This window comes from Heyndrickxia sporothermodurans (assembly GCF_003055045.1).
GTDB classification, from domain to species: domain Bacteria; phylum Bacillota; class Bacilli; order Bacillales; family Bacillaceae_C; genus Heyndrickxia; species Heyndrickxia sporothermodurans.
This window is the reverse complement of record NZ_NAZB01000018.1, coordinates 84,628-141,469: the sequence shown is the minus strand read 5'-3', so window position 1 is coordinate 141,469 and position 56,842 is coordinate 84,628. Positions and strand designations below refer to the sequence as shown.

Below are 56,842 nucleotides of genomic sequence, written 5' to 3'. Positions count from 1 at the left end.
TCACCCGTCCGCCGCTAACTCTCAGGGAGCAAGCTCCCATCAAGTTCGCTCGACTTGCATGTATTAGGCACGCCGCCAGCGTTCGTCCTGAGCCAGGATCAAACTCTCCAAAAAGATGTTTGATATAGCTCTTAAAAATAAAATAATTGACGTTTCGTTTTGTGCAGTTTTCAAAGATCAATTATCAACCATCTTGCGACAGCGACTTTATTATCATATCAAGGTTATTGTTTTATGTCAATAACTTTTTTTATTTTTTATCACTGCTGAATTCGTTTGTTCAGCAGCGACGTTTATTAATATACCAAGTATCTTTTGATTCGTCAATACTTAAATTAATATTTCACTATAATTCTTTTTTCACTCGATAATGACGGTGATATAAATCTTGGCCTTTCGTTTCTACATTCACTTCTTCGATAAACGATTTCTCTATTAGGAATTCAATTAAGATCCCTAAATCAACACTATAATGAGTCAAATTTTGATTGGATAACAATTCATTTATCGTCCACACATCTTTCTCTTCCATAATCTCTAATAAATGTGACGCCGAAAAGCGAGTTCGTGAATGGATTAAAAACTCACTCGCTAAGAAAAGGAGTTCCAATCTTTTTTCAATTGTTTCGTCACTTGTGATTAATTCTTCGTAGAGCTTGAAAATTTCTGGTTCAATTTGTTTCACTTGATTCCAGACTGTAATTTCAGGGTGAAATCCGTTTTCGATTACGGCAAGTCGTGCTAGATGATGCAAGGCATGTACAACATGATTATATGCATCAAGATATTGTTTATTATCGAAAAAGACTTTTCCGTCCAAATATCGGCGAATAAGTTTAGCAAATTCGAGTCCAATTTTTAATTTCCGCTCATAGAAAGGGAAATCTCTTAACTCATTTTTTAAATTTGTCATATACTCATTACGATCAAATAGAACTTTCCCATGAATGATCCATTCTACAATTTTTCGATTCGAACCAAGTAATAACCATTCTTTCAATTGATCTTCTCTAACTATATGTAATGCTGCTTTTTTATTGTCATAGGTATAGTGTTTTATATAAACCGGAGTTTCTAATTCTTTTACAATGATTAATAGCACTGTATCGAACGTATCCGTTACAGTTCCTTCATTATGTTTTTTTTCTATAGATAACACAGTTAATGTATTTGCTTGGCTCGCCCTTTCTTGGTAAATGGGACGAAGGATGTCCTCCATATTAAATTCCTCCAAAATATCTAGTAAGGATATTACTTCGACAATGATAATAAATTTCCTGCTATTTGAAAAGTTGTTTTTGTTTATTCTTAAAAATCTTTGTTTCGTCACATCCGGTAATCTCCCATTGTTATTCATTTATGGTATATTACTTTTAGGAGGGACGAACATGGCTAAATATTCGAATAAAATTAATAAAATACGCACATTTGCGTTAAGTTTGATATTCGTAGGATTTATCATTATGTACTTCGGAATCTTTTTCCGGACTCATCCAATTGTAATGACCATCTTTATGGTTTTAGGTTTATTAAGTATCATTGCCAGTACAGTTGTTTATTTCTGGATTGGGATGCTTTCAACAAAAGCGGTTCAAGTTGTTTGTCCGAATTGCAAAAAGCCGACGAAGCTTCTCGGCCGGGTTGATATGTGTATGCATTGCCGTGAACCATTAACATTAGATCCGAATTTAGAAGGCAAGGATTTTGATGAAAACTATAACCGTAAAAAACAGCAATAAAAAAAGAATGGCTCTGGCCATTCTTTTTTAATGTACTTCTTTATTACAATCCGGGCATGTACCGTAGATTTCCATGCGATGATGGCTCACTTTAAATCCTGTAACATGTGATGCTAGTTGTTCAACCTCATCTAACCCTGGATAATGGAAGTCGACAATTTTACCGCAGTTTTCACAAATAACATGGTAATGACTTGTTGTAACAAAGTCAAAACGACTTGAAGCATCTCCGTAAGTTAGTTCTTTCACGAGACCAACTTCACGAAATACACGTAAATTATTATATACGGTAGCCACACTCATATTAGGGAATTTCCCTTCAAGTGCTTTATAAATTTCATCGGCTGTTGGGTGTGACATTGATTGAATTAAATACTCCAGTATCGCATGACGTTGTGGTGTGATACGAACTCCGGTTTCTTTCAAAGTTTCAATTGCTTCTTTGATTTGATGTTCAGACACCGTCATGCACCTCTTTTCTAAATAGAATTTATTATTATTTTAAAATCGTTATAATTAGTTTACTAATGAACAGGCATATTTGTCAATAAAATCAACTGTTAAGAACCTTGATGCAATGTCTTTTCTTGCTCGCCCAATCCACTATTAATATATCTTGCAGCGACAAATAAGAAATCGGAAAGTCGATTCAAATAAGCAAGAACTAATGGATTCACATGTTCAATGGCTACAGCACAACGTTCAGCTCTTCTGATGACTGTACGAGCACAATGTAACGTCGCACCAGCCGGATGTCCCCCTGGGAGGATAAAGTTTTTGAGAGGCTCTAATGAGGCATCCCATTTATCAATAGTATGTTCTAAATCCTTAATATCTTCATCAGTTAATTTCCACTTTACTTCTTTTCCTTCAGGAGTTGCAAGCTCTGCTCCTACATGAAAAAGGGTTGTTTGAATTTTATGGAATGCCTCGTTTACCTCTTCGTTGTTCGCAAAAGAAGACGTTTGCAAATGGCTCATCGCAAGCCCGATCATTGAATTGGCTTCATCACAGGTTCCATAGGACTCAACACGTAAATCATTTTTTGGAATTCGTTGACCATAAACAAGGGATGTCGTTCCTTTATCGCCAGATTTCGTGTAGATTCTCATCTTAATATCCCCTTTCGGAATCAATTACATTAATAAATTGACCCTTATTATTTATATATGTATGTAAATTCTTTTGGAATATATCTAATGCTCTAGGTAAATAATTTTTTGTTGTACTAGAAATATGTGGGGTAATCGTTACATTCTCCATTCCCCATAGTGGATGATTTTTTGGTAATGGTTCAGTTTGAAAAACATCTAAATAGGCATGTGCGATTTCTTTGTTATTCAACGCCTCTATGAGGATTTCCTCTTTTACGACATCACCTCTGCCAAGATTAATAAATACCGCAGTGTTTTTCATTTTTTCGAAGTGATTCATTTGGTAAAATTGAACCGTTTGCTCCGTACTAGGTAAAATCGATACAACATAATCGGCTTTTTCGAGTGGAGTAGAAATATTATCTAATGAATACATTTCATCAAAATTTTCTTTTATTGTTCCGCTGCTGTTAATTCCGAAAACATTCATTCGAAATGCTTTAGCAAGACGAGCGATTTCTTGGCCAATTGCGCCTGCACCTACTATTACAATGGATTGATTGTTCAACTCTGCTTGAGGAATGGTTTTATCCCAAATTCGCTGTTGTTGGTTTTTCCATTGCAATTGAAAATTTCTCGCATGATCAAGAAGTAAACCGATTGTAAATTCAGCCATCGGTGTTTTGTGAATGCCTCTTGCATTCGTTACTAATATGTTTTTTTCTTTTATCGCTTTTAATGGCATTCTTTCTATCCCTGCAGAAGTCACCATGATCCACTTTAATTCAGCTGCTCTTTCAATATGCACATCAGTCAAATCTTCTCCATATGTCACAATCACTTCCGAGCTTTCCATTTCCGTTTCAGCGAGATCCACATTTTGAAAAAAGTGAAATTCTACGTTTGGAAAAGAAGAGCGTATTTCTTTTCTCATTTCAGCAGGTGGTTCAAAGGTAAATACTACTTTCATAACGATAACCATCCTCCTTTTTACCTTCATCTTATCACAAATATACCCTCTTTTTCGCAATAAAAAATGGACCGATATCAATCGGTCCGAAGTTTTTTTCTGAGGAGGTATGCCCTACTATACAGTATGTATTTTCAACTGTTTGGAATGGACAAAAGCCACTATTAGCTAAAAATAGGCAATGAATAAACTAAAGATTCTCCTTAATATACGCAAGCGCCTCTTCTACATGTCCATCAACTTTCACTTTTCGCCATTCTTTCACAAGCTTCCCATCTTTATTGATAATAAAGGTGGAACGTTCAATTCCCATGTATTCTTTTCCAAAGTTCTTCTTAAGCTTCCATACGTCATATTCCTCAGCAACTTTGTGATCACTATCGACCAATAGTTGAAATGGAAGATTGTATTTATCGATGAACTTTTGATGTTTTTCAATTGGATCCGGACTCACACCAAAGATAACCGCATCAAGCTCCTCGAAGTTTTTATGTTGATCACGAAAATCACACGCCTCTGTTGTACAGCCAGGTGTCATGTCTTTCGGATAAAAATATAATACGACATGTTTTTTTCCTATATAATCCGCTAATTTTACAATTTCTCCATTGTTATTTTCTAATGCAAATGCTGGTGCAGTTTCGCCAATTTGTACTGCCATTTTATTTTCCTCCTTGAACTACGTTTACTATGAGACTACATGAAAGCGAGGTGACATCGCAAATTTTTTACTTTTTCATTTCGTTATTTTGCTCATAATTAATGACAGATTTAACGACAAAGGCAGCCGGTATTGTGTATCCGATTAGCGCCTCTATAACGACCAATACTCTCCCGATGCCAATTGGCACAATATCCCCATATCCTACTGAAAATAAAGTAATTGCACTTAAATACATCGAGGAATTTAATTTTTCAATATAGTTCCCTGAAAAATGCGAACCTTGTTCAGCAATTACATTAAATCCTTTTATTTCTAACAACATAAATAAAAGTCCAAAACCGATCATAATGACACTATATGTAGAACCTAAGAAGAGGAAATTATCAAAGGAAACGAGTTTGTGCTTGAGTTTAGAGGGAAAAAACAATGTCCTTAAACTCATGAATATACAAATGATTACAGCAATCATAAGAACATAGATCATCTTTCTTCTCCCCCATTTTGCCAAATAGCTTGTCATTCTATTGTACTCACGGTTAATCGAATGTATGAGAATAACATTTCGCTAATTGGACACATATACGTTTAGGTACTACAATATTAAGGAGCTTTAAACTAGGAGGAAATCAAATGAATTTTTCTAATTCCAACCATTTACATACTGAAGCATTAGAGCATATTGTTGGAGGCGTTAATAGTCCTTCCCGCTCGTATAAAGCCGTTGGCGGGGGTGCACCTGTTGCCATGAAGCGAGCAAAAGGTGCTTATTTCTGGGATGTCGATGACAATCGTTATATCGATTATCTCGCAGCATACGGTCCGATCATAACAGGACATGCTCATCCACATATTACAGAAGCAATCAGAACAGCTGCTGAAAATGGAGTATTATATGGCACACCAACACCATTTGAAGTAGACTTTGCAAAAATGCTCAAAGATGCCATGCCATCTCTTGATAAAGTTCGTTTTGTGAACTCAGGAACGGAAGCGGTTATGACAACAATCCGTGTCGCTCGTGCGTATACTGGCCGTGATAAAATCATTAAATTTGAAGGCTGTTATCATGGGCATTCAGATCTAGTATTAGTTGCAGCAGGTTCTGGACCTTCACAATTAGGAATGCCTGACTCTGCCGGCGTGCCAAAAAGTATCGCAAAAGAAGTCATCACCGTTCCATTTAATGATATTGAACCGTTTAAAGAAGCAATGAACAAATGGGGAAACGAGATTGCTGCTGTTTTAGTAGAACCAATCGTTGGTAATTTCGGTATCGTAGAGCCTAAACCTGGATTTTTAGAACAAGTGAACGAACTTACCCATCAAGCTGGTGCCCTTGTTATTTATGATGAAGTCATTACTGCCTTCCGTTTTATGTATGGCGGCGCGCAAAATTTATTAGGGGTCACTCCTGATTTAACAGCAATGGGAAAAATTATTGGCGGCGGCCTGCCAATCGGTGCCTATGGCGGTAAAAAAGAAATCATGGAAAAAGTCGCTCCATTAGGACCAGCCTATCAAGCAGGAACGATGGCTGGTAATCCCGCTTCAATTTTATCTGGAATTGCCTGTTTAGAAGTGTTAAAAGAAGACGGAGTGTACGATCGTCTAGATCAACTAGGCGCTCTATTAGAAAAAGGAATTCTCGATGCGGCCGAAAAATACAATACACCGATTACCATCAACCGTCTAAAAGGTGCACTCACCGTGTACTTCACGAAAGAAAAGGTAATAAATTACAAACAAGCTGAAGCAACAGACGGAGAAATGTTCGCGAAATTCTTCAAGCTTATGCTCGAACAAGGAATTAATCTTGCACCTTCTAAATATGAAGCATGGTTTATTACAACTGCACACACTGAAGAAGACATTAAAGAAACCATCCAAGCAGTGGAAAATGCTTTTTCAAAACTATAATTCATTAAGTCAAAGGCCAACCACACCAGTTGGCCTTTTGTTTATTATTGCATTTTTGTGATAAATAAATAAAAGCTCTTTTCTAATAAATTATTGATAGAAATACTAAATAACATTGCAAACGCTGAGTGGATTGGAGCGGAAGGCACGAGACTCCTGCGGGATTAGCTGGACAGATGAGACCCCGCAAGAGCGCAGCGATGAGGAGGCTCATCGCCAGCCCCGCGGAAAGCGAGTACCTGCAGCGGAAAGGAACGGCCCATTCCTAAAACACCCTAACTAAAAAATCTCTAAACTCAAAATTATGTCGAATAAAGCCATAATTTTTTTCTTGATATTCTAACGCTGACACTGTATATTACTAATTTGATGCTTATATGGTATATATAAAGAAAGAAAAATATAAGGCGTTTTTTACGAGAAAGGAATCAAAAGACTCATGAAGCTTGGTGCCCGCATTTTTAAAACGGGAATTGCAATTGTTTTAGCATTATATATCGCAAAGTTCATTGGAATGCCATCACCAGTATTTGCTGGAATTGCTGCCATTTTTGCGATAAAACCAACGATTTACCGTTCCTATTTATCCATCCTCGAACAAGTTCAAGGGAATATTATAGGAGCAATCGTCGCTGTTGCTTTCGGATTAGTTTTTGAAAATAATTATATTATTGTTGGATTAGCTGCACTTATCACGATAATCATTATGCTTAAATTGAAACTCGAAAACAGCATTAGTTTAGGATTAGTAACAATGATTGTTATTCTTGAATCGCCCGGAGAGCATTTCCTGCAATTCGCATGGATCCGGTTCTCAACGATTCTAATCGGTATTTTATCAGCATTCGTTGTTAATTTAATTTTCTTACCGCCAAAATATGAAACGAAACTTTATCATCGAATGTCACATTTAACGGAAGATATTTTTAAACTAATTCGTCTGATTTCAATGCACGCTTCAGAACATCATTTAATGAAAAAAGAAATTGAAAAAATACGTGAACGTTTAGTCAAGGTTAATTTATTTTATACTTTATTTAACGAGGAACGAAGCTATTTTAAAAAGAGCACGATTGAAAAGAAACGGAAAACTGTCATCTATCGACAAATGGTTTCCGCTCTGCAGGATAGTTTCGATATTTTAAAATTACTTCATCGTTATGAACACGAGTTAAAGCTCCTGCCTGAAACCATACAGTTGCAAATACAAGAGCGACTTGAATTCTTAATGAATGAACATCAAAAATTGCTTTTTCAATTTTTAGGGAAAGTGAGTCATAACGATTTAGAAGAAAAAAAATTCGAAAAGCAACAAGAGGAATTACTGGAACTCTTTTTAGACGAATTGAAGGATAAAGCATTTCGAAGCGATCAACAGTCCTATCATTTAATGAGATTTTTATCCGCGATGGTTGATTATCACAAGCAATTAACGCATTTAAGTATCCTAATTGAGAGCTTTCAAAATTACCATAAGGATGCGAATGAAGTATCGATAGAGGAAGAAAGTGAAGAATGAAAATAGAAGCCCAAGATCCTAGTTGAATTTGGATCTTGGGCTTTATTCTTTCATTTTAACGACCAAGTTTCTTTTAGGCATCAGATCTTTGGCTGCATTCACTTGTTTTGACGACCAAGTTCCCTTTGGTCATCGGATCTTGGGCTGCATTCTCTCGCTTTGACGACCAAGTCCCCTTTGAAATTCCAATCTTGGGCTGCATCCCCTCATTTTGACGACCAAGTTCTCTTTTGAATTCCAATCTTGGGCTGCATTCTCTCACTTTGACGACCAAGTTCTCTTTTGAATTCCAATCTTGGGCTGCATTCTCTCGCTTTGACGACCAAGTCCCCTTTGGAATTCCAATCTTGGGCTGCATTCTCTCGCTTTGACGACCAAGTCCCCTTTGGAATTCCGATCTTGGGATTCATTCTCTCACTTTGACGACAAAGTTCCCTTTGGAATCCCGATCTTGGGCTGCATTCTCTCGCTTTGACGACCAAGTCCCCTTTGGTCACCGAATCTTGGGCTTCATTCCACTACGAATCCAACTGCTGCACCTGGAACAAGTTATAATAATGTCCTTGCCTAGCCATTAATTCATTATGAGATCCCATTTCAACAATGTTTCCATGCTCAATTAATACAATCCGGTCGGCATGTGTAATCGTCGAAAGCCGATGGGCAACAATGAAGGTAGTACGATCTTTTGCTAACTTATCCAATGCCTCTTGAATGAAATGCTCGCTTTCCAAATCAAGGGCCGATGTCGCTTCGTCTAATATTAAAATAGGTGGGTTTTTCAAAAACACACGGGCAATCGCAATTCTTTGTTTTTGTCCTCCGGAAAGCTTTACGCCTCGTTCCCCAACCTTCGTGTCATATCCATCAACAAGATTTGTAATAAATTCATGGGCATTCGCGGCTTTGGCCGCTTCGATTACCTCTTCATCCGTTGCATCGGGTTTTCCCAGCAAAATATTTAATTTCACCGATTCACTGAATAAAATATTGTCTTGTAAAACCATCCCAATCTTATCCCGTAAACTTCTCACTTTAAAATTGCGAATATCGGTCCCATCAAGAAGAATTTCTCCTCCCGTCACATCATAAAATCGAGGGATTAAGCTGACTAAGGAAGACTTTCCTCCCCCACTCATGCCGACCAAGGCGATTGTTTCGCCAGCACGAACATCTAAATTAATATCATTTAACACCGATAACTCTTTGTCATTATATGAAAAATTGACATGGTTAAACGAAATGTCCCCTTTTACATTTTTACATTCAATTGCATTCGGTGCGTCATCAATATCATACTTTTCATCAATGAGTTCAAACACACGGTCCATTGAAGCAATTGATTGTGTTAACGTTGTACCAGAGTTCACTAAACGACGTAACGGACTATACAATCGATCGATATAAGCAATAAAAGCAGCCATCGTTCCAATGGATAGATGTCCATGGATGGCTTGATAACCAGCAAAGCCAATGACGATAAGCGGTGCGATATCTGTTAATGTATTTACAACGGAAAACGCTTTAGCCGTCCACCTAGTATGCTGTAATGCTTTATCAAGAAAATTCTTATTATGAACGCGAAAACGCTCTTGCTCATGATCTTCGATTGCAAAGCTTTTAATAACCGGCATTCCCTGCACTCGTTCATGCAAATAACCTTGTACTTCTGCAAGCGCCTGTGAACGCACACGGGTAAACTTACGTAAGTTACCAAAAAAGTATTTCACAGAAATCGCGTATAATGGAAAAACAATCAATGAAACAATTGTTAACGGAATATCCATCGTAAACATAATGGAAACCGCGATTAAGATTGTTGCCGCATCGAGCCATACATTCATAAGACCCGTTATGACAAAATCCTTCGTTTGTTCCACATCATTAATCACCCGCGAAATAACTTCCCCTGCACGCGTATTCGAATAATATTTAAAGCTCAGCTTTTGTAAATGTGTAAACAAACGATCGCGTATATCATATAAAATTTTACTCGATGTCCATTGCGCAAAATATTGACGGTAAAATTCAATTGGCGGTCTTAAAATAATAAAGACTCCAAGCATAATTAACATCGTAAATATCAACTTAGACGTTTTTTCATCTACTGATAAACCTTGCTTTGTCACGATTCCATCGATCACATATTTAATAATGACCGGTATTAGTAATGGAATAGCAAATTTAATTAATCCGATAATTAATGTACCAATAATTTGAAGTGTGTACGGTTTAACAAACTTCATATATCTTTTTGTACTACTCAAAATGTTACCTCCTATTTCCCTCTCTTGCTGCACGATTATTTTTTGCATAAGTTCATGAAAAAAACCTGTGGCTTTATCACCAACAGGTAATCATCTCATCTTCTATAGGTTAAATAACGTTCATACCATATATCGATAAAATCTGGGGAAAACGGGCCTTTTCGTTGACGAATCCACCTAACAAGGTTGTCCACATTTCTTTTTAAAATATGATCAATGACATCTGGATATCCCATTTGTTTCCGGTGATATTCATATTCGTCCTCATCAAGCAGCGTATAGGTCATATCTGGAAATACTTTTATATCTAGATCGTAATCAATATATTTAAGTGCTTCCTTATCATACACGAAAGGAGATCCTAAGTTACAGTAATAATATATTCCGTCTTCCCTAATCATCCCAATAATATTAAACCAATGGTCGGCATGAAAATAGCATATCGCCGGCTCACGTGTAACCCATGTACGTCCGTCCGATTCCGTTACAATGGTCCGATCATTCCCACCTATGACGAGCGATTTCGTACCTTTTAGTACTGTCGTTTCTTCCCATATTCGATGGATGTAACCATTATGTTTATAGCTATGTATTTGTATCGTATCACCTTCAATGGGAATACCCATGCCACTTTCCCTACTTTCGTTGTAAAATTTTCATCAACCGTGCTTTCATTGAATTTTTTATTATTATAACGTTTTTTATGAAAATTTAAAACAAAAAGAGCCCTACTTCTAAGTAAGAGCTCCTTCTGCAAGTATTTTCAACTTCTGATATTGGCGAATGACGTTGTCTGTTTGTTCTTCAAACGTTTTATGGATTGTCTCCAATTCCTTTTTCATTAATTTGATTTCGTTTTTTAAACTATCTAATTTCGCTTCTTCCTGTAGCTTGATAAGTTCCTGCTCTAAATCTTGACAGCGTTCAATTTCAGATTGCAAATCCAGTAATTGATCCATCGTTTTCATCTGATCCATTATCAATTCATTAAATGCTTTCACTTTTAGCACCTTCCATTCTCAGGTAGTTCCTATGTATATAATTTCTTGCTAATGTTAAAAATTCCTTTGGCTAGTTATGTAGCATTTCATATTGTTTTGTCGAATGAAAAAAGTTGTTTGGCTCTTGATCAATGAACTAACCATGCTAGCAGGTTCGGTTGTCCTACCGGGGTGAAAGGTTAGTCAGCTTGCGTGGTTATACGATTCGAAAGACAAAAGAGAAAAATAAATAATTATAAAATCCGAGCTAAAATGTCCGGTTTATCTTTTTGGATAGTTTTTGAAAATGCATAGACACTTGTGCTTCGCTTATACTTTTTTGGATGGATACTTGTAAAATGTATAGGCATCCGTGCTTTACTTATACATTTTTAAATAGGTGCTTGTAAAATGTAAAGGTATCCTTGCTTTGCTTTTACATTTTTGAATAGATGCTTGTAAAATGTAAAGGTATCCTTGCTTCGCTTTTACATTTTTGAATAAATGCTTGTAAAATGTATAAGTATCCGTGATTCGCTTTTACATTTTTAGATGGATACTTGTAAAATGTATAGGTTTCCGTGCAGAAAATAAGACTTAATAATTTGACCTTACGCACTAAAGATGGATGTAAACACTTTATGTACAAAACTATGCGGATAAATTATATTTTTCAAAATGAAAAAGAGCATCCATCGATTGAGGATGCTCTTTTCGTAAATTTATTGTTGGCCAAATTTACCAGCGTTTTGTGATTTACGTGATTCAGCTTGTTGATTTTGTTTTTTTACTTGTTGCGCATCTGTTTCACTACCGAACTCAGTACCGAATTGTCCTTGTCCAGCAGAACCTTGTGCAGATTGTGCGTTTTGTTGTCTTACTTCATTAACATTTGTACCAGCAGATGTTTTGTTAGTTTGCTTTGCCATTATTATCACCTCCACGCTCCTTAATGTAACCAAACGTGGGGGGAGTTATGCTAAATTTTTTTATAAAATTGACTTTGTTAAAGTTGTTTGTGATTTCCGCTCCATGTTCTCGCCTTCTGCGAGCAGACCGGGAGCCTGTCTAGCTCCGCCGGCTATCGACCAGCGAACTTCCGCTCCAATCACCCTAAAGAAAAACATAAAATTAAACTAACAATGAACGTCCGCCATCAACGATAATCGTTTGTCCTCTAATCATGGATGAATCATCCGAAACTAAAAACATTACTGCGTTCACCATATCTTCGATTTCAACCATTCGTCCGGCTGGTGTGTTCCGACGGGCATCCTCAAGAAGATCTTCCCGATTTGGAAAATGCTTAAGCGCCTCGGTATCAATAGCACCACCAGAAACAGCATTAACAACAATATTCTTCGGTGAAAGCTCAACGGACAAATATCTCGTTAATGCTTCAACAGCTGCTTTTGACACACCGACAGTCGTATAGTTTTCTAAGTAACGAATGGAGCCAAGTGAACTCAAGCTGACAATTTTCCCTCCGCCGTTCTTTTCCATAAGCTTTGCTGCTTCTTGGGCGCAGAATAATAATGCTTTACTATTAATGTTCATCGTCCAATCCCAATGTGTTTCTTCAAGTTCCATTGCAGGACGAAGAACACCTGATGCGGCATTACTGATAAACACATCTAATCTGCCAAAAGTCTCGTTTATTTCTTCAAACATTTTTCTAATTTTTGAAACATCGCCAACATTTGCTTTTACAAGTAAAACTTTTCTACCGAGTTTCTCAATTTCTTCAACTGTTTCGAGAGCTGCAGATTTACTGCGAGCGTAATTTATGACAATATCATATCCTTCTTTTGCTAAACGAATCGCCGTTGCCTTACCAACACCACGGCTGCTGCCTGTAACTAATGCAACTTTATTTGTCATTTTCTACACCTTCCTTTTCGACCTATATTTTACCGATAAAATGTATAACAAACAATCTTTGTTTGTAAGCTAAGGATAGTAAATAGTAAGGAGGTGGCACTTCATGCCCGTCATTCGTGATATGACCGAATTATCGATGATTTCCATGGCCGACTGGAATAACTCCGAAATCGAGCATTTCCATCATTCCTTTCAACAAATTCTCCCTTATTTAAATGCCGAGGGACAAACGATTTATAGAGAAATTATTGAAGAAATGGAGAGGCGCCAACAGTAAACTTTTTAACCAGTGATTCTTAAAATAGGCGGAAAATCTCCGGTTATACTGCAGAATAGAGCTTGGTTTGGGGGATATAAGCGGAAATTTTCCGATTAAGCAAAGCAAAATTACCCATTTTCACGTTTTTCGAGTAAATAGCCGGAAAACTTCCGTCTATTTTAGCTATTTTCAGTGCTATTATGCTAATTAAGGGAAATTTCTCCGCTTATTTTCAAACTCGTTTTAGCATCTAATAAGGCTAAAGAAAAATAAGCACCTCACAAGCACCCCGTTAGATTTCTACTTGTTTGTTTTTTAACAAAAAAACGAGGAGGCCCTTCGCCCGCCCTGCGAAAACGAAAAACCAAACCTCAATAATCAAACATCTGAAAACGATATAAACGATCATAAAAGGATTTTAAAAACTGATAGAGGAGCTTTTCCGACGGAGCAAGCTCCCTATTTTTTGGTGTAATCACTCCTACTGTTCGAATAAAGCTTGGATCATCCACTTCAACTGTCCGAATATCCTTTGGGATATTGTACGAAAAAGCAAGCTCAGGGAGTATCGCAATTCCAACTCCGGCAGCAACTAACCCTTTTATCGTATCCACATCCTCCCCCTCGAAGGCTATGATCGGTTCAAACCCAGCTTGCGTACACGCTTTTTCAATCGTTTCCCGAATAAATGATTCCTTCCGAAACGTAACAAACCTTTCCCCTTGGAGCTGATTGATCTTTATCGTCTTTTCAGCACTTAAAGGATGATTTTCAGGTAATAACACGAGCATTTTTTCGGTAAAAAAGATATCTCCTTTTACAATTGAATGATCCGTTAACACCGGGGCAACAAAAGCCATATCAATATCCCCTCTTTCAATTTGTTCCACCAAATAAGAGGGTGTCCCTTGGTTAAAGTGAAAATGCAAATGAGGGTGGCCCTCCCGAAATTGCGAAAACATCATTGCAAAAGTACTAACAGATAAACCTGATGAAAAACCAAGATGGATAATCCCCGTTTCCGGATTCAAATATTCTTCTACTTTTTCCTTCGCTTTATCAATTTCTATAACAATTCTCTCTGCATATTTCAAAAACACCTTTCCAATATGCGTTAATTTCACATTACGGCCTTCTCGAATAAAAAGGGGTGTTTTTAACTCCGCTTCCAATAAAGATATTTGTCTGCTTATAGCCGATTGCGCAACATGGAGGCTTTCTGCTGCTTTCGTTACATGCTCACGTTTTGCCACCTCGATAAAATAAAAAATTTGACGTAATTCCACTCAAATTTCCCACCAATCTATTTTTGAGATTAATTCATTCTTAATAATATATTGTAAAGATGAATTGAAATAAAGTAAAATTTTTTATTATCGAACTATTCGGATATATAAATGAAAGGAATGATAACGAATGACTTTAGCGAACAATCAATCGTATAGCGAAGGTCTTTACCGCCGGGAGTTTGAGCATGATGCATGTGGTATTGGCTTTTACGCAGATATAAAGGGCCGTCCTTCCCACGATATCATTGCATCCTCCCTAATCATGCTGCAAAGATTAGATCACCGAGCAGGAAAAAGCAGTGATAATCAAACGAGTGATGGAGCCGGAATTTTAATGCAAATACCACATGAATTTTTCAAGGAAGTTTGTTCATTTCAATTACCTGAAAAAGGTGAATATGCCGTTTCAATGACATTTCTCCCGCAGGATCACGTGCTTCAAAACCAAATCATTGCTGATTTCCAATCGGAAGCCTCTCGTTTACATCTTTCTTTTATAGGAGAACGTAGAGTTCCAGTTTCCCCTGAAGTTTTAGGAGAAATTGCGGCATCTACTCAACCTCAAATTACTCAATTTTTTTTAAAAAAGGCAAAGGGTATGAATGAAGAGCAATTTTTAACTGCACTTTATGTATTAAGAAGACAGCTGGAAAAAAAATATGATAACCAATTATATATTTCTAGTTTATCAAATCAAACTATTGTCTATAAAGGATTGCTTTCTGCCGAACAATTATCTTCATTTTATAATGATTTATCAAATCAGAAGTTTGCTTCGGCACTTGCCCTTGTCCATTCACGATTTAGTACAAACACCTTTCCGAGCTGGGAAAGAGCACATCCAAACCGAATGATTGCTCATAATGGAGAAATCAATACGATTAAGGGCAATATGAATTCATTTAACGCAAAAATCTCATCATTTTCAAATGAATTAGATCAAATGGACCTAGAGTCACTTTTACCGATTATTCAACCGGACGGCAGTGATTCTGCAATGTTTGATAATGTATTAGAATTTTTAACTTTGAATCAAGTCTCTCTTCCTCAAGCAATCATGATGATGATTCCTGAACCGTGGGAAAGCAATGAGGAAATGTCTCCTTATTTAAAAAGCTTTTATGAATATCACAGTCTTTCCATGGAACCCTGGGATGGACCGATGGCATTAGGGTTCTCAAACGGCAAACAAATCGGGGCAATTTTAGATCGAAACGGCTTACGTCCCGGTCGCTACTATCTTACGCATGACGATCGAGTTATCTTTTCTTCCGAGGTCGGTGTGATTGATATTAGTGATGATCAAATTAAAGAAAAAAGGCATTTAAAGCCCGGAGAGTTATTATTCATCGATACAGAACAAGGTCGATTAATACCAAATGATGAGTTAAAAGCATTGATCAGTAATGAACAACCTTATCAGCACTATATAAAAGAAAGCGTCATTACAGTGAAAGATCATGTATCATTATCTTTACATTATGATCACAAGCAATTGATTTTTCTGCAAAAAACATTCGGCTATACGTATGAAGAAGTAATGAAAATGATTCAACCGATGGCAATTGATATGAAAGAGCCGACCGGTTCAATGGGGATGGATACCCCACTTGCCGTTCTTTCAGAGAGACCACAGCTTCTATTTCATTATTTTAAACAAAGCTTTTCACAGGTTACAAATCCACCAATTGACGCTCTTAGGGAAGAATGCGTGATTTCAACCGTCACTTGGCTAGGTCCGCAAATAAAATTGCTTGGAGAAAAATCAACAGATCAACAGCATGTAAAGCTTTCACATCCATTTATAGAGACGTCAACTTTACATGCGATTAAAAATACACCATTACAAACTCAAGAATTAGATATGCTTTTTTCCCTTGATGAGGGAATCGAAACAGCCTTACAACATCTTTGTGATCAAGCATTGACAGCTATAAACGAAGGAATTGTGATATTAATTTTATCCGATAAACGGGCGGATCATGAACAACTCCCTATTCCTTCACTATTAGCAACCTCTTGCCTTCATCATTTTCTAATTCAGAATGGCGTGAGAACAAAAGCAAGTATGATCATTGATTCCGGTGAGCCGAGGGATCCTCATCATATGGCGATTTTATTAGGTTATGGCGCTGACGCATTACATCCTTATTTAGCCTATGAAACAATTAAACAATTAATTATTGAAAAACATATACAGCTTCCTTTTAAACAAGCATTGCAAAATTATATACATGCCTTGACCAATGGGGTTGTGAAAATTATGTCAAAGGTCGGCATCTCCTCCATACAAAGCTACCGAGGAGCACAAACCTTTGAAGCACTTGGAATTTCTGAAGAGGTAATCAATAAATACTTCCCGGGCACAGTTTCACAATTAGATGGAATTGGACTAACTGAAATGACGAGAGAAATCGTGATGAGACATGAGAAAGCAATCACGGAAATGTCTTCTCATGACCAAACACTTGATTCAGGTAGCGAATTACAGTGGCGAAGTGAAGGGGAGCATCATCAGTTTAACCCTCTTTCGATTCATACACTGCAACGTGCGGCGAGAACGAATGATAAAGCTGTTTATAAAAAATTCGTAGATATGCATCATAATGGGCCTTTTACTACAATCCGTAGCCTATTAAATGTAAAAAGCAATCGTCCTCCAATCTCGATTGACGAGGTGGAGCCAATTGAGTCAATCTTTAAACGGTTTAAAACGGGTGCAATGTCGTATGGCTCACTAAGCAAGGAAGCACATGAGGCACTCGCCATCGCGATGAATCGAATTGGCGGTAAAAGCAATAGCGGCGAGGGTGGCGAGGAAATTGAGCGCTCACAAGAAGGTAATTTAAGAAGAAGTGCGATAAAACAAGTAGCATCAGGACGATTCGGGGTCACTAGCTTCTATTTATCTGAAGCAGAAGAAATTCAAATCAAAATGGCCCAAGGCGCAAAACCAGGTGAAGGTGGACAATTACCCGGCAGCAAAGTGTACCCTTGGATTGCCGAAGTTAGAGGATCCACACCGGGAGTTGGACTTATCTCCCCTCCTCCACATCATGATATTTATTCAATCGAAGATCTCGCACAATTGATTTTCGATTTAAAAAGTGCGAATCCGAATGCGCGAATTAGTGTCAAATTAGTCGCCAAAGCTGGTGTAGGCACAATTGCTGCCGGAGTTGCGAAAGGTCTGGCAGATACGATTTTAATTAGTGGACATGATGGCGGCACAGGGGCATCCCCGAAAACGAGTATTAAGCATACGGGAATTCCATGGGAAATCGGACTTGCTGAAACCCATCAAACCCTTTTATTAAACGGGCTACGCAATCGTGTGAAACTAGAAGCCGACGGAAAGCTAATGACTGGGAAAGACGTTATTATTGCTGCCTGTTTAGGTGCCGAAGAATTTGGATTTGCGACCGCACCTTTAGTCGTTCTCGGCTGTTTAATGATGCGTGCCTGCCATTTGGACACCTGCCCTGTTGGCATTGCGACACAAAACCCGAAGCTTCGTGAAAAATTTATGGGAAGTCCCGATCATATCGTTAACTATATGACTTTTATCGCCGAAGAAGTTCGTGAAATTTTAGCTGAAAATGGCTATCGAACTTTAGATGAAATAGTCGGTCAAACACAATTACTCCAACCAAGATCGGACATAAACAATCATTGGAAAGCGAAAACGTTAAATTTATCGAAGCTTTTATTCAAATTTTCAGACACACACGTATGCTCGGAAAAACAAAATCATCAATTAGAAAAAAGATTGGATCAGCATACATTGATCCCACTATTAAAGCAATATGTGGATCATGCACAATCTGTGAAACGCAGCTTCGAAATTAAAAATACGGATCGGGCTGTCGGCACGTTGCTCGGGCATTATGTAACGAAAAAATACGGTCCAAATGGATTGCCACACGATTTAATCAAACTTACATTTACCGGTTCTGCTGGACAAAGTTTTGGCGCCTTTCTTCCAAAAGGCTTAACCTTCACATTAGTCGGCGATGCCAATGATTACGTCGGGAAAGGCTTATCCGGCGGAACATTAATTATTAAACCAAATGATCTCTGGAATTATGACGGTGATCAAGCCATCATTGGAAATACGACCTTTTTCGGCGCTACTTCTGGAGAAGCCTTTATTAACGGGACAGCTGGACAACGATTTTGTGTGCGTAACAGTGGCGTTAGTGCTGTAGTTGAAGGTGTCGGCGACCACGGCTGTGAGTATATGACTGGCGGGAAGGCGATCATTTTAGGCTCAATCGGAAAAAACTTTGGAGCAGGAATGTCAGGTGGAGTTGCCTATATCTATTCCATGCCGGTCAACCACGAAGAGATTATGAAGAATATTAACTTTGAAATGATTAATATTGAAAATACGTTATCAAATGACGAAAAAATTGACATCTATCAAATGATACACAAGCATTATTTATTTACAGGCAGTAAAAAAGCGAAAGGAATATTAAAGAACTGGAATAAAGTAAATAATTATTTCCTTAAAATCATTCCAAATGAGTATAAAAATATGATTGATTTAATCGATCAGCTAGAAAAACAAGGTATGCGTAATAAAGACGCATCATTAACAGCCTTCCAGCTCAAAAAAGAAGGCAAAACGATTGAATCAGTTACTAGCCCTACAATGGGAATATCACTTTAGAAAAGGAGTGAGAGAATGGCTACTTCTACAGAATTTATCGATATTAAGAGGGCGAAACCATTAGAAGTCGATCCCGCAAAACGCGTGAAGGATTGGAACGAATATCAAAAACCTTTTTCCGAAAAAAAGATTAAACAACAGGCATCCCGTTGTATGGATTGCGGCACACCTTTTTGCCAAATTGGCCTGAACATCAATTCAAGTACGAGCGGATGCCCTTTATATAATCTAATTCCTGAATGGAACGCATTAGTCCAGCAAGGAAAATGGTACGAAGCATACTTGCGCTTAGCGAAAACAAACAATTTCCCTGAGTTTACCGCTAGAGCATGTCCTGCACCTTGTGAAGGTTCATGCACGGCGGGAATTCCGAGTGACCCTGTTACAATTAAAAGTATCGAAAAAGCCATTATCGACCGCGCCTTTTCAGAAGGTTGGGTCAAACCGCGAATCCCGCGCAAAAAAACCGGGCTAAAAATAGCGATTATCGGTTCCGGTCCTGCAGGATTAACTGCGGCAGATGATCTTAATCAATTAGGACATTCCGTTACCGTTTTTGAGCGTGAGGACCGTTTTGGCGGTCTGCTCATGTATGGGATTCCTAATATGAAAATTGATAAATCACATGTTCAAAGAAGAATTGATTTATTAAAAGAGGAAGGTATTGAGTTTCGAGCGAATGTCAATGTTGGCGTCGATCTTTCATTAGAAGAACTGCAATCATCTTTCGATTCAGTTTTACTATGCATCGGTGCTGAAAAGCCGCGGGAGCTTACGATTGAAGGTCGGCAATTAAAAGGAATATATCCTGCTATGGAGTATTTAACTGCGAGCACGAAGCATTATTTGCAATCATCAAGTGAACCGGACATTACAGCAAAAGATAAACGTGTCATTGTCATCGGCGGAGGTGATACTGGTGCCGATTGTGTCGCTACTGCCCTTCGTCAAGGATGCAAAAGTGTCATTCAGTTCGGAAAACATGGGAAGTTACCTTTGCGAAGACAAAAGGATAATCCATGGCCAGAAAACCCTCATGTATTTTCACTCGATTATGCCTATGAAGAAGCTGTTCATCTTTTTGGTGAAGATCCAAGACAATACTATATTCAAACCCAATCCTTTATTGGGAATGAAAACGGAGAAGTAAAAGGCTTAAATACGACTTATTTTAATCAGGATGATCAAGAAACACGCTATTGGGAAGCCGATCTTGTTCTCATTGCCATTGGTTTTGAAGGGGTAAAAGATGAATATTTCCAAACAATCAATCGTTCGAACAACCGAATCTCCACTACAACTAATAGTTATCAAACAAATCTTGAAGGAGTGTACGTTGCAGGTGATGCCCGAAGAGGCCAAAGTTTGATTGTTTGGGCTATTCAAGAAGGTAAGAAAGCGGCATTAGAGATTGATCATTTTTTAAAAGCAAAAAAAATAACTAGCGAACAGTGTTGATAACTGTTTGCTAGTTGTCTTTAACAGACTCTAAATAAGCTTTCCACATTTTTTGATAAGAAACCGGAAAAGCATAGTTTGTCAGCTCCTCGGTGGTCACTAATTTCATGTTTCCTTCTTCTTTCACCTCATTCTCTATCGTTCCTGAATAGGCTTCAATATCCCAGGTTAAATGGGAAAAAACATGCGGGATCGTAGTAAAAGATGTCTTATCAAATTTAATGCGAATATCATATTCATGTTTTAAAAAGTCTTGCAGAATATTTTTTGGTTTTATCAACTTACTTTTTTCCACCGTTGGGAATTCCCATAGATTCGCTAGCAGTCCTTGTTCGGGGCGCTTGTGAATTAAGTACCTGCCTTGGTGATCTTTCAACACAGCTGCTACTAACTCCACATGGCGGGTGCTTTTTTTCTTTGTTTTAACAGGAAGCTGATCCTGTACCCCCTCGTGAAACGCCTGGCAATGTTCTCTTACAGGGCAAAGCAGGCAGGATGGTGATGTTGGCGTACAAATTAATGCGCCAAGTTCCATTAATGCTTGATTGAAATACGATGGATTTTCATGGGAAATAATCTCTCTGACCGCTTCTTCAAACACTTTACGTGATGAAGCTTTTGCGATATCGTCCCATATCAATAAAATCCTTGATAAAACCCTCATAACATTTCCATCAACCGCAGGTTCTGGAACACCATATGCAATACTTAAAATCGCACCAGCAGTGTATGGACCTACCCCTTTTAACTTTTTGATTTCCTCAGGTGTATTCGGTACAACTCCGCCATAAGATTCATGTACTTCTCTTACCGCTGCCTGTAAATTTCGAACCCGAGAATAATATCCCAGCCCTTCCCACGCTTTTAAAACATTTTCTTCATCTGCTTCGGCTAGCTTTTCGATTGTCGGGAAGTTTTCAATAAATCGATTGAAATATGGGATAACGGTATCCACTCTCGTTTGCTGAAGCATAATTTCCGATACCCATACTTTATATGGGTCCTGATCTTTTCTCCACGGAAGATCTCTTTGTTCATTCGTAAACCAATGAAGTAAATCATTTTGAAATTGCTCTATATTTAAATGTTCAATACTACTTGACATATAATCCTCCAAAATTGCTGTGTACTTGACTTAACTGAATATGCTCCAAAGAAAAGAGTTATTTCTAATCGAAATGGGGAAAGTAAATAATATATATTCCTAATCATTAATTACTCATTCATATTAAGATTACATTACAGATCGTCTATTTTACAGAATGTCCATTGCAATTCGATCATTTTTACCATATCATGTTTACAAAAATCCGCAAGTAATTAGTATGACTAAGCTAGACAAAATAAGGAGGAAATCCCGTTTTGGATACTGGAACACACCTTGTCATGGGGTTTGCCCTTGGTGGTCTAGCCACCTTGGACCCTGTCGTTGCCGACAATACGTTAAATTCACATAGTGTACTACTTGCAACCATTATCGGTTCGCAAATACCTGATATAGATACATTTTTAAAATTTCGAAACAATGCGGTTTATATAAGAAATCATCGAGGTGCGACACATTCGATTCCCGCTGTTATATTATGGCCGTTATTGATTACCGCCTGTGCCGCTTTATTTTTTCCTGGGACGAACCTTTTACATTTATGGTTATGGACTTTCCTTGCTGTGTTTCTTCATGTGTTCGTCGATATTTTCAATGCATATGGAACCCAAGCAATACGTCCGTTTTCATCTAAATGGGTAGCTTTAGGGATTATTAATACGTTTGATCCATTTATCTTCATCATTCATGTGATTGGCTTGATTATTTGGGCTATTGGAGCTAATCCAGGTATAACGTTTATTTTCATTTATGCCATTGTCATCTGTTATTATTTATGTCGCTTTGCAGAGCAATGGGCCGTTAAAAAGGCTGTTTTAAAAATTGTTCCAAATGCTGAAAAAGTTATTATCGCACCAACTATGAGGTATTTTAAATGGAGAATTGTTGCCATTACCGATAAGCGCCTATTTGTTGCGAAGGCAAACAAACGGGAAATAACGATTCTCGATGAGTACGACCGTGTTCCGATTCCCGAAAATGAAGTCATTAACAGGGCAAAAAAGGACAAAAATATCGCTGCGTTTTTATCCTTTTCCCCTATTTTCCGTTGGGAGTTGGAGGAGCTTGAAAATGGATATGAAGTCCGTTTCATCGATCTGCGCTATCGCAGCAAAGGCCATTATCCCTTCGTCGCCATCGTTCAAATGGATGAAGATTTAGTGATTAAAGGTTCATATACCGGATGGATTTATAATAAAGATAAGCTTAGAAAGAAGTTAGATGTGGCTCCGAGGTAGTTATATTGGTATTCGTGTATGAGGATTGCAAAAAGGCGAGAACGGTATTCGGGAAGGTGAACATGCTGTTCGCGGGATGAAGTGCTCGAAAAGTCCGCTTTCGGGTAGATAATCATCCTGTTTGCGGGATGAAGTGCTCGAATATACCGGATTCGGGTAGATAAACTTGCTGAAAACGGAATCAAGTGCTCGAAAAAAGAAAAAAAGGAAAGAACATACATTCATATGCATTCCGCTCCTATCCAATAATAAAAAATGTACGGATATTCTATATCATATTTAGGAGGAACAGCATGCGAAATAAAGCAAAAGGTTTCCCGTATGGAAATGACAATAAGTTCGAAGGTGAACCTCGGGCAAAAGCAGAATTTGCTTCAAAACGTGCGGATGGATCAACAAATACACATCCACAAGAACGAATGAAAGCATCTAGCCGTAGAGACAGTGACGTTTAATTCATATACAAAAAAGAAATCGGCCAGAAAGCCGATTTCTTTATTTTAGTTTCTTTAACACCGATATTGGCAATGCTTCCTCTTCCTTTTCACCACCTAAGCGATATCCCCAAGCAAATACACCATTAATATAATCTATTTTAAAATAAACACCAGGATCCCCTTCGATTTCATATAGTTCACCTGGTTTAAAATCTTTAGGATTTAGCAAATACGCTTTTGCCATGATTGCTTTTCTCTCTAATACAGCAAATTCATTGACGATCCCGAGCTGTTCAGCTTTACGTGCTTTTTCGGTTATCGCGGCAATTTCTTGCTTCAATTCATATTCAGTCATTTGACTATATCTTTTTTCCTGTTCCACTAGATACACCACCTTATAGACTAAGTATAATACTATAGACTATATTCTTGAAGAAATTTCTCGATTAGTTCCATTGGGAATCCTTTTCGATACAAGGTTTGTTTCATTCTTTGCTCATACTCATAGCCACTATATTTTTGCAGTTTTCTATGTGCTTTCTCACCTTGCACAACGATAGCATTCCACTCTTCAGACTCGTCTTTTTTAAAATCAATTTCTTCCATCGCTAAGTGAATGGTTTCTATATCAAAACCTTTTCTTAATAAAGTTTGCTCCAGTTTCTGTTTTAAACTTTTTTCAGAAAGCTTTTTATTTTGTTTAATTGTTTTTTCAAGTAATGCTTTTGCGTGCTCAATTTGTTGTTCTTTCGAATATTTCTGTAATGCTTGATTAATGTGGTTTTCACTAATTCCTTTTTCATGTAATTCCATTTTAATCGTGCCAGGCCCTTTTTTCGTTGTATTCATTTGGGTTCTCACATACGCAACAGCAAATTCAAGATCATTTAAATATTTCAGGTTATAAAGCTTATGTATAACCTCTTGGATGACCATTTCGTTGATCTCTTTTTGCTTCAAATAATCTCTAACTTCCTTTTCAGATCGCATCCGATAGGAAAGATAGTGTATCGCTGTATTCACACCTTTTCGAATATCGTCTTCGTAGTCAATTTCAGCAATGTCAAAGTCAGATAATTCTTTGCCTTTCGTCAACTGAAAACGCGCGAGCACTTCTTCGTCCACACTAAACGCATATTCGCCATCGAGAAAAATATTATACCGTTCACTATTATTTTTTTGGATAGAAATTTTCGTTATTATCGGCATTTGAAGCATCCCTCTTCATCTTATTTCTTATTTATTTTACCATCGACTGTCGTATGTTTGCTATGTTTAAGGCAATAATGAAAATAACTGTTTAATGAAAGGGTGAAGTGATATGTCAAAGGATAAACGTGTGAAGGAAAAAAGCAATTTGCGAAGTATGCAAGCGGTAACTTATGCACATGAATTTAAGATGGCAGATCGTGCTGGAGGGTATGAGCAAAAGCGTAAATCTTGAAGCATTAGATAGGACCGCCAAATGGAAAGATAAAGTCGTAATATTTTCAAGGTAATTACACAAGCTATTCTTGCGGAAGATCAATTCCGTAACCTGATAACTTGAAAGGGGTTTTCGTTCATGGGTCGTGCACACAAACAAAAAACTCGTGATAAAAACAAAGCTAAACTTCCTCAAGTACCGAAAAATTTAAAATCGGATGGCAAAGATGTTGAATTTTCCCAAGAGTTAGCAGATCAAGCTGACCTTGAAGCACAAGCAAGATCAAAAGCTGCAGAACAACGGGCAAAAAATAAAAAGAAATAAGCAGGGGGGTTCCCCTGCTTTATAATGTAGCTTTTTCGTATCTTTTTGCAGCATCAATTAACTTTCGAATCGCCTCATATTCATTGTTCTGCAAAAGCTCAATAATTTTGCTTCCAACAACAACACCATCACAATATTGACTTAATTCGCTCACTTGCTCAGGAGTAGATACCCCAAAACCGGCTAATACCGGTGCAACAGAAATACTTTTTATTTCTTGTAAATAGGTCCCGATTCCTTCACGATAACTATTTCTAGCGCCTGTTATACCTGTGACTGTCACCGCATATAAAAATCCTTCGGTTCGTTTTGCGATTTCACGAATCCTTTCTTTTGAACTAGTTAATGCCGCTAAGCGTATAAGTGCAATGTGATGACTAGAAAGCTCACCTGTGACAAGTTCCTCTTCTTCAATCGGTAAATCAGGAATAATAATGCCGTCTACCCCGGCTTGTTCACAGTCCTCAGCAAACTCCTTCGTTCCGTATACGAAAATTGGATTCATGTAGGTCATTAATACAATCGGAATTTTTCTTCCATTTTTATTTTTTTTTAATTCATCTAACACCCCTTTTAATGTCGTACCTGCACGAAGGGACCGAATACCAGCCTCCTGTATAGTGGGACCGTCTGCAACAGGATCTGAAAACGGAATGCCTAATTCTAACGCAGTTGCACCCGCATCTTCAAAAAACTGGATCCTTTCATTAAGAATATCTAATCCCCCATCACCAGCCATAATATATGGAACAAATATTTTTTCACCATTTGCCAAAACATTATCTAAAGCTTGACTTAATTTTTCTTTTCCCATTTTTACATCCCTCCTAAAATGCTTTTGACCGTTTCAACATCCTTATCTCCTCTGCCTGACAAACAAATAACCATCGTTTCTTCTTTTGACATTTCCTTTGCTAATTTAGCCGCATATGCGACGGCATGGGAGCTTTCGAGTGCAGGGATAATTCCTTCCGATTTTGTTAAAAGTTTAAATGCTTCAAGGGCTTCCTTATCTGTAATTGATGTATAGGTTACTCTTCCTTTTTCCTTTAAAAAGCTATGTTCTGGACCAACACCAGGATAATCAAGTCCTGCAGAAACGGAATGGGCTTCTTCAATTTGACCGTGCTGATCTTGAAGTAAATACGTCATCGTTCCATGCAGCACCCCAATCTTTCCGTCTGTTAATGTGGCAGCATGTTTGCCAGTGTCAATCCCAGATCCACCTGCCTCTACACCGTATAGCTTGACGTCTTCATCATTGATAAAAGGATAAAACATTCCCATTGAATTGCTGCCGCCCCCGATACAAGCAACAACTGCATCAGGAAGCGATCCAGATTGTTCGAGTATTTGCTTCCTTGTTTCTTTTCCAATCACACTTTGAAAATCACGAACAATTTGCGGAAATGGATGTGGACCGACGACAGAACCTAATATATAGTGAGTATCTTCTACATGACTTACCCAGTAACGAAGTGCTTCGTTTACTGCATCCTTTAATGTACCGCTCCCTTGTTCAACACTTCTCACTTCGGCTCCAAGCAGTTCCATCCGAAATACATTTAGCTTCTGTCTTTGTATATCTTCCTCTCCCATAAATACGATGCATTCCAAACCAAGAAGCGCGCAGGCCGTTGCCGTTGCTACGCCATGCTGTCCCGCACCCGTTTCGGCTACCACTTTCTTTTTCCCCATACGCTGGGTCAATAGTGCTTGCCCAAGAGCGTTGTTAATTTTATGAGCGCCCGTGTGATTTAAATCTTCACGTTTCAAGTAGATTTTCGGACCACCTAATTGGTTAGTCAAATTTTCGGCTAAGTATAATGGGGTTTCCCTGCCAATGTAGTGATGGAAATAGTAATCAATCTGTTGAATAAATTCAGGATCATTCATTGCCTCATTATAGGCTTGTTCTAACTCAAGTACTGCTGGCATTAATGTTTCCGGGACGAATCTTCCTCCGAACATCCCGTAATGTCCTTTTTGATCTGGCTGGGTATAAGTTGTCATTTTTTCACACTCTCCTTTAAAGTTTGAACTGCTTGTTTTGCTGTCTTTATAAATGCATTTATTTTTATCGGATCCTTTTGTCCATTTGTTTCCACACCACTTGACACATCGATTATTGCCGGATGAACGGATTGAATCGCTGCCGCAACGTTTTCTACATTTAGTCCACCGGCAAGAATAAGCTTCTCCTTTTGGATAGGTAGATGATGCAGTAATGTCCAATCAAACGCGATTCCATTGCCACCTCGATACGCCCCTTTTGGGCTATCGATTAAATAATAATCACATGGAAATGTTGTTGGATTAATCTTATCTTGGATCGACCAAGCCTTAATAATTGGACGGTTTAATGATGAAGCAATTTCAGGTGTTTCATCCCCATGTAATTGAATAAAATCAAGACCGACGAACTGACAAATCTCGTTTATCGTTTCGGGTGATTCATTCACAAATACACCCACTTTTTTCACTTCACGAGGAACTTGATCGGCAATCTGTTTGGCATCTATAGGAGAGATTTTTCTTCGACTATCTGCAAATACGAAGCCAAGAAAATCAGCACCCGCATCAACTGCCACCCTCGCTGTCTCCATAGTGGTAATGCCGCAAATTTTCACTTTCATATCGATCACCTTTTTACCATTGATTTAAATGGTGTTTTCAGTTGATTAAAGATGGCGGCTAGATCGGTTGATCGCATCAAGGTTTCTCCAACAAGGATACCCTTCACTCCTGCTTGTTCCATCCGTTCCACATCTTTTTCCTCTTTAATTCCACTTTCACCAATTAATAAAATGTTTTTATCCACGACTAATTTTGCGAGCCTTTCAGTAGTAGTCAAATCAACTTTGAACGTTTTTAAGTTGCGATTATTGATCCCGATAATTTTTGCATTTAGTTCAATAGCTGCTTCTAGCTCAATTTCATCGTGAACCTCTACGAGAACATCTAGTCCTAAAGACGTTGCATAGTTGTATAACTGCTTCATACGATGCTTCGATAATGCCGCAACAATTAACAAAATAATATTCGCCCCAAATGCTTTCGCCCTGTCAATTTGAATTTCATCGATAATAAAATCTTTACATAAGATTGGTAATGAAACCGCCGCCCTTACCTCTTTTAAATCGTCCATTGAACCTTTGAAAAAAGTTTCATCTGTCAAAACCGAAATGGCATTAGCACCTAATTCTGCATAGCGTTTTGCTTGCTCAGCTGGATTTACATGTAGATGAATGTCTCCTTTTGACGGGGATGCTCTTTTGATTTCGGCAATGATATTCATCGTTTTTGATTTTTGAAATGAATCGAAAATGGAATCAACTTTTTCCAAACGATCCTGGTTTTCGCTAACATACGTTTCCTTTAAAACTTGGACCTCTTTTACTTTTTCCGCAATGATTTCATCTAAAATCGTCATTTACATAACCCCCTCTGTCGTTCGTTGACTGTATTCGATTAAATAATGCAGCTTTTGAAGCGCAGCTCCGGAATCAATGCTTTCCTTTGCGATGGCGATGCCCTCTTGAACGGTACTCGCTAATCCGTTTGCAAATATTGCTAATCCAGCATTCAATAAAACCGTATCCCGATAAGCTCCTTTTTCGCCTTTCAATACGTGCAATAGAATTTCCGCATTCTCCTTTGAATCACCGCCGCGAATTTCACGATTTTCATAATACGGTAAGCCAACATCCTCTGGCCTAAGTGTAAATGGAATGATATCCCCACGATCTAGAAGTACAAAATGATTTTCTCCCGATAATGACGCCTCATCCATAAAGCCTGCGCCATTTAAGATTAAAGCTCTCTTTCTTCCAAGGCGGTGGAGAACATTCGCCATCATCTCAAGCATGTCACGGCGATAAATACCTAATAGCTGTGTTTCCAGATCAATTGGATTTGTTAATGGGCCGATTAAATTAAAGATGGTCGGGATCTTTAAATCCCTTCGTATTTTCATAATTCTTTTTAAACTTGGATGGAGATTCGGTGCGAATAAAAAGGCAATTCCATTTTCCTCAAGAATTTCGTGTATTTGCTCCGCCCGAAAATTCAACGATACTCCTAAGTTTTCTAATACATCCGCACTCCCAGTTCGACTGGAAACACTTCGATTTCCATGTTTTGCGATCTTAATCCCTGCTCCAGCAATGACAAATGCCGATGTCGTACTTATATTAAAGCTTTGGGAACCATCTCCCCCTGTTCCGCAATTATCCATAACAGGTCCGACATTACTTCCAATCAGTATGGACTTTTCCCGAATCACTTGAACAAGACCAGCTATTTCTTCTGCCGTTTCACCTTTTACTTTTAACGCCGCTAAAAATGCACCCATCTCACTTTCCGATACATCTTCAGTAAATAAATAATCTGCCGCATTTGTCATTTCCTCATAGGTTAAATTCTGTTGTTCCATCATTTTTTCAAGATATGCTTTCATACGAATTCTCCTTTCTCATTTCCATTAAAAAGTTCCGAATAATGTCCTTCCCTGTTTTTGTACCAATGGATTCAGGGTGAAATTGAACACCGTATAGTGGAAAATATTCATGTTTGATTGCCATAATTTCTTGATCATCCATTGAGGTAGCTGCAATGATAAATTCAGATGAAAGACTATTTCTATCAATAACGAGCGAGTGATAGCGCATCACTTCAAGTGGCTGAGACATATATTGAAACATCCCTTCTCCACAATGAAGAATTCTTGATATTTTTCCATGTTTAATTTCCTTTGCTTGAACGATCGTTGCCCCAAATGCAGCAGCAATTGCCTGATGTCCTAAGCAAACCCCAAGAATAGGAATGTTCTGATAACATGCTTTGATAACTTCCATACAAATTCCCGCCTGTTCCGGGGTACCGGGTCCAGGTGAGAGGACGATCGCCTCTGGTTTCATTTCCGTTATTTGCTCAATCGTTATTCCATCATTTCGAAACACCTTTACCTCTTCACCTAGTTCCGATAAATATTGAAACAGGTTATACGTAAAGGAATCATAATTGTCTAGCAAGATGATCATCTTTGTTCACCTCCAGAAGTGACTTCGCTTTATTCAGCGTCTCAATATATTCATTTTCAGGTATGGAATCATGGACAATCCCTGCGCCAGCCTGCAAATAAGCTACACCATCTTTAATGACCAATGTTCGGATAGCAAGTGCGAAATCCATGTTGCCATTCACATTTATATATCCGATTGCTCCTGCATAAACGCCGCGTTTCTGCTTTTCAAGTTCATTAATGATCTGCATCGCACGAATTTTTGGCGCACCCGAAACCGTTCCGGCTGGTAAACAAACCTTTAACGCATCAATGCCTGTAAACTCTGGTTTCATCATACCTTTCACTTCCGAAACGATATGCATTACATGTTGATACTTCTCAATGACCATGTATTTAGGGATTGTAATACTGCCTGGTTCACAAACTCTGCCAATGTCATTCCGGCTTAAATCAACCAACATCCGATGTTCAGCCAATTCCTTCTCATCTTCTAGCAGCTCTTTTTCATAATAAGAATCTTCCAGTTGTGTATTTCCTCTTGGTCTTGTTCCAGCAATTGGGTTCGTTATTACTTGCGAACCAATTGTTTTGATTAAGCTTTCGGGTGAAGCACCGAGCAGAACATATTCGTCAAAATCGATGTAAAACATGTATGGCGAAGGATTGGCATTTCTTAGCTTTCGGTAAAATTGAAAGGGGTCACTGTCCATCCTTCCTTTCATTTTCTGAGATAAAACGATTTGAAAAATGTCACCTTTCCGGATAAACTCCTGTGCAATCTGGACCTTTTCTAAAAAATCTTCTTTTTCCATCAACGGTTTGAAATGGATAGGTACTTTCGATAAATCAAACAATTGAGGTTCTTCTTTTGTGAAAAGCGACTCTTTTATCTCCGCTATTTTTTCAATTAAATCTTTTTCGGTGCGTTTTTCATCAAGATTGAGTGAAACGATAAACAACATTTGGGTTTTGTGATCAAATATGATGACGTCTTGATAAAACATGAAATGGACATCAGGTATTTTCTGTTCATCCTCTAAGTCGGGGCCAATGGTTTCATATTGACGAATGGCATCATAGCCAATGAAGCCGATTCCTCCACCAAAAAAGGGGAAATCCAATGGGAATTGGTCGAGCTTAGGAATGTGATTTTTTAATAGGTCTAGTGGCTTTCCTCTTTCTGTAGTTACTGATTTATTGGGCTTGCTAATGGATACTTGGTCACCTTCTCCAATGAACTCCATGTATGGGTTCATCCCGATAAAGGAGTATCGCCCATTTCCATCATGTTTGAGTGAGCTTTCTAGTAAAAATTTCTTTTTGCCGTTTATCCGATTAAAAACTGCTATCGGTGTTAACATATCTGCGTTCATTTGGATAAATTTATATTCAGTTTCAGAAATCATTCTTAATTCCTCCTTCTTAAATAGGTTGTTCTAAATACTGTTGATTTCCGCTCCAGATGCTCGCTTTCCGCGGGCGGTCCGGGAGCCTCATCGGAGCTAAACGCACCTGCGGGGTCTCCCGTTTACCGTTTTTCCTGTAGGAGTCTCGCATCTTCCGCTCCAATCAACTTAGATATAAATTCAACAATGAGAGAAAATAAAAAAAGTCCCCTATAAACACATACAATGCTTGTGTTTATAGAGGACGATTTTGTTCGCGGTGCCACCTCTTTTTGAAGGGAATTATCCCTTCCTCTTTTCAGGTACGAGAACTGAGTTCTGATACCCTATCCTTGTAACGGTGGAGGCCGTGTTTCCCTACTTTATGTTCAAGAAACCTCTCATAAGTCCATTCCGTTTCACTCCTCGTACCGGATTCACACCAACACCGGTTCTCTGCGACGATTTTAGTTAAACGTACTCCTCTTATTCAATGATTTATCACTATAAAATTTTCTTTTAAAAAACACAAAAAGGCTCCTCATCCAAAAGGACGAGGAACCCGCGGTACCACCTTTATTAGCTGACGAACAGCCCACTTTGACAATATCAAGTTTGACAACTTAATACCCGTCTCTTGTAACGATGAGACATTCGCCAAAGCCTACTGTTCAAAATTGATTTTCGGTTTGGATGCTCCGAAGTCCATTCATTTATACGTTCACACTGGTTCACACCAACCACCAGCTCTCTTTGAGTGTTCATATAAATTACTACTCTTCATCAACGCAAATTCATTTTTTGAATTATTGTTTATTATGTTAGTACCGATGAATACAAATGTCAAGGGAATAAATAAATTAATCATTCGTAAATTTTCGACATCATTTATGTATAAACCATTTGCTGCAATCTCGTTTTATATTGAAACGATTAAATTTTTATAAATTTAACTCTTTACAAAACTAAAGTGTATTTGGTAGAATATTTGAAACAATTAATAATTAAACAAAGTGATGATGAAGATGGTTTGAAGATAAGAGCTTAAGAAAGTCGGTGGTTGCTGTGAACCGATGCTTTTTCTTCACAAAACCGAGCACTTCTGAACTGGACAGTTGAATGAAATAGTAGGCTGTCACGGCTTAATGTCGTTATTTTTCTCTGAGGTTACGTTTTGTAACAAAAGAGGGTGGCACCACGTATATGACGTCCCTCATAACATGGCATATTTGTCTGTTATGGGGGACTTTTATTTTCGTAAAGAAAGGATGAACGAAATGCTTCTCAATCAACACTATTTATTTACTCCCGGCCCGACACCTATTCCAGAACGGGTGAAACTTGTCATGAATCAACCGATGATTGGGCATCGCAGTCAAGCGTTTGCCCATTTGTTAGAAGAGGTTTCGACACGTTTAATGCCGATATTCGGGTCAAAGGAACCAGTACTCCTATTAACCGGAAGCGGGACCTCTGCCTTAGAAACAGCTGCTGCAAATATAATTGAAGAAGGTGATCATGTCGTCGTCATTGTTACAGGTGCCTTTGGAGACCGTTTTGCTAGTATTTGCGAAGCATTCGGGGCGAATGTTCATCGCTTAACAGTTCAATGGGGAAAAATTTGTACGCCAGATCAATTAGAGGATTTTTTAACAAAGCTAGATGTCAAAATTAAAGCGGTGTTTGCAACGTATTGTGAAACATCGACAGGGGTGCTTAATCCTATTCAACAACTTGGTGAAGTAACAAAACGCTTAACAGATTCCCTTTTTATTGTCGATGGAGTCAGTTGTATTGGCGCAGTGCCAGTTGATATGGAATCTTGGCACATAGATATATTAGTTTCAGGGTCACAGAAAGCTTTAATGCTACCACCGGGATTGGCTTTTATTGCAGTTAGCGAAGTTGCGAAAAAAGTAATTCATGATTGCCAAACGAAACGCTTTTATTTAGATTTAAATCGCTATCTATCATCCTATGAAAAGGAGAAATCCACACCATTTACACCCGCTGTTTCGCTCATAGCCGGTGCTCTCGAGGTTTGCTATATGATTGAAGAGGAAGGATTCAATCAAGTGATTGCTAGACATCAGCTGTTGAAAAAAATGATACGTGAAGGATTAAAAGCGATAGAGCTTCCACTCCTTGTCTCGGATGCTCAAGGTTCACCTACCGTAACAGCGGTCAAACCGGCCTCAGGAACAGCAAATATGATCAAAAAAATTCTCCAAGATAACTATTCTATTACGATTGCCGGAGGCCAAAAACAGCTCAAAGGTGAAATATTCCGAATTGGGCATATGGGATACTGCACCCCATTTGATATTTTAAAAGTATTAAACGGACTTGAAATGGCTTTACATAAGTTGGATGGAAGAAATGTTTTTGGGAAAGCGATAAAAGCAGCTGAGGAGGTATGGAGTCAACATGTATAAAGTATTAGTGACAGATTCAATTAGTGATATAGGCTTAAAAAAATTATATGAGCATCCTGAATTTCTTGTTGATAAAAAAAATAATCTTACAGAACTGGAACTATGTGAAATAATTAAAGACTATGATGCCCTTATAGTCCGCAGCCAAACAATTGTTACGAAAAATCTATTAGAATACGCCACTAGATTAAGAGTAATTGCACGCGCAGGTGTAGGAGTCGATAATATTGACCTAGATTCGGCCACTCGAAAAGGTATCATCGTTATTAATGCACCCGGAGCAAACACGATAGCCGCTACGGAACATACGTTAGCTATGTTGCTCTCTTTAGCCCGAAAAATCCCTCATGCCTACCAATCGACATCAAAAGGTGAATGGAAACGCGGCTCCTTTAAAGGGGTGGAACTCTATGAAAAAACACTTGGAATCGTAGGTATGGGAAAAATCGGAACCGAAGTTGCCAAACGTGCAAAAAGCTTTCAAATGAAGATTTTGGGGTTTGACCCTTATTTATCTGATGAACGTGCAAAAAAGCTTGGAATTACAAAAGCTAGCTTAGATGAAATTGCTAAGCAATCCGACTTTATCACTTTTCATACACCACTAACGCCCGAAACGAAAGGCTTAGTAAATGATGAATATATAAGTAAAATGAAAAAAGGTGTACGACTCGTTAACTGTGCCCGTGGCGGAATTATCGTTGAATCCGCATTGCTCCATGGTCTCCAAAGCGGACAAATTGCCGGTGCAGCACTCGATGTCTTTGAACAGGAACCCCCAACCAACTTAGACCTACTTCAGCATCCTAACATCATCGCAACTCCACATTTAGGAGCATCAACCGAAGAAGCACAAGAAAAAGTCGCGAAGGAAGTAAGCGAAGAAATCATTAGCATTTTTGAAACAAATTCTATTCGCCATGCGATCAATATGCCGCAAATTTCCGGCGAGATTCAGAAAAAAATGAAGCCTTTTTTAGAATTAGGTGAACAAATTGCCCAATTGGCGATTCAACTTTTTAAGCAAGCACCCAATAAAATTGACATCCGCTATTCTGGAGAGTTAATAGAGGAAGATACAAGTCTTTTAACAAGAACGATGATTAAAGGAATTCTTGCATATCATTTAAGTGATTCCGTAAATATTATTAACGCCTTCCATTTATTAAAAGAACACGGCCTTACTTACAACATTGAGAAGAATGCTCCGAATAAAGGCTTCTCTAACTATATGGAATTAAGTTTATCGAAAGGAAACGAGATTGTTGTTATCGGTGGTACGGTATTGAATGGCTACGGTACACGAATTGTTAAAATTAATAACTATAGAATTGATGTGAAGCCTGAACAACACCTTCTTTATATAAAACATGAGGATCGCCCAGGAATGATTGGACTTGTAGGATCCATCCTTGGAGACTACCATATTAATATTGGTACGATGCAGGTGGGTCGTGAAACGATTGGAGGCGAGGCAATTATGGTGCTAACGTTAGATAAAAAAATAGATGATGATGTCATATATTCTCTTAAATTACTAAATGGTCTAGAAGAGGTTGACGTTCTCGAATTATCGAAAGAAGTAGCAGTTGTTGAAAATTATTAAACATGCAACATTATTTTTCCATTAATTAATGGCATACAAAAGAAGTATGCCATTTTTTTGAAAGTCAACTTAATGTTTATACTTCTATCCGTTTAATAACCTTTGCCGGATTGCCGCCAACTACCACGTTATCCGGTACATTTTTAGTAACTACAGACCCCGATGCAATGACAACATTGTTACCTATAACAACACCTGGATTTATTATCGCACTTCCACCAATCCATACATTATCCCCAATCGCAATCGGTTTCGCATACTCTTTTCCGGAATTACGTTCAGTGGGATCAAGTGGATGTGTCGCAGTATAAATCTGCACACTAGGTCCAAGCATACAATTATCTCCAAATCGCACTTCACAAACGTCTAAAATCGTACAATCAAAATTAGCAAAAAAGTTTTCACCTACATATGTGTTATATCCATAATCAAACCTAATATTTGGCTCCATATATACGTGTTCACCCGTTGAACCGAGTAACTCTTTCAATAATTTAGAACGCTTATCGCCTTCTGTTTCTGTCGTTTGATTATACATTCTAACCAGTCGTCTTGTATTTTCTCTATCCTTCATTAATTCAGGATTAGACGGGTTATACATTTCCCCGGCTAACATTTTTTCTTTTTCTGTTTTCATTTTTAAAACTCCTTTTTTATTCAAAAACCCTTTAATGAATGCTCGATAATAAAAAATATATCAAATAAAATCTTTGCTAACAGCATCTTTTAGTATCATGCAGAAAATCGACCATTTAAAATTTATACCTTTGCTCCACAAATTTCTTTCTATGATCCACAAATTCCGATCTATGCGGCACAAATTCAATTCCATGTTCCACAAACCAAATTCGACATAATAAAAACTCGCCTACATAGACGAGTCTTTATTCTCCGAACCTTTCTACCTAATCATCGAAAAAACAATGCTTTTCACATCTAATACAGAATCCAGTATAAAATCAGCCCGATGTTCCTCGAATTCCTTTCTTCCTGTTAGCCCTGTTAACACCGCAGCAAATTGACATCCCATTTTTCTCGCTGCTAAAAGGTCCGCAAAGGAATCTCCAACGATCAGTATTTGATCTCCATGCTCTAGTGGCAATTGTTCCTTTAGACAACTCGCCACAGAGGTTTGATTCCCTTTCAATGCTTGAATATATGTGTACGGATGAGGCTTTGCCAATGGTGCGCAGTCCTGATGTTCCTTTTCCGCAAGAAGCACATTGTCAGCAGTAACAATTCGATTGGGGTCAAAATATTTATGCCATTGTAAGTATTCGAACGGCTTAACCGTTTCAAGCTCAGGCCGTCCTGTACCGATACCAATCGTTAATCCGGCGTCTGTTAAATCTTGAAACAATCCGCTTATTTCTTCGCGTGAAGCTAATGTTTGTTCATCTGTTAGAAATCCTTTTTTCCCCTTCTGAACAGAAGGTCTTCCTGTTGAGGAAAGAACATACTCATCGCCTACATACCATTCTTGAGAGACATGTTCACATATTGACCAAAGAACACTTTTCCCGCTAAAAATTTCCGTCTTTACTCCCAATTTTTTTTCGGCCAGTATATTTAAAAATTGAAATAATTCCGTTTTTGATTGTTGAAATTCAGGGATGAACAGGTCGAATTGAACATTAATATCATACTTGGATAATACTTCGTTTATTTCAAGCAGCGTTTTTCGGTCAATATCATTTTTTAACCACTCAGAAATCTTCGCTTGTTCTTTATCCTTTATCTGTGATAAAAGCTGAATAAGCTGAAAGCTAAATGTGAGATAAATCATATCCCAGTTCGCATTTAAACCTTTTGATTTTAAAAATTTCAGAACCTGGTCGTTAATGAAAACTGTATCTCGAATAGAAGCAATTTCCTCATCATTAAATGTCGTTTTAAATTGATCCGCTCCAAGTCCTAAATACTTTTCACTATGTATTAACTCCCACACCGTTAATGCGGAAGCATCAAAATACCGCTCCTCACTTAACAAAACGCCATCTATATCAAACAAAATTGTTTGAACCATGATCATCCTCCTTTATCTTATTAGTGTATCACAGAAAGATATCCATAGGAAAAACCACTGCCTGAATCGGCAGTGATTCATACTAGTTTTACATTTTCTTCATACTTCGTAATCTTATCTTCAAGCATCATTGTTAATGCGATATCATCTAATCCTTTCAAAAGCGTCTCCTTCTGATATGAATCAATGTCAAAATGGAGTTGCTCATTATCAAGAATAAGTTTCTGATTTTCCAGGTCAACCGTCATGAATAACGTTTCCGTTTCGGATCTTTCGAGTAATGATTGAGTATCTAACGTTATCGGTAATATGCCATTTTTCAAACAATTATTATAAAAAATATCTGCGAAACTTGGGGCGATGATTACTTTAAATCCGTAATCCTGCAGTGCCCACGGAGCGTGCTCACGAGAAGATCCACATCCAAAATTAGCTCCGGCAACGAGTATTTCGGCGCCCTGATATTTTTCTTGATTAAGAGGAAATTCCTCAATAGGTTCTCCTTTTTCATCATATCTCCAATGATAAAAAAGACATTCGCCAAACCCTTGTCTTTCAATTCTTTTTAAAAATTGTTTTGGGATGATTTGATCTGTATCGACATTTGTCCGGTCCAATGGTAAAACTAATCCTTTAAATGTTTCAAATGGTTGCACCAGCAATCACCTCCTATTGATAAACTTTCTCTATTTTTCTTACATCTACAAATCTTCCGTTAATAGCTGCAGCGGCAGCCATTTCAGGACTTACAAGATGGGTTCTTGATCCATTCCCTTGACGCCCTTCAAAGTTACGGTTTGAAGTAGAAGCACATCTTTCACCCGCCGGAACGACATCCGCATTCATCGCCAAGCACATGCTGCATCCGGATTCACGCCATTCAAATCCTGCTTCGATAAAGATTTTATCCAATCCTTCAGCTTCAGCTTGAGCTTTCACTGTTTGTGAACCTGGTACTACTAATGCTCTCACATTTTTATGGACATGATTTCCTTTTACTACATCTGCTGCTTTGCGCAAATCACTTAATCTAGAATTCGTGCAAGAACCAATGAAGACATGTTGGATTTCAATCTCCTTAAGTGAGGTTCCTTCTGTTAATCCCATATAATGAAGTGCTTTTCGAACGGATTCTTTTTCACTATTATTCTCAATCTCTTCAATGACAGGTAATTTATCATTAATTGATAAACACATAGAGGGATTTGTCCCCCATGTTACTTGGGGTTCAACAGTATCAGCATCAATTTCAATGGTTCGATCGTATTTGGCACCATCATCTGTTGCAAGACTTAACCAATATTCAGCACATTTATCAAATTCCTCTCCTTTAGGAGCGTACTTCCTTCCGCGTAGATAGGAAATCGTCGTTTCATCAGGACTGATTAATCCAGCTCTTGCACCTGCCTCAATCGACATATTACAGATTGTCATTCGTTCATCCATCGACATTTTCCGAATCGCTTCCCCGGTATACTCAACAATATGCCCGGTACCAACATCAATCCCAAATTTGCCTATAATCGCCAAAATTAAATCTTTCGCTGTCACACCATAACCCAGATTACCATTCACCTTTATTTGCAATGTTTTCGGACGACGTTGCCACAATGTTTGAGTGGCAAGTACATGTTCTACCTCACTTGTTCCGATTCCGAAAGCAATTGCACCGAATGCACCGTGTGTCGATGTATGACTATCCCCACAAACAATCGTTTTACCAGGTGTCGTTAATCCTAGCTCTGGACCGATGACATGTACAATCCCTTGGTCAGGATGATCAATACCCGCAAGCGGGATGTTAAATTCTTCACAGTTTTTCTCTAGTGTACTCATTTGCTTTTTAGCAATAGGATCATTTGAAATCCGATGCTTTGTTGTGGCTACATTATGATCAACAGTTGCAAAAGTTAAATCCGGTCTTCTCACTGTTCGATTATTCATCCTCAAACCTTCAAAGGCTTGAGGAGATGTTACTTCATGCACTAAATGTAAATCAATATATAGCAGATCTGGCTTTCCTTGTTCTTGATGGATCAAATGCTGATCCCAAATTTTTTCTATAATGTTTTTTGGTTGCATATGAATCCTCCTAAATATAAGCCGTTAAAATTCCTGAAATTGCTTGATTTTCATTAATAGAATCAATAATTTTATTGACCATTTCAGTTGTGCTCACTTGTGTTCCTTGTTGTACGTTTAAGTCCCCGGTATGGAATCCATCAGTCAATACTTTCATTACAGATTCCTCAATAATGTTTGCCTCTTTCTCAAGTCCGAACGAATATTTGAGCATTAAGGCAACAGACAATATCATCCCTAGTGGATTTGCCAGGTTTTTTCCTGCAATATCGGGTGCGGATCCATGTACAGGCTCATACAAGCCAACCATGTCACTTCGTAAACTTGCTGAAGGAAGCATACCAAGTGAGCCGGTAATCATCGAAGCCTCATCACTTAAAATATCTCCGAAAAGATTTTCCGTTACGATGACATCAAATTGCTCAGGCCGATAGATTAGCTGCATCGATGCTGAATCGACAAGCATATGCTCTACCTGAACATCAGGATAATTAGCGGATACTCGATTAACAACTTCACGCCACATTCGGCTTGATTCAAGGACATTTGCCTTATCTACTGAGGTTAGTTTTTTCCTTCGTTTTCTTGCCAATTGAAATGCTTTGTCTACGACTCTTTCAATTTCTTTGACATTATAAACTAATGTATCAATGGCTAAATCTTTATTGACTCCTCGTCTTTCACTAGGTTTTCCAAAATAAAGACCGCCAGTTAATTCACGAACAATCAATAAATCGACATGTTCGATGACTTCTTTTTTTAATGTTGAGGCATGAATAAGCGGTTGATAGGCATTGACCGGGCGCAGATTAGCAAAAAGGCCAAGTTCCTTTCTAATTCGAAGCAACCCTTGTTCCGGACGAATTGTATGAGTAGTTGAATCCCATTTCGGACCACCAACCGCTCCTAAAAGAATCGCATCGCTCTTGGAACATAAATCTAACGTTGTATCGGGAAGCGGATTACCACATTCATCGATGGCAGCACCACCAATCAAGCCTTGTTCGAAAATAAAATCATGTTGAAAACAATCCGATATCGCTTGAAGGACTCGCACAGCACCTTGCATTACTTCAGGTCCAATCCCATCACCAGGTAAAATTGCGATTCTTTTTTTCATAACCATTGCCTCCTTTGTATTTTTAAACGTGAAGTCGTTCTTTCTTTATTTCTTCCTGTACAATGACGCGATTTACTGCATTTAAATATGCCCTTGCCGAAGCCTCTAGCACGTCTTGCGCTGAACCTCTGCCTCCAGATTCAATTCCATCATATTTTACTTTTACATAAGCATCTGCCAATGCATCCCTTCCTGATCCAATGGATTGAAGCTTATAATCCATTAATTCAATAGGCTCATCGATCATGCGGGATAAGGTGTTATAAATGGCTTCCACACTTCCAGCACCTGTTGCTGCTTCTTCCAAAAATCTTCCGTCTGGTGCTTTAACAACAACTGTGGCCGTAGGCACATTATTCGTTCCATATTGTACTTGTATATTTTGAAGTTCATATGTTTTTACATTTATTTGTTCCGTTTGCTTATCAGCAAGAATTGTAAATAAATCTTCTTCGGTTACTTCCTTTTTCCGATCAGTTAATGCTTTGAACGAATCAAAAGCCTCTTTTAATTTTTCAGGAGTTAGTTCAAAGCCAAGTTCTAATGCTTTTTGTTTAAATGCATGACGTCCGGAGTGTTTTCCTAGCACAAGACTATTTGAAGATACTCCGATTAATTCCGGCGTAATAATTTCATAAGTAGATGCTTCTTTTAACACTCCATCTTGGTGGATACCGGATTCATGGGCGAAAGCATTTGCTCCGACGACTGCTTTGTTCCCCGGTACAACCATACCTGTCAATTTGCTAATCAGCTGACTCGTATGTTTGATTTCATTTAACTTTAAGCCTGTTTTCGCTTTGTAAAAATCATTTCTAATATGCAAAGCGACTGCAATTTCTTCTAATGCAGCATTTCCGGCCCTTTCACCAATTCCATTGATGGTCCCTTCAATTTGTCTTGCTCCGTTTTCTATAGCAGCTAAAGAGTTGGCGGTCGCCATACCAAGGTCATCATGACAATGGGCAGATAATATAACCTGGTCGATATTGGGAACGTTTTGTTGGATAAATGTAAAGAGGTTCCCGTATTCTGCAGGTGTACTATAGCCAACTGTATCGGGCAAATTAATGACTGTAGCGCCTGCTTTGATGACCTCAGTAATGATTTTCACTAAAAACCATTTATCTGAACGACTCGCGTCCTCTGCAGACCATTGTACTTGTGGGAATCTTTGTTTTGCGTATTTTACTGCTTCTACAGCAGATGCCAATACTTCATCTGGTGTTTTCTGCAGCTTATACGTCATATGGATTGGAGAGGTCGCTAGAAAAATATGAAGTCGCGGCTCTACAGAACCTTTTAGCGCGTCCCAAGCAATATCAATATCCTGTTTATGTGCTCTCGCTAATCCTGTAACAGAACTGTTTCGAATCGAATTGGCAATTGTTTGGACCGCTTGGAAATCTCCTTTAGAGGAAGCGGGAAATCCCGCCTCCATAATATCCACTCCAAGCCTCTCCAATTGTTTAGCTATTTCCAATTTCTCTAATTCATTCAAATTGACACCTATTGACTGTTCACCGTCTCTAAGAGTCGTATCGAATATATTAATTTTTTGCATATGCTGCCACTTCCTCTTGTTTTTGTTGTTTTTTAACAAATGGCATTAGTTTGCGTAATTCCTCACCAACTACTTCAATTGGATGCTGATTTTCACTTGAATTAATCGCATTAAATACTGGACGATTTGCTTGGTTTTCGAGAATCCAGCCTTTCGCAAATTGGCCGGATTGGATTTCTTTTAATAATTCACCCATGCGTTTCTTCGTTTCATCATTCACGACTCTAGGACCTGAAACGAAATCACCCCATTGTGCTGTGTCCGAAATAGAGTAGCGCATTCCTTTTAAGCCACCTTCATAAATTAAATCAACAATCAATTTCATTTCATGAAGACATTCGAAGTAAGCTACTTCCGGCTGGTATCCTGCTTCTGTTAATGTTTCAAAACCAGCTTTAATCAATGATGTTAATCCCCCACATAATACCGCCTGTTCACCGAATAGATCTGTTTCTGTTTCTTCTTTAAATGTAGTTTCTAATACTCCCGCTCTCGCGCCGCCGATTCCTTTTGAATACGCCAATGCTACTTCCTTCGCTTCTCCGGATACATCTTGGTATACACCAATTAATGCTGGCACTCCCGCACCTTCAACAAATGTGCGACGGACCAAATGTCCAGGACCTTTCGGTGCAACGAGAAATACATCTACATTTTCAGGAGGGACAATTTGGTTAAAATGAACGTTGAACCCATGTGCAAAAGCGATTGCTTTTCCAGGGTAAAGAGCTGGCTCAATTTCTTCTTTATATACTTGTGTTTGTCTTTCATCTGGTAGAAGAACCATGATCAAATCTGCTTCTTCGCTTGCTTCTCTTACTGTTTTTACAGAGAAACCATCCTGTTCTGCCTGCTCCCATGATTTTCCTTTTCGCAAACCAATGACAACATCAAATCCGCTGTCACGTAAGTTTTGTGCGTGTGCATGCCCTTGTGAACCATATCCTACAACCGCGATTTTTTTATTTTTCAATACCTCTACTTGAATATCTGAATCATAATATACTTTTGCCATGTCTAATCTTCTCCTTTTTTTTGGTTGTGCTGAACTTGGTTGTTGATTTCCGCTCCGGGCACTTCGCTCCAATCAACAGAGTTTCACAGAAATAACAATCACCTCTAGCACAGCCTTTTTTTAATAAAATTATTTTGGTTACATTTATAATGAGAGCCTATTTCAATAATGAGTATGACGTCAGCTCGGTCACCTGTTTTTGTGAGCCTCGTAAGAAAGCAGTTAGGCCAGTTCTGGCTATTTCTTTAATTCCATATGGTTTTAGCAAATCGATTAATGCTTCGATTTTATCTGTGTCTCCTGTGACTTGGATCGTGATGCTTTCGCGACTTACATCGATAATCGAAGCTCGGAATGGTTCAACAATCCCACCTATTTCATTGCGCGTTTGTGAATTGCTAAATACTTTTATTAACGCCAACTCTCTAGCCACAATGGCTTGATCGGTAATATCAGCCACCTTCAGAACATCAATGAGTTTGTTCAATTGCTTCGTCAGTTGCTCAACTTGTTGTTCTTCTTCTACATTGACGACAATCGTCATTCGCGAAATTTCATCGTTTTCGGTTCTGCCTACGGTAATGCTGTCAATATTGAATTGTCTTTTCGATAAAACTCCTGTGACCCGATTTAATACCCCGCTTTGGTTTAATACAGTTGCTGTTACAACGCGCTTCATGGCTTCACCCCTATCATTTCGTGCAATCCTTTTCCTGGTGCAATCATCGGATAGACATTCTCTTCTTGCTTGACGCGGCAGTCGATAACAATTGGTGAGGAATCAGTTAATACGGATGGTAATACCTCTTTTGCTTCATGCTCGGTTGTAATTCTTACTCCCTTAATTCCATAGCTTTCTGCTAGCTTAACGAAATCTGGTTGAACCGGTATTTTAGAATAGGAATACCGTTCTTCATAAAACGTTTGCTGCCATTGCCTTACCATTCCAAGTGATAAATTGTTGATGATCACCACTTTCACTGGAAGGTTTAACTCTTTTACAACTGAAAGTTCCTGTAATGTCATTTGAAATCCGCCATCACCAACAATTGCGACGACAGTTTGTTCCTGATTGGCTAGTTGTGCGCCAATTGCAGCTGGAAAACCAAATCCCATCGTTCCAAGACCACCCGAAGTTACCCATTGATGTGGTTTAGAAAAATGATAATACTGCGCTGCCCACATTTGGTGCTGACCGACATCCGTTGTGACGATCGCCTCTCCATTCGTGTATTGATGAATAAGCTCGATCACCCTTTGCGGCGACAATTCTTCCCCATTGTTGCTATGCCATAATGGATACGTTTTTTTATTTTCCGTTAATTTCTCGTTCCAATTTTTGAAATTTCCTGTTGCAGATTCCTCATCTAAAAGCTTCATTAGTGCTGCCTTTGCATCTGCAACGATCGGAATATGTGTTAGTACATTTTTACCAATTTCTGCTGCATCAATATCGATATGAGCGACCACAGCATTAGGAGCGAAATGTTTCAAGTTACCTGTTAAACGATCATCAAAGCGTGCCCCAATATTAATAAGCAGATCGGATTCATAAAGAGCCATATTCGCTGCATACGTACCATGCATACCGGCCATACCTAAAAACAGCGGATGTTCAGCTGGAAAACTTCCTAATCCGAGCAATGTATTCGTTACAGGAATTTCGTATTTTAAAGCAAAATCGAATAATAGTTCACTTGCCTTCGCATGTAATACACCTGCACCTGCTAAAATAACCGGTTTTGACGAACGTGATATCGCTTCTAGTAGTTTCTTAGTTTGCAGCACGTTCGGGTTGTAGTTTGGTTGATAACCAGGCAATTGGATATCTGCATTAAGGTTATGCTGCATTTTTTGTCCGCAAATATCTTTAGGTATATCAATCACTACCGGACCGGGACGACCAGTTGTAGCAATATGAAAGGCTTCTTTCACAATTCTTGGTAAATCCTTTACATCACGGACTTGATAATTATGTTTTGTTACCGGTGTGGTAATCCCAATGACATCTGCTTCCTGAAAAGCATCTGTACCAATGACTTGACTTGCTACTTGGCCTGTAATGACAACAAGTGGCAAAGAATCCATCATTGCATCGGTTAAACCCGTTATTAAATTTGTAGCACCTGGTCCAGATGTGGCAATTACAACCCCCGGCTTCCCCGTTACGCGTGCATAACCTTCTGCAGAGTGAATAGATCCTTGTTCATGGCGTGCTAGAACATGCTTGAGTTTCTTCCCATATAAGGCATCATAGATCGGTAATACAGCTCCTCCCGGATAACCAAAAATCACCTCTACACCCTCATTGATGATTAATTGAATGAGCAAGTCAGCTCCATTTAATTCTGCCGTCAACAATTGATCATCCGTCATTGCTTTAGTCTGCACTATTTTCCCTCCTATTTTTTTAAGCTTTGAATTCATATAAAAAAGCCTTCTCATCCTCAAAAATATGGCATCTATTAATCTACCAATTATGAAGGGATGAAAAGACTTCTTTTCACGGTACCACCCAACTTTATGCTATCCTTACGAAATAGCAACTCGTGTAGCAGCTTAAAGTTTTAAACGATAACTTCAAACTGTTACTTTTTTGTAACGAGTGTTTAAGTGAACACTCGGCTAATCCTACTTAATCTTTCAGACTAGCACTCCGAGGTGAGTTAGGATAAGAGGTATTATCGGTTTCCAGCAAGCCCGACTCTCTGTGAATACTTGATCTTATCCATTTGTCCTCGTCAACGTTTTTTGCTGTGATGGAATTTTCAATACTCCTCCAGTATTTGCTGATGTTACAAGTGCGGCATATCTTGCTAAATAGCCGGATGTAATCTTTGGCTCTGGAGGATTCCAGTTTCTTTTTCTATTTTCAAGTTCTGCATCTGTTAACATGACCTCAATTGTTCGGTTCGTTAAATCGATAAATATTTTATCGCCATTCTGGATGAAGGCGATTGGTCCACCTTCAGCAGCTTCTGGTGAAATGTGTCCAACACAGATCCCCCTCGTTGCCCCTGAAAATCTTCCATCGGTAATTAATGCGACACTTGTTGATAAACCCCTTCCGACGATTGATGAGGTTGGTGCCAGCATTTCCGGCATTCCCGGTCCGCCTTTTGGTCCTTCGTAACGGATGACAACGACATGACCTTCACGGACTAAACCACTATCAATGCCTTCTTGGGCATCCTCTTGGGATTCAAACACAATCGCTTCTCCAAGAAAGGTTTTAATCGACGGGTCAACCGCACCTACTTTAATCACCCCTCCATTCGGTGCAAGATTACCATTTAATATGGAAAGTCCACCGACTGGACTGTAGGCATTTTCAATTGGACGAATAACCTCTTTGTTTTTAATCGTATAATCTTTTACATTTTCAAATACGCTATGACCTGTTATTGTTAAGCGATCTCGATGAATTGCACCTTCGACTTTGCAAAGTTCATTAGTGATGGCACTGATTCCACCGGCTAAATGAATATCGTGCATCGAATAATCGGAGGCCGGGCTTATTTTTGCGAGATAAGGAACTCGTTTAGCGATTTCATTAATTTGATCAAGTTCATATTCAATACCAGCCTCATGAGCAATCGCTAGTGTATGTAAAACTGTATTTGTTGAACCCCCCATTGCCATATCAAGTGCAAAAGCATCATCAATTGCTTCTCTCGTTATAATATCGCGCGGTTTAATATCATTCTTGATACAGTTCATTAAATGGCCTACAGCTTCTTTAATAATTCGGTGCCTTTCATCGGATGTGGCAACAATTGTCGCATTTCCCGGTGGCGTTACCCCTAAAATTTCCATCAATGAGTTCATCGAATTGGCTGTGAACATCCCTGAGCATGATCCACATGTAGGGCAGGCGCTTGTTTCAAGTGCTTTTAACTGTTCTGCATCCATCTTTCCTGACTTATATGCTCCAACACCTTCGAAAACAGATGTTAAGGAAAGATTTTTTCCGTCTTCAGATTTACCTGCCTCCATTGGACCGCCCGAAACGAAAACAGATGGAACATTGGTCCTTGCTGCTGCCATTAGCATTCCGGGTGTTATTTTGTCACAGTTTGGAATGTAAAAGACTCCATCGAACCAGTGAGCATTTATTACTGTTTCGGCACTATCAGCAATTATTTCCCTACTAGGAAGGGAATATCTCATACCGATATGCCCCATTGCAATTCCATCATCTACACCAATTGTGTTAAATTCAAATGGAACTCCGCCTGCTTCCCAAATGGCTTCTTTCACGACTTCTGCAAATTTATTTAAATGTTTATGTCCTGGTATAATATCTACATAGGAATTACAAACACCGATAAAAGGCTTATTTAAGTCCTTTGTTTTAACACCAGCTGCATAAAGCAAGCTTCGATGTGGAGCACGGTCAATTCCTTTTTTTATCATGTCACTTCGCATGCCGCTACTTTTCATTCCTTTCACTTAACTTACTTGAATGTGGCTTTCTTCATACACCTTTGTGCCATCTTTCGTAACCGCATTTCGGAAACCGGTCAATAACTGCTTTGTTACCTCCCCTGGCTGGCCATCCCCGATTTTTCTTCCATCCACCTTCACTACGGCGATAACTTCCGCTGCAGTGCCGGTTAAGAAAACCTCATCGGCAGTGTACACATCATGTCTAGTAAACACATCTTCGCGAATATCGAAGCCTTGTTGTTTAGCCAGTTCAATAATTACATTTCTTGTAATACCTTCGAGAGCTCCGATATATCCGGGAGGTGTTTTAATGATGCCATCTTTAACAATGAACACATTGTCTCCGGAACCTTCTGCAATATAGCCTTGGTCATTCATCATCAATGCCTCACTAGCTCCTGCTAAACTCGCTTCAATTTTTACGAGAATATTATTTAAGTAGTTGAGTGATTTTACTTTTGGACTTAACACATCGGATCGATTACGTCTGCTTGGCACGGAGACAACTTCAATGCCGGTTTCATAAAGCTCCTTTGGAAATAATGCCAAAGGTTCAGCAATGATAATGACCCCAGGATTATGACAAGTAAATGGACTGAGTCCTAAATCGCCAACACCCCTTGAGACGACTACCCGAATATATGCATCGTTTAATTCATTTTTTTTCAAAGTTTCAACGATCAATTCACTTAATTCTTCTTTTGTAAAAGGAATTTCTAACATGATTGAGTGTGCTGATTCGTATAACCGTTTTATATGATCATCCAGTCGAAACACATTCCCACTATACATACGAATGCCTTCAAACACACCGTCACCATATAAGAAACCATGATCGTAAACAGAGACAACAGCCTCTTCCTTTTTTACAAAACGGTCATTTAGGAAAATCCATTTGTCTGACAAAACTACTCAATCCTTTCAACTTCGATTATGAATCTTTAGAAAAATTATTTAATTGTTGACAATCATACGCCTATAAAATTGGCAGGTCAACCCCTTTTGAATAAATTTTTTGACTATTTCGATTAAACTGTTAATTAGTAAACGCTTACATTACTTTCGTTATCGTATTTCTTCTAAAAAAATTTTTTATAAAAGTTTTGACTTTTTTACTAATATTCATTTTTTTCATAATAAAAAGGGAAATTTCTATAAATAGGGTTGTTATTTGCTTTCATTTCGGATTATAATGTCCGTTATAGGTAGACAGTTGTATTTCTGAAAAAGATGAATTTACAAGAATGGAGTGAAAGCTTTGAAGAAAATTTCAGTAGGATTATTAGGATTTGGAACTGTAGGAACCGGTGTTGTTCATTTACTAACGAATGACCAACAAAGATTGGTTCAACAAACAGGCTCGCAAATTCAAATTAGTAAAATTCTTGTAAAAGATCGAGAAAAATCGCGAAAGATGGATCAATATGATCATCTTCTAACATTGAATCCTAGTGATGTCATCGATAATCCTGAGATTGATATTATTATTGAAGTGATGGGTGGAATTGATGACACGAGGAAATATATTCATAGAGCACTAAAAAATAAAAAACATGTCATTACAGCTAATAAAGATTTAATGGCTCTTTATGGTACAGAATTATTGCAGGCTGCAGCAGATGAAGGTTGTGATTTATACTATGAGGCCAGCGTTGGCGGCGGCATTCCAATTCTACGAGGTTTAACGGATGGCCTAGCAGCTGATCGGATTAAAAAATTGATTGGGATCGTTAATGGAACGACAAATTATATTTTGAGTAAAATGAGTCACCAATCAGTTAGTTACGAAAAGGTTCTTCAAGAAGCGCAATCACTTGGATTTGCTGAAGCTGACCCTACTTCAGACGTAGAGGGTTTAGATGCCGCGAGAAAGATGGTTATCTTAAGTCATTTAGCCTATTCGATTCCAGTCACATTAGAGGATGTAAAAGTTGAAGGAATCACCCGTGTGGCTGAAGAAGATATTCAATATAGTAAAAAACTTGGCTATGCTATTAAGCTAGTAGGAATAGCAGAGGTGGAGGATGACGAAATTGATATCCGTGTCGGACCAACCCTTCTCCCATTTAACCACCCGCTTGCATCCGTTGATAATGAATTTAACGCGATTTATGTGTATGGCCACTCTGTCGGTGAAACGATGTTCTATGGTCCCGGTGCCGGAGAGCTTCCAACCGCAATTGCTGTCGTATCCGATTTAATAACAGTGGTCAAAAATATGGCCTACGGAATAAACGGTAAACATATATTTCTACCTCTCCAAGAGAAAAAATGCAAATCAAGTGAAACGGTAGAAAGTCAATATTTCCTCCGCCTTCATGTGAAAGATCAGCCTGGCGCATTGTCAAAGGTAACCGGATTATTTAATGATCAAGGCATGAGTTTACAAAAAATCATTCAAGAACCTTTATTATCAGGAAACTTGGCCGAAGTAGCCATCATTACACATACAACAGAGCAACAACGTTTTGAACAAATCTATCAGCTTTTAAAAGACTTAGAGGATGTTATCGATGTTAAAAGCTACTATCGCGTAGAAGGGATGAAATAATATGTATTGGCAAGGATTGATAAAACAATATGAGGAATATTTACCAATAAACGAACATACTCCGGCACTTAGTTTGATGGAAGGAAACACACCTTTAATCCCTTTAACGAAACTATCGGAAAAGTGGCAGTCAGAAATATACGTTAAATATGAGGGAGCAAACCCGACTGGCAGTTTTAAAGATCGAGGCATGGTACTGGCAGTAGCCAAAGCAAAAGAAAACGGCAGTCGCGGGGTAATATGCGCATCAACCGGTAATACAGCCGCTGCTGCTGCTGCCTACAGCACCCGGGCAGGGCTCGATTGTTTAATTGTTATTCCAAAAGGCAAAATTGCATTAGGTAAGCTAGCTCAAGCCATCATGTATGGTGCTAAAATATATGAAATCGAAGGAAATTTTGATCAAGCCCTTGAAATGGTTATACATACGGCTAAACATTCCGAATACACACTTGTCAATTCTGTTAATCCTTATCGTTTAGAAGGACAAAAAACAGCTGCCTTTGAAATTTGTGAACAATTAGATGGAGCTCCCGATATTTTATCCATACCTGTCGGAAATGCCGGCAATATTTCCGCCTATTGGAAAGGCTTTAAAGAATTCCATCAGAAAAAGGGATATTCACTGCCGAAAATGCACGGGTTTGAGGCTGAGGGTTCTGCTGCAATAGCGAAAAATCAAGTCATTGAATTCCCGGAAACGATTGCCACTGCCATTCGAATTGGGAATCCTGCAAGTTGGAAGCTAGCAGTTGAAGCAGCAGATGAATCAAATGGAAAAATTGATTTTGTCACGGATGAAGAGATTTTGGAAACCTATCGGGAACTTGCTAGTTTGGAAGGTATTTTCGCGGAACCTGCTTCATGTGCATCTATTGCCGGAATAAAGAAACAAATACAGACTGGCGAAATTAAAAAAGGAAGTAAGATTGTTGCAGTATTAACAGGTAATGGTTTGAAAGATCCTGCTACTGCTATGGATCAATTAAATTTGCAGCCGATCACTTTACAGGCAAATAAAGATGAACTACTCCACAATCTTAAGCAGGTGGCACAATGAAACATTTTCAATTTACCTTAAAAGTTCCAGGAAGTACGTCAAATCTTGGACCCGGATTTGATTCAATCGGTTTAGCTATTAATCGCTTTTTAACAATTCATGTTGAATCAGCTGACAGGTGGGATATCCATTTTACGAATAACGAAATTGTGCTGCCTGATGTAAAAGAAAATTTGTTTTATCGTGCAGCATATCGTGTAAGTGAGTTATATAAAAAACAACTGCCCCCTTTAAAGATTGTCATGGATAGTGAAATCCCACTTGCTCGCGGGCTTGGAAGCAGTGCAGCAGCAATTGTTGGGGGTATTGAAACCGCAAATTTAGTTCTTGAGCTTAACTTGCCCCTTAAAGAAAAAGGTTATATCGCAAGCAGTTTTGAAGGACATCCGGATAATGCTACTGCTTCATTATTAGGAGGACTAACGATCTCTACACATACGGATGAATCAACAGAAACGATTGTATGCGCGGCACCAAATATTGATATTGTTGCAATGATTCCATCATTTGAATTACAAACAAAAAAAGCAAGAGCCGTTTTACCAGATCAATTGTCGTATAAACAGGCAGTTGAAGCGAGCAGTATAAGCAATGTATTAGTTGCAGCGATTTTTCAAAATGATTGGGTCCTAGCCGGAAAAATGATGGAAAAGGATTTATTCCATCACCCTTATCGAAAACAATTAGTGCCAGACCTTGATAAAATTACTGAATTAGGTCATGAATTGGGTGTATATGGAACCATTCTAAGCGGTGCGGGGCCGACCATTATATCCTTTGTACCTAAGAATAAAGGGGAAAGTATCGGTCAGCTGTATACACAACAATTTACAAACTATCAATACGAAGTATTACAGCCTGTTTCACATGGTGTCATAAAAAAATTCTTCACGACAACGAAATGAAGCTTTTACGGCATTAATTATTAGAAAAGCGCAAGCGCCTTGGTCAGCCCCGACAGCAAATGTTCTTCGAAAAAAAAGTCCGCTCTTTGACTTTTATTGCCGAAGGTTATTTGACCTCGAGGGGCTAGGCGCTGGAGCTGGACATTGCAGGATACTTTGTAAGACTGATGACATAAAAAGTTTATAATTTCTTTTCTTTCGGAAAAAAAAACTCCCAAACTATAGGGAGGTTTCATATGTAATGACTAAGAAATCGACTTTTCTATCGCACTATCCCAATCAGGAAAGTAATACAGTGCATTTCTCATCAATTCGGGATGAGACTTTTTAATACTTTTTTTATTTAACTTCATACCACCCGTATGCAACTGGCGGATTTCATCCAAAACCTGCTCAACACTCATATCCACTTCCATCCCACACACCTCCCTCCCGCACATACTATCTACATAATTACCCAAATAAACAAAAAACATACAAAACGGTGTCAGGCACCGAAAATGGACATCTGTACGCACATAAAAGACAATTGTTCGTGAATTGCATGGTGCTTGGGTTTTCGGGAATAAAAAAAGGGCAACGGCAGTTAGTCTGACACGTCACCCATTTTATTTATTCTTAATCACCAATTTTAAAGCTAATAAATTTTTGTTCCATCATTTCTTCCATGGCATATCTTATTCCTTCTCGACCGACGCCGCTATCTTTCCAACCGCCATATGGCATATTATCGATTCGATAGGTCGGAATATCATTGACGATTACCCCACCAGTTTCAAGACGTTCTGCCGCATAAAATGCTCGTTCAAGACTTGGTGTCATAATGCCTGAATTTAGTCCGTAACGGGAATCATTTGCATCATTAATTGCATCATCTAACGTATCGAATGGGAAAATACAAACAACCGGGCCAAATATTTCATAACGAAATACTTTTGAATCTCGATTTACATTCGTTAATACAGTTGGCAATAATGCGTTTCCTTCTGTTTTCCCGCCACATTCAATTGTGGCTCCCTCTTGTACAGCTTCCGCTATCCAGCTTTGAATACGATCCAATGATTTTTTCGAAATAACTGCTGTGATGTTTGTATCTTCATCAAGGGGAGAGCCGACCACAAGCTGTTTTGTCCGACTAACAAATTTCTCGACAAACTTCTGATAAAGCGATTGATGAACATAAATCCGTTGAATGGAAATGCACACTTGCCCATTAAACGAAAATGACCCCATCACACTTCTTTCGATTACCTGATCGATGTCCACACCTTCATCAATAATAAAAGGTGAGTTCGATCCTAGTTCGAGGGTAAGCTTGCGAAAACCGGCTTGCTGCTGAATAATATGTCCAACTTCCACACTTCCTGTAAAAGTAACTTTTTTCACATGCGGATGGGTAGTGAGCACCTCACTAAGAACATCCCCTTTTCCAGGAATAATATTTAAAACACCATCAGGTAATCCAGCTTCTTTAAAAATTTCCGCCAACACAAGTGCGCTTAACGGAGTTTGTTCAGCAGGCTTTAACACGATCGAGTTTCCTGCGGCTATTGCGGGTCCTACCTTATGTGCAACTAAATTAAATGGAAAATTAAAAGGCGTAATCGCCGTTACTACACCAATCGGAGTTTTTATCGTAAAACCAAATCGTTTTTCTCCACCTTCTGCTGCATCCATCGGAATCTGTTCACCATAATTACTTTTTGCCGCTTCTGCTGCAAAACGATACGTTTGGACCGTACGACTTATTTCCTCTCTCGCATTTCTTATTGATTTTGCCGCTTCTAATGCAATAATTTTAGCTAATTCCTCACTTCGTTCTTCCATAATTGTTGCCACTTTAGCTAAAATTTTTGCTCTTGCATGAGCAGGATACCCCCTAAACTTTTGAAACGCGGCATGTGCTTCAACAACTGCCTCCACAGCATCAGCAGGTTCCGCTTGTCCTATTTGAGCGATTTCTTCATTTGTATGTGGATTATACAACGCTTCATACTCTTTTGGTTCGCGCCATTTCCCACCGATCCATAACTGCCATTTTTTCTTCATCTTTATTCCCTCCAAGCATTACTTATAATTTACAAATATAATCACCCAATGATTTCGATAGCTTTACATTTTCCGAATAGTCCACATCGACATCGATTAAAACAATATCTTCCTCTTTCATTGCTTCTTCAAGAGCAGGTAATAATTCGTCTGAATGAGTGATCTTTATTCCCTTTACCCCAAAACTTCTCGCAAATTCCAAAAAGTCAGGATTCGTAAATGGAATGCCATTATTCCAATGCTAGTTCAACAAAGTCATACCCTAACTATAATGATAACTCTGCCAAGTCGAATTCACAAAAAATATAGCCTACTGCCTGCATTCCCTATGCTTTTTGGATAGCTTTCCAATTTCCATAGGAGTTTATGTGAAGGAAATATTAAGTATAAATAAATTTAGGTTCGATTAAATTATACTCATATAGTATTTCTTTTATCAGGAGGATTATGGATGAAGCTTGCAGATATATTAATTATTATCGGATTTTTTGTAGTTGCCGTTATTGTCATTGCGATTGTCATATTTCTTATCTATTTATTAATTTTTGATCGCAATCAGAAGAGTCATTCTATTTTACGAAATTATCCTGCACTCGGTCGTATTCGCTATTTCTTTGAAAAAATTGGCCCTGAAATGCGGCAATATTGGTTTAACAGCGATACTGAAGGTAAGCCGTTTTCAAGAGATGATTATGAGCATATCGTCAAAGGTGCGAAGTATAAACGTGATGTTGTCGGATTTGGTTCAAGACGTGATTTCGATGAGGAAGGTTTTTACGTACGCAACGATATGTTTCCGAAATTAACCGAAGAAATCAAAATGGATGACGAAGCAAAAGTTTTTACAAAAAGATATTTATTGTTGAAGGATCCAATTTTTTCACAAAGAGAGGAAAAATGGGAAGATGATGAGTCACCAGCCTATTTACTCCATGATGATGATGCAGTTGTCATTGGTCCCAATACAAAATATCCTTTTGTATTAAAAGGTTTGATCGGGATGTCTGCCATGAGTTACGGTGCCTTGGGGAAAAATGCAATCACCGCATTATCAAAAGGATTAGGAATGGCAAAAGGAACGTGGATGAATACCGGCGAAGGTGGTTTATCTCCATATCATCTTGAAGGTGATGTCGATATCATCATGCAAATCGGTCCCGGTTTATTTGGTATCAGAGATAAAAATGGCGATGTCGACTGGGAAGAGTTAAAAAGGAAAAGTGAAATACCCCAAATAAAAGCATTTGAATTAAAACTAGCCCAAGGTGCCAAAACTCGTGGTGGGCATATAGATGGTGAAAAGGTGAATCCGGAAATTGCGGAAATCCGGAAAGTTGAACCGTATAAATCGGTCGATAGTCCAAACCGATTTCATCAATTCAGTGATGTACCGTCAATGTGTGATTTTATCGAAAAAATTCGAAATGAAACGGGAAAACCCGTTGGGATGAAGATTGTTGTCGGTGGAAATGATAGTGTCGAAGAATTAGCAAAATATATGAAAGAAACGGGAAAAGGTCCCGATTTCATTACCGTTGATGGTGGTGAAGGTGGAACGGGTGCTTCCTATCAAGAGTTAATTGATAGTGTAGGCCTACCAATCAAATCGGCACTTCCCATACTTGTTTCAACGCTACAAAAATACGGAGTACGTGATCGTGTAAAAATTATTGCATCCGGGAAATTATTTACCCCGGATCGAATCGCAATTGCACTAGCAATGGGAGCGGACTTAGTTAATATTGCGCGGGGGTTTATGATTACCGTCGGATGTATCCAAACGTTGAAATGTCACTCCAATGCCTGTCCAGTTGGCGTCGCAACAACCGATCCCGATCTTCAAAAAGCACTTGTTATTGACGAAAAGAAATACCGAGTTGTCAATTTCCTTGTGACATTAAGAAAAGGGTTATTCCGAATATCAGCTGCTGCAGGTATTGACTCACCCGTTCATTTTGCACCAAAACATGTGATGTATAAAGATGATAAAGGTGTTGTCTATTCTTTAGAAAGTATCCTTCAAGATATCCAGAAACAAATCGGTGACGTGAGCTAATCCTTTTTGATAATAACAATCATCTTATTTTCGTCCAATTCGAGAAGGAAAGTCGGTTAAATTCGTACTTACGTGCACGTATCCGTCAGATGCATGCAGGAAACTCGGTTTTTTCTTTGCTCTCGTGCTCGTATCCATCGGATGCGTGAAGGTAAGGCATCTTTTTCCGAGCTCTCGTGCATGAATCCATCGGATACGTGCAGGTAAGGTATCTCTTTCCGTGTTCTCGTGCATGAATCCGCAAGATACATGAAGGTATGGCGTCTTTTTC

The 56,842-nt window shown here is 38.5% G+C and carries 54 protein-coding genes, 1 rRNA gene and 4 other annotated features; of the genes, 16 read left to right on the top strand and 39 right to left on the bottom strand.

Annotated features, from left to right (window positions below; genetic code table 11):
- Together B5V89_RS07560 and B5V89_RS07555 are read right to left on the bottom strand one after the other, a co-directional pair.
- Positions 1-114 (bottom strand): 16S ribosomal RNA (locus tag B5V89_RS07560); the annotation flags it as partial.
- Between the two features lie 232 nt (positions 115-346).
- Positions 347-1,219: a nucleotidyltransferase-like protein gene (locus B5V89_RS07555; RefSeq protein WP_108071285.1), complete on the bottom strand. Its 873-nt coding sequence runs from the start codon at positions 1,217-1,219 to the stop codon at positions 347-349.
- A 169-nt stretch (positions 1,220-1,388) separates the two neighbouring features.
- Between B5V89_RS07555 and B5V89_RS07550 the strand changes: the two genes are divergently transcribed.
- Positions 1,389-1,739 carry a YgzB family protein gene (locus tag B5V89_RS07550; RefSeq protein WP_108071283.1) on the top strand — a complete coding sequence of 117 codons (351 nt, stop codon included), beginning with the start codon at positions 1,389-1,391 and terminating at the stop codon, positions 1,737-1,739.
- Positions 1,740-1,766: 27 nt separating this feature from the next.
- Here the strand turns inward: B5V89_RS07550 and perR are convergent, their stop codons facing one another.
- The 5 genes from perR to B5V89_RS07525 all read right to left on the bottom strand — a co-directional run bounded on the left by perR (position 1,767) and on the right by B5V89_RS07525 (position 4,951).
- Positions 1,767-2,207, bottom strand: a complete 441-nt coding sequence (perR, locus tag B5V89_RS07545; protein WP_066226474.1) for a peroxide-responsive transcriptional repressor PerR — start codon at positions 2,205-2,207, stop codon at positions 1,767-1,769.
- 92 nt (positions 2,208-2,299) lie between these two features.
- Positions 2,300-2,851, bottom strand: coding sequence for a cob(I)yrinic acid a,c-diamide adenosyltransferase (locus B5V89_RS07540; protein ID WP_108071281.1), 552 nt, complete (start codon positions 2,849-2,851; stop codon positions 2,300-2,302).
- A gap of 1 nt (position 2,852) precedes the next feature.
- A complete protein-coding gene (locus tag B5V89_RS07535; RefSeq protein WP_108071279.1) occupies positions 2,853-3,803 on the bottom strand; it encodes a D-2-hydroxyacid dehydrogenase in 951 nt (316 codons plus the stop codon).
- 190 nt (positions 3,804-3,993) lie between these two features.
- Positions 3,994-4,464, bottom strand: coding sequence for a thioredoxin-dependent thiol peroxidase (gene bcp, locus B5V89_RS07530; protein WP_108071277.1), 471 nt, complete (start codon positions 4,462-4,464; stop codon positions 3,994-3,996).
- A 67-nt stretch (positions 4,465-4,531) separates the two neighbouring features.
- Positions 4,532-4,951, bottom strand: coding sequence for a potassium channel family protein (locus B5V89_RS07525; protein ID WP_108071275.1), 420 nt, complete (start codon positions 4,949-4,951; stop codon positions 4,532-4,534).
- A 146-nt stretch (positions 4,952-5,097) separates the two neighbouring features.
- On the opposite strand from B5V89_RS07525, the gene B5V89_RS07520 reads away from it, so the two are divergent.
- Positions 5,098-6,384, top strand: a complete 1,287-nt coding sequence (locus B5V89_RS07520) for a glutamate-1-semialdehyde 2,1-aminomutase (protein ID WP_108071273.1) — start codon at positions 5,098-5,100, stop codon at positions 6,382-6,384.
- Positions 6,385-6,823: 439 nt separating this feature from the next.
- Positions 6,824-7,903: an FUSC family protein gene (locus B5V89_RS07515; protein ID WP_108071271.1), complete on the top strand. Its 1,080-nt coding sequence runs from the start codon at positions 6,824-6,826 to the stop codon at positions 7,901-7,903.
- A 73-nt stretch (positions 7,904-7,976) separates the two neighbouring features.
- Here B5V89_RS07515 and B5V89_RS07510 read toward each other — a convergent pair whose 3' ends face one another.
- The 6 genes from B5V89_RS07510 to fabL form a co-directional block, all read right to left on the bottom strand.
- Positions 7,977-8,261 (bottom strand): hypothetical protein, encoded by a 285-nt coding sequence (locus B5V89_RS07510; RefSeq protein WP_108071269.1) that lies wholly within the window; start codon positions 8,259-8,261, stop codon positions 7,977-7,979.
- A gap of 160 nt (positions 8,262-8,421) precedes the next feature.
- Positions 8,422-10,170, bottom strand: coding sequence for an ABC transporter ATP-binding protein (locus B5V89_RS07505; protein WP_108071267.1), 1,749 nt, complete (start codon positions 10,168-10,170; stop codon positions 8,422-8,424).
- Between the two features lie 95 nt (positions 10,171-10,265).
- Positions 10,266-10,796: a nucleoside tri-diphosphate phosphatase gene (ntdP, locus tag B5V89_RS07500; RefSeq protein WP_066226453.1), complete on the bottom strand. Its 531-nt coding sequence runs from the start codon at positions 10,794-10,796 to the stop codon at positions 10,266-10,268.
- Positions 10,797-10,904: 108 nt separating this feature from the next.
- Positions 10,905-11,171: a YgaB family protein gene (locus B5V89_RS07495; RefSeq protein ID WP_108071265.1), complete on the bottom strand. Its 267-nt coding sequence runs from the start codon at positions 11,169-11,171 to the stop codon at positions 10,905-10,907.
- Between the two features lie 701 nt (positions 11,172-11,872).
- Positions 11,873-12,079, bottom strand: coding sequence for a gamma-type small acid-soluble spore protein (locus B5V89_RS07490; RefSeq protein ID WP_108071263.1), 207 nt, complete (start codon positions 12,077-12,079; stop codon positions 11,873-11,875).
- 202 nt (positions 12,080-12,281) lie between these two features.
- Positions 12,282-13,031, bottom strand: coding sequence for an enoyl-[acyl-carrier-protein] reductase FabL (fabL, locus tag B5V89_RS07485; protein WP_066226446.1), 750 nt, complete (start codon positions 13,029-13,031; stop codon positions 12,282-12,284).
- Between the two features lie 103 nt (positions 13,032-13,134).
- Here fabL and B5V89_RS20055 point away from each other — a divergent pair, with 103 nt between their 5' ends.
- Entirely contained in the window at positions 13,135-13,308 is a 174-nt protein-coding gene (locus B5V89_RS20055) for a hypothetical protein (RefSeq protein ID WP_181294632.1), read from the top strand.
- A gap of 353 nt (positions 13,309-13,661) precedes the next feature.
- Here B5V89_RS20055 and gltC read toward each other — a convergent pair whose 3' ends face one another.
- The gene (gene gltC, locus B5V89_RS07480; protein ID WP_108071261.1) at positions 13,662-14,576 is read right to left on the bottom strand and encodes a glutamate biosynthesis transcriptional regulator GltC; all 915 of its coding nucleotides are present in this window, start codon (positions 14,574-14,576) and stop codon (positions 13,662-13,664) included.
- A gap of 130 nt (positions 14,577-14,706) precedes the next feature.
- Between gltC and gltB the strand changes: the two genes are divergently transcribed.
- Both gltB and B5V89_RS07470 read left to right on the top strand, forming a co-directional pair.
- Entirely contained in the window at positions 14,707-19,254 is a 4,548-nt protein-coding gene (gene gltB, locus B5V89_RS07475; protein ID WP_108071259.1) for a glutamate synthase large subunit, read from the top strand.
- A gap of 15 nt (positions 19,255-19,269) precedes the next feature.
- A complete protein-coding gene (locus tag B5V89_RS07470) occupies positions 19,270-20,712 on the top strand; it encodes a glutamate synthase subunit beta (protein WP_107920660.1) in 1,443 nt (480 codons plus the stop codon).
- Between the two features lie 10 nt (positions 20,713-20,722).
- Here B5V89_RS07470 and mutY read toward each other — a convergent pair whose 3' ends face one another.
- Entirely contained in the window at positions 20,723-21,817 is a 1,095-nt protein-coding gene (gene mutY, locus B5V89_RS07465) for an A/G-specific adenine glycosylase (protein ID WP_181294631.1), read from the bottom strand.
- A gap of 257 nt (positions 21,818-22,074) precedes the next feature.
- Between mutY and B5V89_RS07460 the strand changes: the two genes are divergently transcribed.
- Positions 22,075-23,055, top strand: coding sequence for a metal-dependent hydrolase (locus B5V89_RS07460; protein ID WP_108071257.1), 981 nt, complete (start codon positions 22,075-22,077; stop codon positions 23,053-23,055).
- Positions 23,056-23,348: 293 nt separating this feature from the next.
- On the top strand, positions 23,349-23,510 hold the full coding sequence (locus tag B5V89_RS07455; RefSeq protein ID WP_107920310.1) for a small, acid-soluble spore protein K: 162 nt from the start codon (positions 23,349-23,351) through the stop codon (positions 23,508-23,510).
- Between the two features lie 40 nt (positions 23,511-23,550).
- Here the strand turns inward: B5V89_RS07455 and B5V89_RS07450 are convergent, their stop codons facing one another.
- Positions 23,551-23,874: a YfhH family protein gene (locus tag B5V89_RS07450; protein ID WP_280523955.1), complete on the bottom strand. Its 324-nt coding sequence runs from the start codon at positions 23,872-23,874 to the stop codon at positions 23,551-23,553.
- Between the two features lie 32 nt (positions 23,875-23,906).
- Positions 23,907-24,701, bottom strand: a complete 795-nt coding sequence (recX, locus tag B5V89_RS07445) for a recombination regulator RecX (protein ID WP_108071255.1) — start codon at positions 24,699-24,701, stop codon at positions 23,907-23,909.
- Positions 24,702-24,813: 112 nt separating this feature from the next.
- Here recX and B5V89_RS07440 point away from each other — a divergent pair, with 112 nt between their 5' ends.
- Together B5V89_RS07440 and B5V89_RS07435 are read left to right on the top strand one after the other, a co-directional pair.
- Positions 24,814-24,936 carry a YfhE family protein gene (locus B5V89_RS07440; RefSeq protein WP_084347375.1) on the top strand — a complete coding sequence of 41 codons (123 nt, stop codon included), beginning with the start codon at positions 24,814-24,816 and terminating at the stop codon, positions 24,934-24,936.
- Positions 24,937-25,056: 120 nt separating this feature from the next.
- A complete protein-coding gene (locus tag B5V89_RS07435; protein WP_066226432.1) occupies positions 25,057-25,242 on the top strand; it encodes a YfhD family protein in 186 nt (61 codons plus the stop codon).
- A gap of 19 nt (positions 25,243-25,261) precedes the next feature.
- On the opposite strand, the gene trpA is transcribed toward B5V89_RS07435, so the two are convergent.
- From trpA to trpE, 7 genes are read right to left on the bottom strand one after another with little or no spacing between them, the layout of a single operon-like run.
- Positions 25,262-26,056 carry a tryptophan synthase subunit alpha gene (trpA, locus tag B5V89_RS07430; RefSeq protein ID WP_108071253.1) on the bottom strand — a complete coding sequence of 265 codons (795 nt, stop codon included), beginning with the start codon at positions 26,054-26,056 and terminating at the stop codon, positions 25,262-25,264.
- A 2-nt stretch (positions 26,057-26,058) separates the two neighbouring features.
- Positions 26,059-27,255, bottom strand: coding sequence for a tryptophan synthase subunit beta (gene trpB / locus B5V89_RS07425; protein WP_108071251.1), 1,197 nt, complete (start codon positions 27,253-27,255; stop codon positions 26,059-26,061).
- A complete protein-coding gene (locus tag B5V89_RS07420) occupies positions 27,252-27,878 on the bottom strand; it encodes a phosphoribosylanthranilate isomerase (protein WP_066226427.1) in 627 nt (208 codons plus the stop codon). The genes trpB and B5V89_RS07420 overlap by 4 nt, the downstream gene beginning before the upstream one ends.
- Before the next feature lie 5 nt (positions 27,879-27,883).
- Positions 27,884-28,675, bottom strand: a complete 792-nt coding sequence (gene trpC / locus B5V89_RS07415) for an indole-3-glycerol phosphate synthase TrpC (RefSeq protein WP_066226425.1) — start codon at positions 28,673-28,675, stop codon at positions 27,884-27,886.
- Complete coding sequence (gene trpD / locus B5V89_RS07410) at positions 28,676-29,701, bottom strand: anthranilate phosphoribosyltransferase (protein WP_107920305.1); 1,026 nt, start codon at positions 29,699-29,701, stop codon at positions 28,676-28,678.
- Positions 29,685-30,284 carry an anthranilate synthase component II gene (locus B5V89_RS07405; protein ID WP_066226417.1) on the bottom strand — a complete coding sequence of 200 codons (600 nt, stop codon included), beginning with the start codon at positions 30,282-30,284 and terminating at the stop codon, positions 29,685-29,687. The genes trpD and B5V89_RS07405 overlap by 17 nt, the downstream gene beginning before the upstream one ends.
- Entirely contained in the window at positions 30,259-31,674 is a 1,416-nt protein-coding gene (gene trpE, locus B5V89_RS07400; protein ID WP_108071249.1) for an anthranilate synthase component I, read from the bottom strand. The genes B5V89_RS07405 and trpE overlap by 26 nt, the downstream gene beginning before the upstream one ends.
- 237 nt (positions 31,675-31,911) lie before the next feature.
- Positions 31,912-32,156 (bottom strand) — a binding site (T-box leader).
- A 43-nt stretch (positions 32,157-32,199) separates the two neighbouring features.
- Positions 32,200-32,449 (bottom strand) — a binding site (T-box leader).
- A gap of 211 nt (positions 32,450-32,660) precedes the next feature.
- Positions 32,661-32,870: a binding site (T-box leader), on the top strand.
- A gap of 60 nt (positions 32,871-32,930) precedes the next feature.
- On the opposite strand from trpE, the gene B5V89_RS07390 reads away from it, so the two are divergent.
- Together B5V89_RS07390 and serA are read left to right on the top strand one after the other, a co-directional pair.
- Positions 32,931-34,088 (top strand): pyridoxal-phosphate-dependent aminotransferase family protein, encoded by a 1,158-nt coding sequence (locus B5V89_RS07390; RefSeq protein ID WP_108071304.1) that lies wholly within the window; start codon positions 32,931-32,933, stop codon positions 34,086-34,088.
- Entirely contained in the window at positions 34,081-35,694 is a 1,614-nt protein-coding gene (gene serA / locus B5V89_RS07385) for a phosphoglycerate dehydrogenase (protein ID WP_108071247.1), read from the top strand. Before B5V89_RS07390 ends, serA begins: the two co-directional genes overlap by 8 nt.
- 76 nt (positions 35,695-35,770) lie before the next feature.
- On the opposite strand, the gene B5V89_RS07380 is transcribed toward serA, so the two are convergent.
- The 11 genes from B5V89_RS07380 to ilvE all read right to left on the bottom strand — a co-directional run bounded on the left by B5V89_RS07380 (position 35,771) and on the right by ilvE (position 48,856).
- Complete coding sequence (locus B5V89_RS07380; protein ID WP_066226411.1) at positions 35,771-36,331, bottom strand: sugar O-acetyltransferase; 561 nt, start codon at positions 36,329-36,331, stop codon at positions 35,771-35,773.
- Between the two features lie 264 nt (positions 36,332-36,595).
- Positions 36,596-37,720: an HAD family hydrolase gene (locus B5V89_RS07375; protein ID WP_066226408.1), complete on the bottom strand. Its 1,125-nt coding sequence runs from the start codon at positions 37,718-37,720 to the stop codon at positions 36,596-36,598.
- A gap of 77 nt (positions 37,721-37,797) precedes the next feature.
- Positions 37,798-38,376 (bottom strand): 3-isopropylmalate dehydratase small subunit, encoded by a 579-nt coding sequence (gene leuD / locus B5V89_RS07370; protein WP_108071245.1) that lies wholly within the window; start codon positions 38,374-38,376, stop codon positions 37,798-37,800.
- 13 nt (positions 38,377-38,389) lie between these two features.
- A complete protein-coding gene (leuC, locus tag B5V89_RS07365; protein WP_066226404.1) occupies positions 38,390-39,802 on the bottom strand; it encodes a 3-isopropylmalate dehydratase large subunit in 1,413 nt (470 codons plus the stop codon).
- 10 nt (positions 39,803-39,812) lie between these two features.
- Entirely contained in the window at positions 39,813-40,922 is a 1,110-nt protein-coding gene (leuB, locus tag B5V89_RS07360; RefSeq protein WP_108071243.1) for a 3-isopropylmalate dehydrogenase, read from the bottom strand.
- 22 nt (positions 40,923-40,944) lie between these two features.
- Positions 40,945-42,486, bottom strand: a complete 1,542-nt coding sequence (locus B5V89_RS07355; protein WP_108071241.1) for a 2-isopropylmalate synthase — start codon at positions 42,484-42,486, stop codon at positions 40,945-40,947.
- Positions 42,473-43,501: a ketol-acid reductoisomerase gene (gene ilvC, locus B5V89_RS07350; RefSeq protein WP_066226398.1), complete on the bottom strand. Its 1,029-nt coding sequence runs from the start codon at positions 43,499-43,501 to the stop codon at positions 42,473-42,475. The genes B5V89_RS07355 and ilvC overlap by 14 nt, the downstream gene beginning before the upstream one ends.
- A gap of 157 nt (positions 43,502-43,658) precedes the next feature.
- Positions 43,659-44,180, bottom strand: coding sequence for an acetolactate synthase small subunit (gene ilvN / locus B5V89_RS07345; RefSeq protein WP_108071239.1), 522 nt, complete (start codon positions 44,178-44,180; stop codon positions 43,659-43,661).
- Positions 44,177-45,877: an acetolactate synthase large subunit gene (gene ilvB / locus B5V89_RS07340; RefSeq protein WP_108071303.1), complete on the bottom strand. Its 1,701-nt coding sequence runs from the start codon at positions 45,875-45,877 to the stop codon at positions 44,177-44,179. The genes ilvN and ilvB overlap by 4 nt, the downstream gene beginning before the upstream one ends.
- A 104-nt stretch (positions 45,878-45,981) precedes the next feature.
- Positions 45,982-46,255: a binding site (T-box leader), on the bottom strand.
- A complete protein-coding gene (ilvD, locus tag B5V89_RS07335; protein WP_108071301.1) occupies positions 46,226-47,929 on the bottom strand; it encodes a dihydroxy-acid dehydratase in 1,704 nt (567 codons plus the stop codon). It overlaps the preceding feature by 30 nt.
- A gap of 24 nt (positions 47,930-47,953) precedes the next feature.
- On the bottom strand, positions 47,954-48,856 hold the full coding sequence (ilvE, locus tag B5V89_RS07330; RefSeq protein WP_066226394.1) for a branched-chain-amino-acid transaminase: 903 nt from the start codon (positions 48,854-48,856) through the stop codon (positions 47,954-47,956).
- A gap of 352 nt (positions 48,857-49,208) precedes the next feature.
- Here ilvE and B5V89_RS07325 point away from each other — a divergent pair, with 352 nt between their 5' ends.
- The 3 genes from B5V89_RS07325 to thrB are packed head-to-tail and all read left to right on the top strand — an operon-like array spanning position 49,209 to position 52,466.
- Positions 49,209-50,501, top strand: coding sequence for a homoserine dehydrogenase (locus B5V89_RS07325; protein WP_066226392.1), 1,293 nt, complete (start codon positions 49,209-49,211; stop codon positions 50,499-50,501).
- Between the two features lies 1 nt (position 50,502).
- Positions 50,503-51,561, top strand: a complete 1,059-nt coding sequence (gene thrC, locus B5V89_RS07320; protein WP_108071237.1) for a threonine synthase — start codon at positions 50,503-50,505, stop codon at positions 51,559-51,561.
- Positions 51,558-52,466 (top strand): homoserine kinase, encoded by a 909-nt coding sequence (thrB, locus tag B5V89_RS07315; RefSeq protein ID WP_108071235.1) that lies wholly within the window; start codon positions 51,558-51,560, stop codon positions 52,464-52,466. The genes thrC and thrB overlap by 4 nt, the downstream gene beginning before the upstream one ends.
- A gap of 245 nt (positions 52,467-52,711) precedes the next feature.
- Here the strand turns inward: thrB and B5V89_RS20050 are convergent, their stop codons facing one another.
- The 3 genes from B5V89_RS20050 to B5V89_RS07305 form a co-directional block, all read right to left on the bottom strand.
- Positions 52,712-52,882, bottom strand: coding sequence for a hypothetical protein (locus tag B5V89_RS20050; RefSeq protein ID WP_181294630.1), 171 nt, complete (start codon positions 52,880-52,882; stop codon positions 52,712-52,714).
- Between the two features lie 202 nt (positions 52,883-53,084).
- Entirely contained in the window at positions 53,085-54,515 is a 1,431-nt protein-coding gene (locus B5V89_RS07310) for an aldehyde dehydrogenase family protein (RefSeq protein ID WP_108071232.1), read from the bottom strand.
- 22 nt (positions 54,516-54,537) lie between these two features.
- Entirely contained in the window at positions 54,538-54,741 is a 204-nt protein-coding gene (locus B5V89_RS07305) for a thiamine pyrophosphate-dependent enzyme (RefSeq protein WP_084347369.1), read from the bottom strand.
- 225 nt (positions 54,742-54,966) lie between these two features.
- Here B5V89_RS07305 and B5V89_RS07300 point away from each other — a divergent pair, with 225 nt between their 5' ends.
- On the top strand, positions 54,967-56,571 hold the full coding sequence (locus B5V89_RS07300) for an FMN-binding glutamate synthase family protein (RefSeq protein WP_108071230.1): 1,605 nt from the start codon (positions 54,967-54,969) through the stop codon (positions 56,569-56,571).
- A 24-nt stretch (positions 56,572-56,595) separates the two neighbouring features.
- Here the strand turns inward: B5V89_RS07300 and B5V89_RS20310 are convergent.
- Positions 56,596-56,842 (bottom strand): hypothetical protein (locus B5V89_RS20310; protein ID WP_213083804.1); only part of this gene is annotated, 247 nt, incomplete at its 5' end.

What these genes read in the sequence shown, in the direction of transcription:
- B5V89_RS07555 (WP_108071285.1), bottom strand. Translation starts at nt 1,219, where the DNA reads ATGGAGGACATCCTTCGTCCCATTTACCAAGAAAGGGCGAGCCAAGCA.
- B5V89_RS07550 (WP_108071283.1), top strand. Translation starts at nt 1,389, where the DNA reads ATGGCTAAATATTCGAATAAAATTAATAAAATACGCACATTTGCGTTA.
- perR (WP_066226474.1), bottom strand. Translation starts at nt 2,207, where the DNA reads ATGACGGTGTCTGAACATCAAATCAAAGAAGCAATTGAAACTTTGAAA.
- B5V89_RS07540 (WP_108071281.1), bottom strand. Translation starts at nt 2,851, where the DNA reads ATGAGAATCTACACGAAATCTGGCGATAAAGGAACGACATCCCTTGTT.
- B5V89_RS07535 (WP_108071279.1), bottom strand. Translation starts at nt 3,803, where the DNA reads ATGAAAGTAGTATTTACCTTTGAACCACCTGCTGAAATGAGAAAAGAA.
- bcp (WP_108071277.1), bottom strand. Translation starts at nt 4,464, where the DNA reads ATGGCAGTACAAATTGGCGAAACTGCACCAGCATTTGCATTAGAAAAT.
- B5V89_RS07525 (WP_108071275.1), bottom strand. Translation starts at nt 4,951, where the DNA reads ATGATCTATGTTCTTATGATTGCTGTAATCATTTGTATATTCATGAGT.
- B5V89_RS07520 (WP_108071273.1), top strand. Translation starts at nt 5,098, where the DNA reads ATGAATTTTTCTAATTCCAACCATTTACATACTGAAGCATTAGAGCAT.
- B5V89_RS07515 (WP_108071271.1), top strand. Translation starts at nt 6,824, where the DNA reads ATGAAGCTTGGTGCCCGCATTTTTAAAACGGGAATTGCAATTGTTTTA.
- B5V89_RS07510 (WP_108071269.1), bottom strand. Translation starts at nt 8,261, where the DNA reads ATGCAGCCCAAGATTGGAATTCCAAAGGGGACTTGGTCGTCAAAGCGA.
- ntdP (WP_066226453.1), bottom strand. Translation starts at nt 10,796, where the DNA reads ATGGGTATTCCCATTGAAGGTGATACGATACAAATACATAGCTATAAA.
- B5V89_RS07490 (WP_108071263.1), bottom strand. Translation starts at nt 12,079, where the DNA reads ATGGCAAAGCAAACTAACAAAACATCTGCTGGTACAAATGTTAATGAA.
- fabL (WP_066226446.1), bottom strand. Translation starts at nt 13,031, where the DNA reads ATGACAAATAAAGTTGCATTAGTTACAGGCAGCAGCCGTGGTGTTGGT.
- B5V89_RS20055 (WP_181294632.1), top strand. Translation starts at nt 13,135, where the DNA reads ATGCCCGTCATTCGTGATATGACCGAATTATCGATGATTTCCATGGCC.
- gltB (WP_108071259.1), top strand. Translation starts at nt 14,707, where the DNA reads ATGACTTTAGCGAACAATCAATCGTATAGCGAAGGTCTTTACCGCCGG.
- B5V89_RS07470 (WP_107920660.1), top strand. Translation starts at nt 19,270, where the DNA reads ATGGCTACTTCTACAGAATTTATCGATATTAAGAGGGCGAAACCATTA.
- mutY (WP_181294631.1), bottom strand. Translation starts at nt 21,817, where the DNA reads ATGTCAAGTAGTATTGAACATTTAAATATAGAGCAATTTCAAAATGAT.
- B5V89_RS07455 (WP_107920310.1), top strand. Translation starts at nt 23,349, where the DNA reads ATGCGAAATAAAGCAAAAGGTTTCCCGTATGGAAATGACAATAAGTTC.
- recX (WP_108071255.1), bottom strand. Translation starts at nt 24,701, where the DNA reads ATGCCGATAATAACGAAAATTTCTATCCAAAAAAATAATAGTGAACGG.
- B5V89_RS07440 (WP_084347375.1), top strand. Translation starts at nt 24,814, where the DNA reads ATGTCAAAGGATAAACGTGTGAAGGAAAAAAGCAATTTGCGAAGTATG.
- B5V89_RS07435 (WP_066226432.1), top strand. Translation starts at nt 25,057, where the DNA reads ATGGGTCGTGCACACAAACAAAAAACTCGTGATAAAAACAAAGCTAAA.
- trpA (WP_108071253.1), bottom strand. Translation starts at nt 26,056, where the DNA reads ATGGGAAAAGAAAAATTAAGTCAAGCTTTAGATAATGTTTTGGCAAAT.
- trpB (WP_108071251.1), bottom strand. Translation starts at nt 27,255, where the DNA reads ATGACAACTTATACCCAGCCAGATCAAAAAGGACATTACGGGATGTTC.
- B5V89_RS07420 (WP_066226427.1), bottom strand. Translation starts at nt 27,878, where the DNA reads ATGAAAGTGAAAATTTGCGGCATTACCACTATGGAGACAGCGAGGGTG.
- trpC (WP_066226425.1), bottom strand. Translation starts at nt 28,675, where the DNA reads ATGACGATTTTAGATGAAATCATTGCGGAAAAAGTAAAAGAGGTCCAA.
- trpD (WP_107920305.1), bottom strand. Translation starts at nt 29,701, where the DNA reads ATGAAAGCATATCTTGAAAAAATGATGGAACAACAGAATTTAACCTAT.
- B5V89_RS07405 (WP_066226417.1), bottom strand. Translation starts at nt 30,284, where the DNA reads ATGATCATCTTGCTAGACAATTATGATTCCTTTACGTATAACCTGTTT.
- trpE (WP_108071249.1), bottom strand. Translation starts at nt 31,674, where the DNA reads ATGATTTCTGAAACTGAATATAAATTTATCCAAATGAACGCAGATATG.
- B5V89_RS07390 (WP_108071304.1), top strand. Translation starts at nt 32,931, where the DNA reads ATGCTTCTCAATCAACACTATTTATTTACTCCCGGCCCGACACCTATT.
- serA (WP_108071247.1), top strand. Translation starts at nt 34,081, where the DNA reads ATGTATAAAGTATTAGTGACAGATTCAATTAGTGATATAGGCTTAAAA.
- B5V89_RS07380 (WP_066226411.1), bottom strand. Translation starts at nt 36,331, where the DNA reads ATGAAAACAGAAAAAGAAAAAATGTTAGCCGGGGAAATGTATAACCCG.
- B5V89_RS07375 (WP_066226408.1), bottom strand. Translation starts at nt 37,720, where the DNA reads ATGGTTCAAACAATTTTGTTTGATATAGATGGCGTTTTGTTAAGTGAG.
- leuC (WP_066226404.1), bottom strand. Translation starts at nt 39,802, where the DNA reads ATGCAACCAAAAAACATTATAGAAAAAATTTGGGATCAGCATTTGATC.
- leuB (WP_108071243.1), bottom strand. Translation starts at nt 40,922, where the DNA reads ATGAAAAAAAGAATCGCAATTTTACCTGGTGATGGGATTGGACCTGAA.
- B5V89_RS07355 (WP_108071241.1), bottom strand. Translation starts at nt 42,486, where the DNA reads ATGCAAAAAATTAATATATTCGATACGACTCTTAGAGACGGTGAACAG.
- ilvC (WP_066226398.1), bottom strand. Translation starts at nt 43,501, where the DNA reads ATGGCAAAAGTATATTATGATTCAGATATTCAAGTAGAGGTATTGAAA.
- ilvN (WP_108071239.1), bottom strand. Translation starts at nt 44,180, where the DNA reads ATGAAGCGCGTTGTAACAGCAACTGTATTAAACCAAAGCGGGGTATTA.
- ilvB (WP_108071303.1), bottom strand. Translation starts at nt 45,877, where the DNA reads ATGACGGATGATCAATTGTTGACGGCAGAATTAAATGGAGCTGACTTG.
- ilvD (WP_108071301.1), bottom strand. Translation starts at nt 47,929, where the DNA reads ATGCGAAGTGACATGATAAAAAAAGGAATTGACCGTGCTCCACATCGA.
- thrC (WP_108071237.1), top strand. Translation starts at nt 50,503, where the DNA reads ATGTATTGGCAAGGATTGATAAAACAATATGAGGAATATTTACCAATA.
- thrB (WP_108071235.1), top strand. Translation starts at nt 51,558, where the DNA reads ATGAAACATTTTCAATTTACCTTAAAAGTTCCAGGAAGTACGTCAAAT.
- B5V89_RS20050 (WP_181294630.1), bottom strand. Translation starts at nt 52,882, where the DNA reads ATGGAAGTGGATATGAGTGTTGAGCAGGTTTTGGATGAAATCCGCCAG.
- B5V89_RS07310 (WP_108071232.1), bottom strand. Translation starts at nt 54,515, where the DNA reads ATGAAGAAAAAATGGCAGTTATGGATCGGTGGGAAATGGCGCGAACCA.
- B5V89_RS07300 (WP_108071230.1), top strand. Translation starts at nt 54,967, where the DNA reads ATGAAGCTTGCAGATATATTAATTATTATCGGATTTTTTGTAGTTGCC.